This is a genomic window from Caballeronia glathei, from assembly GCF_000698595.1.
GTDB classification, from domain to species: domain Bacteria; phylum Pseudomonadota; class Gammaproteobacteria; order Burkholderiales; family Burkholderiaceae; genus Caballeronia; species Caballeronia glathei.
Genome location: NZ_JFHC01000022.1, coordinates 1 through 57671, shown reverse-complemented (window position 1 = coordinate 57671; position 57671 = coordinate 1). Strand labels below are relative to the sequence as shown.

Sequence of the window (57671 nt, the reverse complement as noted above, 5' to 3'; positions counted from 1 at the left end):
CCCCTCTCGTTGCGACCCGCGACCCCGAATGACGAGTCGTTCCTGATCCGCCTGCGCAAGCTCACGATGACCGGGCACCTCATTCGCGCAGGTGAACCCGCCGATGATGAAACGCACCTGCAACGCGTGCGCTTCCGGTACGGGGATGCATCCATTCTCATGTACGGCGCCGATGACATCGGTCTCGTCAAGGCCGCGCGTTCCGGTTCCGAATGGTTCATCTTCCAGCTGCAGATCCTGCCGGAATATCAGGGGCGCGGGCTCGGCGGCCACGTGCTTCGCCTCATGCTCGCGGACGCGGAACGCGCGGGCTCGTCGGTGTCGCTGACCGTGCTCAAGGACAATCCGGCGCGCCGGCTCTATCTCGGCCTGGGGTTTCGCCACGTCGGCGAAACCGATATCGAGTACAGGCTGACCTGGCATCCGTAGCCCCTTCCCACGTTCGCACGCCCCGTGTACTCCCGCTTCTGTCCGCTTCGGGCATGACCGGCATGGTCCCGCGACCCTGTGAGCGCGTGCAAACCGACGCCGCACGCACTGCTCGCCGGATGAAGGTCAGGCTCCGGCGCGCGTGCCCTGATGCTCAACTCTCCTGTTTTTCTCAAGGCGTGCGCGCCGCCTTGATGGCCACCCTCCTTGATGCGATCATCCGGTGAATGACCCTCTGAGCCACCCGCCGCCCGGCCCATGTCCGACCACTCACGCCGCAAGACCAGCATGGCTGACATCGCCCGCGCAGCCGCCGTGAGCGAAGCCACCGTCGACCGCGTGCTGAACGGCCGCGGCGGCGTCTCGCGCGAGAAGGAAATGCGCGTGCTCGAATGGGCGCGCAAGCTGAAGATCGACCGGGCGCTCGAAGCCGTGTCGGTGCGGTGGCTGCGCATCGCGATCCTCATGCAGCAACCCGTCGCGCCGTACTACGTGCACCTCAAGCAGGGTTTCGAAGTCGCGCAGAAGACGTTCGAGTCGCAGCGCGTGATCTGCGCGGTCACGTACTTCGAAAGCCTCGATGCGTCGCGCGTTGCGCAAACCATCCGGCACGCGACGCAGAAGGCGGACGCGCTCATCATCGTCGCCTACGAGCACCCGGACATCACGGCCGCGCTGCGCCACGCGAGCCACGCCATGCCGGTCATCACGCTCGCAAGCGACCTGCCGGGGACCGGGCGCCTTGCCTATGTCGGCATCGATAACCGGTGCGCGGGCCGCGTGGCGGGCGAACTGATGGGACGCTTCATCGGCGACGCGGGCGGCAAGGTGCTCGTCATGACCGGCATGCATGATTTCCTCGGCCATGAAGAACGCGAAAGTGGCTTCCGTTCGGTGCTGCGGCGCCGCTTTCCGGGCTGCGACATTGTCGAGACCGTCGAGAGCCGCGAGCAGTCGGCGCTCACCGAACGCCTGACGCGCGATGCGTTCAGGCGCTATCCCGACCTGCGCGGCATCTACAACATCTCGGTCGGCGACGAGGGCATCGCGGCCGCGCTGCGCGCGCTCGACCGGGTTCGCTCGACCGTGCTGATCGGCCACGAGCTCAACGAAAGCTCGCGGCGCCTTCTGATCGAAGGCGCGCTCGACGCCGTTCTCGATCAGAACCCCGCAGGCGAAGCGATGCGCTCGATCGAGATCGTGCTGCGCCACTACCATCGCGACCCGGGCATCGCGCTGCCGCAGCAGATTCCCGTCACGGTGCTCCTGCGCGAAAACCTTCCGCTTACGGACTGAGCGCCCGGCTGATGCACGTCGGACCGCCGGGTCATGCCGGCTCTGCGGCAACGAGCGGCTTCAGCTTGACGTCGCGATCGGCGAGCAGCGCCGGTTCGATCACCGCTCGCCGCGCGATGAGCGCCTGTGCGATGCGCACGTCGCGTGCAATTTCGCCCACTGCGCCCACACCGCTCGCGCCCACCATTGCGCCCTCGCGATCGAGCGCGAAGAAGATGCGCGAACGCTCGCCCGCCTCGCGCACGACCGTGTCCACGCCGAACGCCGGCATGCCGGCGATCTGGATCGCCATGTCGTACTGATTCGACCAGAACCACGGCACTTCGGAATAGGTCTCGCCGCGATCGAGCATGTTGCGCGCGACGATGCGCGCGTGATCCTCCGCATTTCTCCAGCATTCAAGCCGTATGCGCCGGCGAAAGAGCCGATGCGGAAACGAGCAGACGTCGCCCGCCGCGAAGATGTGCGGATCGTTGGTGCGCAGTGTGTCGTCGACTGCGATGCCGTCGGCCACGTCGATGCCCGCCGCCTCCGCGAGTTCCGTGCGCGGTTTCACGCCGATGCCGACGACGACGCAATCGCAGGGAATCGTCGTGCCGTCGGAGAGCTTCACGCCGCTCACGCGGTCCGTGCCGATGATCCTTTCCACCTGCACGGCAAAGCGCACGTCGACGCCCATCTCCCGGTGGCGTTCCACCAGGCACGCCGCGACGATCTCGGGCACCGCGCGCATCAGCGCCCGCGCGGCGGCTTCGATCACCACCACTTCGCAGCCGCGCGCGACCGCGGTGGCCGCGATTTCGAGTCCGATGAACCCCGCGCCGACGATCGCGATGCGCCGCCCCGGCGACAATTCGTCCGCGATCGCCTCGGCATGCGCCGACGTGCGCAGGCAGTGCACGCCGGCAAGCGCCGCGCCGGGCACGGCGAGTTGCCGCGGCTCGGCACCCGTCGCGATCAGAAGACGCTGATACGCAACCGACTGCCCGTTCTGCAGCACGACCTTGCGAGACCCGCGATCGATCTGCTGCACGTTCGCGTCGATGCGCAGGTCGATCCTGTGCTCGCGATAGAAGGCGTCGTCGTAGAGCGCGCATTGCGCCGTGGTTCTCTCGCCGAGGAGCACCTGCTTCGAGAGCGGCGGCCGGTCGTAAGGCGCGACGCGCTCGTTGCCGAGCAGCGTGATCTCGCCATCCCAGCCGTTGTTGCGCAGCGCGTGGGCGGTACGCGCGCCGCACTGCCCTGCTCCGATGATCACCATCGCGGGAGTCGCTTTCATGACGCCTCCTGCGCAGGTACGCCGAGCAGCACCTGTCCGTCTTCGACGCGCACGGGATACGTCTTCAGATGCACGCACACGGGCGGACTCATCGCCTTGCCGCTCGGGATGTCGAAGCGTCCCTGATGCAGCGGACATTCGATCTCGCGATCCACCACGAAGCCATCTGCCAGATGCGCCTGTTCGTGCGTGCACCAGCCATCGGATGCATAGAAGCCGTCCGATATGCGATACACCGCATAACTCGCCCCCGCATAATCGAAGCGGATCACGTCCTCTTCGTCGATGTCGCCGGTCGCACAGGCCGCGACCCAGTTGACGGTCTTCGTTTCGACGCTCATGCAAGTCTCCTTTTTCGTTGAGGACAGGGAGCCGTCAGACTCCGGACTGCGCCGCGAACGCCCCGCCCGGCAGCGTGCGCTCGATCACATGCGCCGGATCGGAGCGCTGCCGCCAGAGCGCCGGCACCATCTCGCGGTACGCCGCGTAAAGGCTCGGATAGGCGGGCGGAAGCTGGTCCCTGATCGCATCGTGAAGGCGCGGCAGCGCGTGGAAAGGCACCATCGGCAGCAGGTGATGCTCCAGGTGGTAGTTCATGTTGAGATACAGAAAGCGGAAGACAGGGTTGAGATGCACCGTGCGCGTATTCAGGCGGTGATCCTTCACGTTGACCGCGAGGCCCGCGTGCTGCGTGAGGCCGAGCAATTGATGCAGCCAGCCGCCATAGAAGCGCGGGGTCCAGACGAACATGAGCGGCAGGAAGCTGTGCGTTGCGATGGCGAGCGCGATCGTGGCGAGCACCACCGCCAGATAGATGCGGCACGAGCGGATCATCTTCGGCTTTTCGGCGGCCGGCAGGAACGCGTCGGTCGCGGCCTCGACGCGGCCGAACGCATGTCGCACGATCTTGGCGATCTCGAGCGTGGCGCCGACGAGCCCGAAGAAGTCGGCGATGATCGGCCACACCCTGGTCGGCCGCGCGACCTGGATTTCCGGATCGCGTTCCTGAAAGTAGGTGTGGGTGTGATGCCGCGCGTGACTCCAGCGCCACCAGTAGCCCTCGCGAATCGTCATGAACGACGACAGGTGATAGAACGCGTCGTTGATCCGGCGGGTCTTGAACGGCGTGCCGTGCGCAAGTTCGTGCCAGCGGGCATCGCTCGACGAATAGATCGTGCCGTAGACGAAGAACGCCGGCACGGCCCACCATGTCCCCCATGCAAATGCTGCCACCGCGCCCGATGCCGCGAGCAACGCGAGCCAGAGCCCGAAGTTGCGCCAGCCTTCGGCGTCGCTGCGCTTCATCAGTTCCTTGAGCACGGCGCGCGGAATGCGCGGCTGATACCACTGCTCGGAAACGCGCTCGTCGAAGGTCGAATCGGTCAGCGCCGGCGTGGCGGCGCTTCCATCGACGCCGGAAGTCGAGGACATGAATCGTCTCCTGTTGAATCGGTTGACTCGCTTGCAGGTTTCCCGTCAACGCTTTCGGACCGGCGTGACGGGTACGCTGTTCGCTGAGCTTCTCGGTGAGTCAGAAGATAGCCGATTCGAACCGGCGCCTCAGCCCGAAAAATGATGGATTTCCCTCAAGCGCCACCTGGGTCCGCGTCAGGCAAGGCCCCCGGATGAGCAGGGTTTTCCTCATACGGCCGGGAGCGGCGATCCGGCAGGCGCGCGGATGGATTCGGGCCGGGCAGATTGTGTAAGATCGATCGGCAGCCACTTCCCGCCAAGGGGCACGCCCATCGGGCCGGCCGCGTTCTTGCCTTTCGCTGGACCTGTTCAACCATCACGGCGCGCAGGCACCGCTGCGTGCATATCGCGGAGGGTCGACAAGCATGCAGGATTCCACTGATGTTCTGATCATTGGCGCGGGCCCCGTCGGGCTGCTGCTGGCAACCGAGTTGCGCCGCGACGGCACCGACGTCATCGTGATCGAGCAGCATCCGCAGCGCGCCTATTTCTGCAAGGCGCTCGGCGTCACGGCGCGCACGCTGGAAATATTCGAGGACATTGGCATTGCCGGTCACGCGATCGATTCCGGCGTGTGGCTCACCGGCGTAGAGACGTGGACCGACGGTGCCCCCGTTCCCGCGCAAAGCATGCTGATACCGCCGCAAGGCTTGCCGTATGGTTCGCTGTCGCTGGCTCAGTACGAAACCGAGCGGCTGCTCGAAGCCGCGCTGGCGGAGCGCGGCGGCCACGTGGACTATGGCTGGACCCTCGACGGATTCACGGAAGCCGACGATGCCGTGCTCGCGAACCTGACCGGTCCGAACGGCGAGTCGCGCACGGTGCGCTGCGGGTGGCTCGCGGGCTGCGACGGCGCGCACAGCAAGGTGCGCTCGGGACTGGGGCTCAGCTTCGAAGGCGGCCAGTTTCCGCAGACGTTCGCGCTCGCCGACCTCGAAGTCGGCTGGCCGCTGCCGCGCGGCCCCATGTACCGCTTCAACTGGAGCGGGGGCGGCCGTCCGCAGACGTCGCTCGCCGCGGTGCCCATCCGCGGCTCGGCGAGCCGTTACCGGCTCTCGATCATCGTCGCGTCGGAGGAGGACGCGGCGCAGCTTGCCAGCACACCCGCGCCCGACTTCGACACGATCACGCGCCTCATGCTGCCGGCGCTTCCGGAAGGCACGCGGCTTTCCACGATGCGCTGGTCGTCGGTTTATCGTGTCAGCCACCGGATTGCATCGGCGTATGGGCGCTCGCGCGTGTTCATTGCGGGCGACGCGGCGCATATTCATCCGCCGGTCGGCGGCCAGGGGATGAATACGGGTCTTCAGGACGCGCACAATCTGGCGTGGAAGCTGTCGCTCGCCGCCAGCGGTCTCGCGGGTCCGCAGTTGCTGGGCAGCTACGCGGAGGAGCGACGTCCAGTCGGGCTGGATGTGGTCCAGTCGACGAGCGCCGCCCTGAACGCCGTACTGCTGCGCGAAGCGATCAAGCCTGCCATGCGCGAGACTCAGCTGCTCGTCACGTACCGGGGCAGCCGGATCGTGGCGGACGAGTGCCCGCAGATGGACGCAGCGTCTCCCGCACCGGGCGACCGCGCGCCGGAAGTGGGTGGCCTTTCGCAGGCATACATCGGGCACGACAGGCGTTTGCGCGAATTCATCGGTCGCGGGCGGCACGTGCTGGTGGGTTATGTCGATCGCGCGAATGATCAGGTCGATGCTTTTATCGACGGATATCGCGCGCTGCGATCCGTGCTCGGCGATCGGGCGGCGGGCGTGCTCGTGTCGGCACCGGATTGCGAGGTGCCGCGCAGCGAGGAAGTCACCCTGCTGACCGACGCCGGCGACGAGTTCGCGGACGCGTTCGGCGCGCCGGGCGGCACGTTCTGGATCATCCGCCCCGACGGGCATATCGGCTGGCGCAGCGCAACGTGCTCGGCGCTATCGGTCACGAACTGGCTGCAGCTGTCGCTCGGGATTTGACGGTTGCGCCTGCGTCGGGAAGGACGGTTCGTCTTGTTCAGACTGAAGGCGGAAACATCGGGCAACGGTGTGGGTGCGCGCGGCACTCGAAGCATGCGCGCACCCACTCACGGTACATCGGGCCGGTTCGGCGTCCGCGCTGGCGACGCGCGATTCCAGCGCGCAGTCCCGCCGCGGTCCGCCGCCGCGTCAGTGCGAATGCCGCGGGTTGCCGCGCTCTGCGATCACCTTGAGATAGAGCGTCGCGGGCTCCAGGCAACCGCCGGTCGAGAGCTGCCCGACCGTCTGACGATAAAGCTCCTGCCATGGCGTTTGCGCCGCCGGAATCTCGAATGTGGCGGTTTCGCGCCGCCGCGCCAGTTCATCGTCGTCGACCAGCACGTTCACGCTGCGCGCATTCAGATCGACGCGAATGCGGTCGCCCGTGCGCAGCAGCGACAACCCTCCGCCGACGGCCGCTTCCGGCGACATGTTGAGAATCGACGGGCTCGCCGACGTGCCACTCTGGCGTCCGTCGCCGAGCGTGGGCAAGGACGTGATGCCCTGGCGCACGAGTGCGGCGGGCGGCGCCATGTTCACCACCTCCGCGCTGCCCGGATAGCCCACCGTACCCGCGCCGCGAATCACGAGAATGCAGCGCTGGTCGATTTCCAGCGACGGATCGTTGATGCGCGCGTGATAGTCCTCCGGTCCATCGAAGACGATCGCGCGGGCTTCAAACGTGTTTTCCGCACCAGGCTCGCTCAGGTAGGTCTGCCGGAACGCGTCGCCGACGACCGACATCTTCATGATGGCGCTGTCGAAGAAATTGCCTGACAGCACGATGAAGCCCGCGCCGTGCTTGAGCGGCTCATCGGCGGTCTTGATGACGTCGCGGTCCGCCGGCGGCGCATCCGCTGCGATGTCGCCGATCGTGCGGCCCGACACCGTCAGGCACTCGCGGTGCACGAGGCCGCCGTGCGCAAGCTCGCGCAGCACGGCGGGCACGCCGCCCGCCCGGTGGAAGCTCTCGCCGAGATACTCGCCCGCCGGCATGCAGTTCACGATGAGCGGCACCTGCTCTCCCACCCGCTGCCAGTCGTCCAAACTCAGCTCCACGCCCATGTGGCGCGCAATCGCGATCAGGTGCGGCGGACAGTTGCTCGAAGCGCCGAGCGCGGACGCGACGACGATAGCGTTTTCGAATGCCGCTTTCGTCATGATGTGCGATGGCCGCACGTCCTCACGCACCAGGTCGACGATGCGCTTGCCGGTAGCGTACGCCATCTGCCCGCGTTCACGATACGCCGCCGGAATGCTCGCGCAGCCCGGCAACGACATGCCGAGCGCTTCGGCAAGACTGTTCATCGAAAGGGCTGTCCCCATCGTGTTGCAATGCCCGATCGACGGTGACGATGCCGTCGTGAGTTCCATGAAGCCTTCATAGTCGATCTCCCCGGTTGCGAGCAGATTGCGGGCATGCCAGATGACCGTGCCAGAGCCCACGCGTTTGCCCTGATGCCAGCCGTCGAGCATCGGTCCGCCCGACAGGACGATGGCCGGCATGTCCACCGTTGCCGCCGCCATCAGGCAGGCGGGCGTGGTCTTGTCGCAGCCGGTGGTCAGCACCACGCCGTCGAGCGGAAAGCCGTGAAGGATTTCGACGAGGCCAAGGTAGGCCAGATTGCGGTCGAGCGCGGCGGTCGGCCGGCGGCTCTGCTCGGCCAGCGGATGAACGGGGAATTCCATGGGGATGCCCCCGGCGTCGCGGATGCCGGCTTTGGTGCGCGCGGCGAGCTCGATGTGATGCCGGTTGCACGGCGCGAGGTCGCTGCCCGTCTGCGCGATACCGATGATGGGGCGGCCCGACTGCAGCTCTTCGCGCGTGAGACCGTAATTCATGAAGCGCTCGACATAGAGCGCGGTCATGTCCGCGTTCGCAGGGTCGTCGAACCATTCCTGACTGCGCAGGCGCCGTGCGGTGGATTGGGACATGGTGCTGATCTCCTTTGCTTGTGTGACGACGACCCATCGTCTGCGCCGTGCAATGTGGCCGACGCCGCGGGTGCCTGATTCGTGTACTGCGTGATCGGCGCGGCGGTGACCGATGGGCCGCTCTCATCCTTGTTCAGGTGGCGTACGTTACCGGTAACATGACTTGCATGTCAACGTGCCTCTGCATGTGCAGCGAGCATCGCGTGCGAAACGCGCTTGCGCGTTTATGCGCTTTCGCGCGCTATGACCGTGTAGTCGATTTTGACGCTTTTGCGCGAGCCCTGCACGCCGTCGCCCGCCAGCGCCGCGAGCAGCGTCTCGCCGGTGCGAAAGCCGATGCCGTGCGCATCTACCGATACCGTCGTGATGGACGGATGCGTGCAGGCGGCCACCTCGAAGTTGCCGAAGCCCGCGACGGCGATGTCGCCGGGCACGTTCAGCCCCAGCCGGTGACACTGCATGATGGCGCCGAAAGCCGACATGTCGCTTACGCACATCACGGCGTCCGTGTCGGGCCACCGTGCCAGAAGCGCGTCGAATGCGGGGCCGCCGTGGCTCATCGTGATGGGCGAATCGCCGAGACGCACGATACGCGGCTCGCCAAGCCCCTGCGCCCTGATTTCCTGCTGATAGCCCTTCAGCCGCTCGAGGCCGCGCCGGTCGAGGTCGCTCGCGCCGCCGAGAAAGCCGATCTTTCGATAGCCGCGCTCCGTCAGATAGCGCACCATCTCGCGCGCCGCCTTGACGTTGGAAAAGCCGACCGCCGTATCGATGGGGTCCGACGGCAAGTCCCACATTTCCACGACCGGTATGCCGGAGCGCCGGAGCAGCGTGCGCGTCGCGGCGGTGTGCTGGGCACCGGTGAGCGCGATGCACCGTGGCTGGTGCCGCAGCATCGAGCGCACCAGCCGCTCTTCCCGCTGAAGGTCGTAGTCCGTGTCACCGAGCAGCAGCTGCAGTCCCTGCGGTTCGAGCGCAGCCGCGAGCCCTCGTACGGTGTCGGAGAAGTTCGAGCTCGCGAGCGACGGCACCAGCACCGCCACGAACTCCGAGCGTCCGGAAGATAGCGCGCCCGCGGCCGCATCGGCGACGTACCCCAGTTCGTCGATAGCGTGCTGCACGCGCTCGCGCGTCGCGAGCGCCACGCTATGGCCCGCGAGCACGCGCGAGACCGTCATCTTCGAGACGCCCGCCATGCGCGCCACATCGGACATGCGTGGCGGTCCCGATAACGGGGCTGCCCTGGGAGCGGCGCTGCGAGTATTGCTTGAGTTCCCCATATGGTGCGGGTCGGTCCGGTCGTGAATGCGCTTGCGCGCGAAAGTCAGCGCATATGATACGGCCGCCCTGCTGCGGATGCTCGGGAGAAACCCCTAGCTTGTCGAGACGACGCTCTCCGTGCTATTTTCCGTTACCGGTACCAGTCAGACGACAGAAAACCGCACTCCAATATGTTACCGGTAACATTTTAAGCTAAATTGCTCGGGCAATTTCGCGAAACGGTTGAGACAGCGCGCGCGAATAAAGACGCTCGAGGAAGGCTTCAAAGTTCAGGAGCTGCGAGCGCGATCAGCGCGCATTCAGGATCCACACAAAAAGGAGACATGGACATGCCAACAATCACCCGGACCGCGGCGGCGCCGGCGGCCGTCGACGAGGTCGAAGAGCAGTTGTACCGCAAGGTGATGCGCCGCATCCTGCCCCTGCTGCTGCTGTGTTACGTCGTTGCTTATCTGGACCGCGTGAACGTAGGTTTCGCGAAGCTCCAGATGATCGACGACCTCGGCATGAGCGACAGCATCTACGCGATCGGCGCAAGCATCTTCTTCTGGGGTTATTTCCTCTTCGAGATGCCGAGCAACCTGCTGCTGCATAAATACGGCGCGCGCTTCTGGATCGCGCGCATCATGGTGACATGGGGGATCGTCTCGTCGTCGCTTGCGTTCATCGTGCCGCTCGCGAGCTTCTTTCACGTCGAGACATCGACGATGTTCTATATCCTGCGCTTCCTGCTCGGCGTGTGCGAAGCAGGCTTCTTTCCCGGCGTCATCCTGTACATGAACTACTGGTTTCCCGCGCGGCGGCAGAGCGTTGCCATGTCGGGCTTTCTGATCGCCATTCCGATGAGTCTCACGCTCGGCGGCATCGTTTCCGGCTGGCTGATGGAGAACACGCACGGCATGCTCGGGTTCAGCGGCTGGCAATGGATGCTGCTGCTCGAAGGCATTCCGTCGGTGCTGGTCGCTTTCGTGGTGCTCTTCTGCCTGGGTGACGGCATCCAGTCGGCGAAATGGCTGAGCGCAAGCGAGAAGGCGCTGCTGCAAAACAATCTGGAACGTGAGAGCACAACTAAGACGCACAGCATCAAGGCTGCGTTGAAGAGCCCGCGTGTGTGGCTGCTGACGTTCATCCTGCTGACCTTCAACACAGGCTTCTACGGCCTCGCGTTCTGGCTTCCGTCCATCATTCGCGCCTCGGGCGTGAAGAGCACGCTCGACATCGGCCTCCTGACCGCGATTCCCTATCTCAGCGCCGTGGTCGCGATGGTGTGGAACGCGGCGCACTCGCGCAAGACCGGCGAGCGCCGGCTGCATGCGGCCATTCCCGCATGCATCGGCGGCGTCGGCCTGATTCTGAGCGCCCTCTTCGCACACAATATCCCGGTGTCGATTTTCTTCCTGACGATCGCGACCTGCGCGATTCTCGGACTGATGCCGATCTACTGGACCTTCCCCGGCCAGATTCTCTCGGGCACGGCTGCCGCCGCGGGCATCGCGCTCATCAATTCCGTCGGCAATCTGTCCGGGTTCACGGGTTCCATGATCACCGGTGTGGCAAAGCAACTGACCGGCAACATCAACAACGGCACCTACGCGCTCGGCGGATGTCTCCTCGTCAGCTGCGTCCTCATTCTGCTGATTCCGAAGAGCATGCTGAGCCGCGAAAACGCGTGACGACCACGCGGCACGCTCGGTGACGCGCGCTTCACCGGGAGTGCCGCGTGCTCAGATCGAGAAGGTCGCCCGGGGTCTGAAACATCCTCGCGATGTTCAGGCCCAGCAAGGCGCCCGGCTGCGTATAGCCCCACGCGACCGCGCTGAACGCGATCCCCACGCGTTTCGCGGCATGGGCATCGCGTATCTCGTCTCCGATATACATCGCTTCGTCCCTGCTGGTCCGCGTGCTGGCAAGAATCCGGCGCAACCGGCGAGACTTGCCGAAGATCGACGCGCCGCATTCGACTGCAACGAAGCATCCAAGCAGGGATGACCCCAGCACCGCCTCGACGATGTCCGCGGAGTTCGACGTAGCAATTGCCAGCGCGACGTGCGGGTCTTCGGCAAGCGTGCGCAAGGCATTCGGTACACCCGGGAACGGCTTGATCTCGCCGATCCGCTCACGCATGATCCCCCGAAAATCAACGGTCACCGCCGGCAGACGCCTGAGCGGCAACTGAAGCTCGGCCAGCACCTGCGCAGCGCTGAGCCCGCGCAGCTTAGGCACATCGACGGCATCGACCTGCCGGAACCGATGCTTGACGGCCAGCGTGTTGATGGAATCGATGAACACGGGGTAGGTGTCGGCCAGCGTTCCATCAAAATCGAAGATTGCGAGTTTGGTCGACATGCTGAAAAGTGGGTGAGATGCCGGTCTTCGGATTGAGGACGATATGTCCCGAGACGGCCGGAGGAACTGACACTTGCGCTGCCCGGACGACAATCAGTCTGTATGAGCTTCGCGAATCCAGCGGGTAATACTAGCAAGGGCCGGTGAACATCGTGTTCCTTGATCCTGGAGCAGCGCCGAATGGCCCCGCGATGCGTTGATTCTGCAAACGCATCAGTGCCACGTACATGACGTCCCCTGTGGCCGGACACCCCCGCCGAACCGATCGTTCGAAAGCGAAATCGGCGGCTCGTGAATGGCTGCATCCGGATGAATGAGCGGCGCCTGACAGCGGCGAGTCCGATCATCCGCATCCGTTCCGAAAACGCATGAATCGATGCCCTGATTCGCGCTACTGCCCGTGTCCTGTCGCCACGCATCCGCGCGCACGAGCGTGCGCGGTGAAAGGATCGTTGGATGTGCCGCTCTACGATGGCATCATAGAATCTTCGCGACTCGCACATTCCTTGCCGCCGCCATGTTCGATCTTTCCATGCTGGGCCGCTTCTCGTTCACGCACGCCGAGCCGGTGAAGGGCGCATTGCCGCCTGGCCGCCATCATCTGGGCATCTCGGCGGAGCGCGATGCAGTCCTGTTCGTGCCGGGCGGCCTCGACGAACACACGCCCGTTCCGCTCTTCGTGATGTTCCATGGCGCGGGCGGCTTTCCCGAGAAGGTGCTGCCGTTCATCGAGGAACACGCGGAGCGCGGCAAGTTCCTGATACTCGCGCCGCACTCGATGTATCCCACCTGGGACATCGTGGTCGGCGGCAGCGGCCCCGACCTCGAACGGCTGCAGGAGGCGCTGACGGAAGTCACGTCGCGCTACCGGATCGACCGTGATCATCTGGCTTTTGCCGGGTTCTCGGATGGAGCGAGTTATGCGTTGTCCATCGGCGTCACCAACGGCGACATTGCGAGTCACGTGATCGCATTCTCCGGCGGCTTCATGTCGATTTTCACGCAGGAAGGCGCGCCGAAGGTGTTCATCGCGCACGGCCTGCAGGACGAGCAACTGCCCATCGAGACCAGCGGCCGCGCGAACGCCACGAAGCTCAAGGCGGCAGGCTATGAAGTGCAGTACGTCGAATTCAACGGCTTGCATGCGATCCAGCCGGTCATCGTCGGCATGGCGATCGAGTTCTTCCTCAAATAACGCGCCGGCCCGGCGGGCACCGCCGGCGACAATCAACGGGAGTGTGGTGATGGACCTCGAAATACCGGAATCACTGATTCATGCCCTGCTCGGGATGTTAGAAACCGGATCGCCGCTTGCAAGACGTCTCAACGAACACGGGGTCTGCCACGGCAACATGATCGTGCCGAGCAACCTGTTCGATGCCAAGTCGCTCAATACGCTCTATTCCCTCAGCAAGTCGCAGAACGAACGTGCGCTGATGTTCCAGATGCTCGCGCTCGACAACATCTACAACGCGCCGCAGGCTCGCACCATTCCTGCGCTGGACCAGCTGGTGCCGGGGCTTGTTGCATACCTGTCGCGCGACGCGATCGACGGCTGGCTGTACCGCCGCAACAAGGACGGTGCGCTGCTGCCGTGGCTCGTGCACCGCATCCGCTACGTCGAGCCTGAACAGGGCATGCCCTACGTCACGCTCGACATGCTGGCGAATACCATGCAGTCGGCCAATTCCGAACTGACCGACCATCACAAGCGCCGCTCCGGCATGACGATGACACTCGTGATCAACCGTCATGACATCGTGAACCGCACGATCCCCGAGCTGCTCGCCGAATTCGGGTTCTACAGGGAATGCGCGGAATTCAAGCGCGAATACGAACGGCATGCGCAGCGCTTTCTGACGTTTCAGCCGCGCTTTGGCGCGCAGTTCGTCGTCACCAAAGGCGCCTTCACGATCGACGCGAAGGGTGTCGCGGAGTTGACGCGCATTGCCGAGGGCGTGAGCGCGAAGTGCGTCAACGACGAAGAAACGCTGGAACGCCGCTTCGAAATGATGACGGACGCCGACTTCTGGCGCACCGCCGGCGTGCCCGAGGGTTTCGAACGGGTCCCGCTGCATTGCTACGTGCACCTGTACCACCTCGAGTGGCACAGCAACATCTGGGTGCACGTGCAGCACATGAGCGAGTACCGCTACCAGCCCGAGCTGCGCGACAAACTCGTCCTGCCCGACCATCATCGCGACCTGATCGACATCCTCACGTCGAACATGAACGTGCTCGTGCAGGACTTCGTCCCCGGCAAGTCGGGCGGCACGACCATTCTGTGCCAGGGTGCGCCCGGGCTCGGCAAGACGCTGACCGCGGAGGTCTATTCGGAAGTGGTCGGCAAGCCGCTCTACCGCGTGCATTCGGGGCAGCTCGGAACCACGGCGGCATCCGTCGGCGCGACGTTGTCCGGCATACTCCGGCGCGCGGTGCGCTGGGATGCGATCCTGCTGCTCGACGAGGCCGACGTCTACATCCGCCGCCGCGACAACGATCTCGAACACAACGCCATCGTCGCGGAGTTCCTGCGCACGCTGGAGTACTTCAACGGTCTGCTGTTCATGACCACCAACCGGATCGACGACGTCGACGACGCGATTCTGTCGCGCTGCATCGCGACCATCCACTACGAGACGCCGCCCACGCCGCATGCGGTGCGGTTGTGGACGCTGCTCGCGGACCAGTTCGGCGCGGATCTCAGCGGCGATTTGATCGACGCGCTGACCGTGGCGTATCCGAAGGCGAGCGGGCGTGACATCAAGGAGTTGCTCAAGCTAACGACCCGGTATTGCAACGTCAAGCAGATTCCGCTTTCGATGGAAGCGTTCAGGCTGTGCGCGCTGTTTCGCGGGTATGCCGATGCGTCTTCCCGATGAGGAATTGAGCGGGACACGATAGCGAAGGCGCCCGACGCGCTGACACGGCGCGCGGCAGCATTGCACTGCCGCGAGCTTCCTTCAGCCTTGCAGGTTCGGCGTGACCGTCCGGCGCGCGAAGCGCCCCGCGATCACGCGGCGCGCTCACTGAGTTCCGAAGTCGATGTGCTTGACGAACACGATCTTGCCGCCGTCGTTCCTGACGATGTTGTACCCGTGCAGTCCGTCGCCGTTCGCATCGAATGTGTAGGCGCCTTCCACGCCCTTGTAGTCCTTGATCGCATGCAGCGCCTTGGCGATGTCGTCGGGCTTCGTGCTGTTCGCGTTCTTGATCGCGAGCGCGAGCAGTTTCACCGAGTCGTACGCCCATGCCGAATAGAAATCGGGATCGACCTTGTAGGCCGCGCGATACTTGTCGGCGTAGGCCTGTGCCTGTGCGCTCGAACCCGGCGAGAAATCGGCGATCGAGTACGAGCCGTGCAGCGCGTCACCGGCCAGCTTCATCGCGGTATCGGTCGAGACCGACGGCGAGCCGACCCACGCCGCCTTGACCCCGAGCTGGCGCAACTGCTTGGCGAAGATGGCAACGTCAGTCGAATTCGCGATGTAGGTAGAGACGATGTCCGCGCCCGAGTTCTTGATCGCGAGCACGATCGGCGTGAAGTCCTGCGAGTTGCTCGTGAAGCCCTGCACCAGCACCGGCGTGACGCCGGCTGCCTTGAGCGACTCTGTCAGGCTGTTCTTGCCGCCGTTGCCGAAGGCGTCGGTCGAATGGATGATCGCCCACTTCTTCAGCTTCAGCGTGTTCAGGCCGTAGTCGGCAATGACGCGCGCCGAGTATCCGTCGTTCGGGCGTGCGCGGAAAATCCACGGATTGTTCGCGTGCGTGAGCCCCACGTCCGTGCCGCCGACGAGAATCGGCAGGCGCGCACGCATGACCGTCGGCGAGATGGCCTGAATCTGCGTGCTGCGCACGGTCGCGATGAGCGCGGTCAGGTCCGCGCCGCTCGTGAGCTTCGATATCGCGAGCACCGAACCCGGATTGGTGCTCTGATTGTCTTCATTGCGCAACTCGAACTGACGGCCGAGCACACCGCCGGACTGGTTGATTTCGTCGAGCGCGAGCTTCGCCCCGTTGGCCTGATAGATGCCGGCTTCGGAACTCGGCCCGGTGCTCTCCGTCATCATTCCGATCTTGATCGTATCGGCCGCCTGCGTGCTGAGCGATGCAACGCTGAGCGCAACCGCGGCAGCGGCCGTTGCGGACTTGAACATCCATGACAATCTTGTTTTCATTGCGTGTCTCCAGGCATTTTTGGATGAGGATGCGGGCGTGCGGCAGCGCCGCGCATCACTCACTCGAAGCGTCGCGCTTGTGCGCGACGAGTTGCATCAGGCGTTGATCGCGCCACGCCTGACGCGCGGGACGCTGCTGCGCCGGCAGTTCCGCGAGGCGCTCCTGTTCCAGCTTGCCGATCAGCGCGTCGTTCCATTCGCGCGGCGTGGCCTGCTTGGCAATGTCGAGGTAGAGCGGGCCGTAGCGGCCGCAATAGTCGCGAATGCCGCCCGGCGCATTCAGATCGATGGTCTCCATCGGACCCATGAACGCCCAGCGCAGGCCGAGACCATCCTTGACAGCCTTGTCGATGTCGCCGCTGCTGACGTAGCCGTCCTCGACGAGCCGGAACGCTTCGGCAAGGAGCGCACCCTGGAGGCGATTGACGATGAAGCCCTGAATCTCGCGCTGCACGACGATCGGCACCTGTCCCGCGCGCGCGTAGATGGCGCGTGCGCGCTCGATCACGGCGGGATCGGTCCAGGGCGCGGGCACGAGTTCGACGAGCGGCACCACCGACGGCGGATTGATGGGATGCCCGACGAAGCAGCGATGCCGCCCCGCGAGATCCGCCGTAAAGCTCGATGCCGGAATGCCCGAGGTCGAGCTCGCCAGCAAGGTGTCCGGTCCGGCGAGCCTGTCGAGCAGCGCGTAGATCTCCTTCTTCGCATCGACGGTCTCGCGCACGTTCTCCTGCACGAGGTCGGCGCCGAGCATCGCCTCTTCCAGCGAGGACGTGACGCTCACGCGGCCGAGCACCGTGTCCGGCTGCTCGGTGATGAGGCCGAGGCCGTGCAGCTTGACGAGTCCGGCCTCGATGGCGTCGCGCGCTCCGGCGAGCGCGTCCGCGTTGATGTCGTAGAGCGCGACGGCATGACCCGCGCGCGCGAACACCGAAGCCCAGGCGCAGCCGATGAGCCCCGCGCCGATGATTGCAATCTTTTCCATCTTTGAACTCTCCTGTGTATTCGAAATCCGGATGCGTGACGACGATCGAGCGCCTCGCTCAACCCGCCACTGCATGCGCGCCGCCGCCCAGATAAGCGGCGCGAACCTCTTCGTTGTTGAGCAGCTTGTCGGGCGTGCCTTCCACGATCACGCGGCCGGTGGAAAGCACGTAGCCGCGATCGGCCACCGACAGGGCCATGTTCGCGTTCTGCTCCACGAGCAGAACCGTGGTGCCATGCGAGCGGATCGTCCGGATCGTCGCGAAGAGCTGCTGAACGATGATGGGGGCGAGCCCGAGCGAAGGCTCGTCGAGCAGGAGGACCTTCGGCTTCGACATGAGCCCGCGGGCCACAGCGAGCATCTGCTGCTGGCCGCCGGAGAGACTCCAGCCGAGGGCACCGGACAGCCGCTTGAGGTCGGGAAAGATCGCGAACATCTCCTCGACTTCAGTGTCGAGCTGCCGCCGTCCGAGATGGCCGCGCGACGATGCGCCGATCATGATGTTCTCCCGCACCGTCAGGCCGGGAAACACGCGGCGCCCCTCGGGCACGTGTGCGAGGCCGAGACGCACGATCTTTTCCGGCGATATCCGGTTGATCGGCTTGCCCTCGAACAGGATTTCGCCGCGCGTGGGCGCGACGAGGCCCGAGATGTTGCGCAGCGTCGTGCTCTTGCCAGCACCATTTGCGCCGAGAAGCGTGACGATCTCGCCCTGCTCGACGTGCAGCGACAGGTTGCTCAGCGCCTGCACGTGCCCGTAGTGGCTTTCGACGTTACGCAGTTCAAGCAGCGGCATGAGTGGTCTCCCCGAGATAGGCGGCGACGACATCCGGATGACGCAGCACGTAGCCCGGCTCGCCCTCCGCGATCTTCTTGCCGAAGTTCAGCACCGTGATGGTGTCGGAGACCTGCTCGATCAGGCTGATGTCGTGTTCGATGAGAAAAATGGTGAGACCGTGCCCCTTCAGCCGCTTGAGCAGTTCACCGAGGCTTTGCTTTTCGGTCTGGTTCAGGCCGGCCGCGGGCTCGTCGAGCAGCAGGAAGCTGGGATGCCCCGCCAGCGCCCGGGCAATCTCGACGAGGCGCTGGTGGCCGTACGGAAGGTTCTTGACGATCGTGTGCGCCTGATCCGCCATGTTCACGAACTTCAGCGCGGACAGCGCCCGCTCCTGCAACGCAGCGCGGCTCGCGCCGACCGGATTGTTCGCGCGCTGCGCGCCGACCATCACGTTCTCGAGCACCGACATCGACGCGAACAGACGGATGTTCTGGAACGTGCGGCCGATCCCGAGCCCTGCGCGCTGGTGCGGCGTCATGGCGGTGATGTCGGCGCCGTCGAAGAAGATGCTGCCGCCCGTGGCCTTGTAGATGCCGTTCAGGACGTTGAGCGTCGTGGTCTTGCCCGAGCCGTTCGGGCCGATCAGCGTATGCACCGTGCCGCGCGCCACTTCGAGCGAGATGCCGTCCACTGCCTTCACGCCGCCGAAATGCTTCTGCACGTCGACGATGCGAAGGATCGGTGCCGGGTCGCCCAGCGGCACGTCGAACTTGAGCGCGGCGATGCCGTCGACTTCGACTGCGGCGTGCTTCCTGAACTTGTCGGCCCGGCCGCGGATGATGCCCCAGATGCCGGTCGGCAGGAACACCATGATGAGGATCACCGCGAGGCCGTACACCGCGAGATAGATGTCCTTCAGAAAGCGCAGCCACTCGGGCAGAACGATCAGGAGGCCCGTGCCGAACACGCCGCCGAACGCGGAGTCGGCGCCGCCGAGGAGCACCATCGTCAGGAACTCGATGGAGCGGGCGAAGTTGAAGTTGTCAGGGCTGATGTAGGCGAAGCCCGCGGCGTAGAACGCGCCGCCGATCCCCGCGAGCGCCGCGCTCAACGTGAAGGCGATCACCTTCACCCGCAGCGTGTCCACGCCGGTCACTTCGGCCGCGAGTTCGTTCTCCCGCACGGCCCGCATCGCGCGTCCCGTGCGCGTTTGCGGAAGCCACCAGACAAAGGCGATGGCCCCATACAGAAAGACGGTGCACAGGAGCAGGTAGAAGCGGTCGTCGGCGAAGAGGAAGCCGAAGATCGATGGCCGCGCGATGCCCGCGATGCCGTCCGGTCCGCGCGTCACGTCGGCCCAGTTGACCAGCACGAGATCGAAGATCTGCTGGAAGCTGATCGTGATCATCGCGAGGTAGTGGCCGCCGAGCCTGAGCGTCGTGAGGCCGAGCACGAACCCGGCTACCGTCGCCATGCCGATGCCGAGCAGCAGCGTGATCCAGAAGTTCAGGCCGAGCACCACCGTGCCGAGCCCGACGGCATACGCGCCGAGGCCGAAGAAGGTCGCCTGGGCGAGATTGATCTGGCCGGTATAGCCGAGCACCACGGTCATGCCAAGGACAGCGATGGCGTAAGTGGCCGCCTGCATGAAGATGTTCAGCACATAGGGGCTGAGCGTGAATACGAACGGCACGAGCGCGACCGCGATCGCGACGGCGAGCAGCAGGGCCAGGCTCAGCGGCGAGCGCGTGCGGCGCAAGGCCGATGCCGGTTTGAGGGAGGCGGGAACGTGGCTCATGCCTTCTCCGAAATCTTTTCGCCGAAGATGCCTTGCGGTCTCAGCAGGAGGAACAGGAACAAGAGGAGGAACGCGAAGGCGTCCTTGTAGGCAACCGAGATGTATTGCGCGCCGAAGCTCTCCACCACGCCCAGCAGCAATCCGCCGATGATCGCGCCGGTGATGTCGCCGAATCCGCCGATGATCGCCGCCGCGAATGCCTTGAGCGCGATGATCGAGCCCATGCCGATGGACACGAAGAGAATCGGCGAAACGAGCGCGCCCGCCAGGCCGCCGAGCACCGCGCTGTAGAAGAACGTGAACGCGATCATCGCCGTGACCGGAATGCCGACGAGCCGCGCCATGTCCTTGTCCTGCGAGGTGGCCTGCAGCTTCTTGCCGAGCAGCGTCCGCTCGAACAGCATGTACTGGAAAGTCACCGCGATCGCGGTGAAGGCGAGGATGGCGAGGTACTGCGTGTCCATGAACACGCCGCCGACCTCGATGCCCGGCGTATCGAAGAGCCGGTTCATCGCGCGGGGCTGCGGGCCGAAGAGGTACAGCACCGTGTTCTGCATGAAGATCGACGCGCCCAGCGTGCTGATGATCACCGGCAGGAACGACCGGTGACGCAGCGGGTAATACACCCCGAGCGCGAAGATCACGCCGAACACGCCAAGCACGAGAAGCGCGAGCAGGAAGCTCGCCCAGTACGGCAGGCCGCTGCTCAGGAACGCGACGATCGCGAAGCCGCCCAGCATCGCAAAGTCGCCCTGCGCGAAGTTGACGACATTGGTCGCCCGAACGATCAGCACGAAGCCGAGTGCGACCAGCGCATAGATCGAACCCAGTGCGAGTCCGGCGAACAGCACCTGGACATTGTTGACCACGAAGCTCATCGCTGCTTCTCCTCTGCTGTCCAGCGCGCGTGGAGCGCAACCCGCGCCGGTGACGCCGCGGCTCGAAACGCGGGCGCCAGTGTCTCCCTTGAAGCGGCGGCAGGCTCTGCGGGAACATCAGAAGCCTTCCGCCGCTGTCTCAACATGTATAAAATCTGTTTGCGAGATATTATTTAGCTGTTTCAAAGCTGTCAACAGAAATTGGATTGAGTACAATCGAGACTTTGATGCCTGCCTCCGAAAGGACACCACCGATGAACCCGTCGACGCCTCCGGTCTCCTCCGACGCGCTCGAATCCAGCGGGACTTTCAGCTCCGGCACGCTGGGTGAACGGGTCGCCGAAAAGTTGCTCTCGAAGATCCGCAGCGACGGCCTGGCCGCGGGCACGCGGCTGCCTTCCGAACACGCAATGGCCGTGCATTTCGGCGTGAGCCGCACCGTCATGCGCGAAGCCATCGCGCTGCTGAAGTCGGACGGGATGCTCACCACGCGCAAGGGGAGCGGCGCCTTCGTGTGCAAGACCGCGCTCCCGCATGCGGCCATGGTCGATCCGCTGACCGAGCAGTCGGTGCAATCGCTGCTGAACCTCACTGAGGTGCGTCGCGGACTGGAAGCGGAAACCGCTGCGCTCGCCGCGGTCAGGCGCACGCCCGGGCAGCTTGCGGAAATCGAGCATGCGCTGCGCCGCGTCGAGGAGGCCATGGCGGCCGGCGGCGACGGCGTCGAAGAAGACGTGCAGTTTCACCTGCGCATCGCGGAGGCGACGGGCAATCCCTACTGGGCAAGATTCGTGGAGATGTTTGCGCAGCAGATTCGTCTTGCCATCAAGGTCACGCGCGCGAACGAGGCGCGCCGCATGGACTTCGTCGCTCAGGTGCGCGAGGAGCATGAAAAGATCGTGGCGGCCATCGCGGCGGGCGACCCGGACCGCGCCCGCGCCGCCGCGGGGGATCACATGATGTGCGTCGCCGAACGCGTGCGCCTCGCCGACCGGGATTTCTGGGCCGGCAGCGGCGGAGCGCTCGCACGCGACCTCGTGCGCAATTTCGGCGGCGATTAGACTGGCGGCTGTATCGACCGCCCTTCTTCACCGTATGACGAGCCCGCTGATTCCAGCCACGCTTGCTTTTCGCGCGAACGGCACGCCGTATTCGCCTCATTTCGACGATGTCTATCACAGCGCCGTGGGCGGGGCCCGCCCAGGCGCAGCACGTGTTCCTGCAGGGCAACGGCCTCCCCGGGCGATGGCAGGGGCAACCACGCTTCACCGTGCTGGAAACGGGCTTCGGCATGGGCATCAACTTCCTCGCCACCTGGGCCGCATGGCGCTCTGACCCCGCGCGCTGCGAGCGGCTGCATTTCGTGTCGATCGAAAAGCATCCGCTGTCGGCGCAGGATCTGCGCTGCGCCTACGCGGCGACGGTAACCGACGAATCTCTGGCGACACTCGCCGCCATGCTCGCCGACGCCTGGCCGCCGCTCGTGCCCGGTGCGCACCAGTTGCCGTTCGACGCGGGACGCGTGACGCTGACGCTCGCTTTTGGCGATGCGGCGGACGTGCTGCCCACCCTTTCGCTGCGCGCCAACGCGTTTTTCTCGACGGCTTTGCGCCCGCGAAGAACCCCGACTTGTGGACGGCCGCGATCTTCAGTTCGCTCGCGCGTCTCGCCAACGACGGCGCGACGTTCTCCACCTACACCTGCGCCGGAAACGTGAAGCGCGCGCTGAAGGAAGCCGGGTTCGCATACCGCAAGGTGGCCGGGTTCGGCTGGAAGCGCGCGATGCTCGCGGGCCGGCTTGCATCACGGTAGATCCCGCGCCAACGTGTGAGCCATCCGCCCGGCGGCAAAACGGCCGCAAGCGCTTCATTCGAAGCGGCGGGCGCCGGCGAGCCTGCGCGGTATTCGTTCGATGAGCGCGCAACTCACGCTTCGAGCAGCGCCGCGAAGCGATCCGCCAGTGTCGGGCGTGAGCGCATCGGCCAGATCGCGCTGAGCTCGAACGGCGGAAGATTGTCGCCGTCGCGAACGTCGCAGAAGCGCACGCCCGTAAACTGCACCGCCGTCGCCGATTGCGGCAGCAGCGACGCGCCGCATCCCGCCGCCACGCATGCGAGCACGGTCAGCGACCGGTTGGCGTCCTGCACCACGTTCGCTTCGCATCCGGCCTTGCGAAACGCGCTCAATATGCCCGCGCGGATCACCGGCAACTGGTCGCTCGGAAACCAGACGAGGCCGGCCTCGGAGAGATCGCGCAAGCCCACGCGGCCGTCGCCGCCGATCGCGAAGGAACTCGGCAGCACCGCGAGCAGGCGTTCCCGCACGATCAGCTTCTCCCGCATCCTTCCGCCCACGGCGACAGGCGTATGCAGCAGGCCGATATCGATTCCGCCCTTCTCCAGCGCGCTCGCCTGCTCCGCGTTGCTCATCTCCCGGAGCGCCAGCTCCACGTTCGGCACTTCGCTGCGCAACGCGGCGATCGCGCGTGGCAGCAGCCCGAACAGCGCGGCGGACACGAATCCGATGGTCAGCCGCCCGCCGCGCTGCGCGCCGATCTCGCGGGCGCGATGCGATGCCGAATCGATACGCGCGACGCTCAGCCGGATATCCTCGACGATGGCCTCCCCCGCCGCCGTCAGTTGCGCGCCGCGCCGCGTGCGCTCGAAAAGCTTGACGCCCAGGTCGCGCTCCATGCGCGTGAGCGCCTGGCTGAGCGCCGGCTGCGCGATGTCGAGCACCTCGGCCGCGCGAGTGACGCTGCCCGCGTCCACCACGGCGAGAAAGTATTTGAGATTGCGTGTCTCCATCGCGTGAGCATATCAAAACGATATGAAAGATCAACGTATCCATAGTATGCGATGGATCGTTTCATTTCTAGAATGCAAGCACAGGATCAGACGCCATGACGCTCGATCACTGCTGAACCGCCCCCGAATCACCGACAACGAGAGCCGGCCGCACCGGCACTGGAGACAGATACATGAACTGGTACCGCGAGATATCGACGCCGGAGAAGCGCACGCTATGGGGCTGTTTCGCCGGATGGGCGCTCGATGGCATCGACACGCAGCTGTTCAGCCTCGTCATCCCGACGCTGATCGCCACCTGGGGCATCGGCAAGGGGCAAGCGGGCCTGATCGGCGGCGCGACGCTCGTCGCGGGCGCGCTGGGCGGCCTGCTCGCAGGCGTGCTCTCCGACCGGGTGGGCCGTGTCAGGGCGCTGCAGGTGACCGTGCTGTGGTTCTCGCTCTTCACGTTCCTGAGCGCGTTCGCGCAGAACTTCGAGCAGTTGCTCGTGCTCAAGGCGCTGCAGGGAATCGGCTTCGGCGGCGAATGGACGGCCGGCGCCGTCCTGCTCAGCGAGACGATCCGCGCGAAGCATCGCGGCAAGGCGATGGGCATCGTGCAGAGCGCGTGGGGCTTCGGCTGGGCGGGCGCGGTGCTCCTCTACACGGTCGTGTTCTCGTATGTCTCGCCCGAGGCGGCGTGGCGCGTGCTGTTCGGGATCGGCCTCGTCCCGGCGCTGCTCGTGCTCTACATGCGGCGCAATATCGTCGAGCCGCCGCGCGAAGCGCCGGCGAGCCCGGCCGACAGGCCCGGCGCGTTCGCCATTCTTGCGGGCATCTTTCATCCGTCGGTGCTTCGCACGACCATCGTCGGCGGACTGATCGGGCTCGGCGCGCACGGCGGCTATCACGCGATCACGACCTGGCTGCCCACCTATCTGAAAACCGAGCGGCATCTGTCGGTGCTCGGCACCGGCGGCTATCTGGCCGTGGTGATCACCGCGTTCATCATCGGCTGCTTCGTGAGCGCGTGGCTGCAGGACAGGATCGGGCGCCGCAAGAACGTGATCCTCTTCGCGATCTGCTGTGCGGCAACGGTCAACCTCTATGTCTTCCTCCCGATCGGCGACACGGCGATGCTGATCCTGAGCTTTCCGCTCGGCCTCTTCGCGGCGGGCATTCCGGCGACCCTCGGCGCGCTCTTCAACGAACTGTATCCGCAAGGCGTGCGCGGAACGGGCGTGGGCTTCTGCTACAACTTCGGGCGCGTGGTATCGGCTGCGTTTCCCGTGCTCGTCGGCCACATGGGCAACTCGATGCCGCTCGGCTCCGCGCTCGGCATCGATGCGGGCATCGCGTACGGGATCGTCGTCATTGCCGCGCTGCTCCTGCCCGAAACGAAGGGCCGCCGCATCGCGACCGTCGCTCCGCAGACGGCGCCCGCGCCCGACAAGCGGTCCGCCACGCACGTCTGAGGGCTGGACGAAGGCCGCTCACCGAAATCCGCGAACGATGAACCCAGTGCACATGACCCCTACTGACGAAACCGGCACGCTCGCGCCGCAAAATGCCGGATGGCTCGCGTCGAACGACACAGCCGTCGAAGCCATCGACACTCATGCCCACGTGTTCGTGCGCGGCCTGCCGCTCGCGCCGCAGCGGCGCCACGCGCCGGATTACGACGCGACACTCCACGTCTACGCGGATCATCTGCGAACCCGCGGCATCACGCATGCCGTGCTCGTGCAGCCCAGCTTTCTCGGCACGGACAACTCGTTCTTTCTAGACGTGCTGCGACGCTATCCGCATCGGTTTCGCGGCGTCGCGGTGGTCGATCCGTCAATCCCCGAGGAAGAGATGCGCCAGCTCGCGGCGTCCGGGGTCGTGGGCGTGCGCCTGAACCTGATCGGGCTGCCGCTGCCCGATCTTCGCGCGCGGCACTGGCTCGAACTGCTCGCGCGCGTGAACGCGCTCGGATGGCACGTCGAAGTCCATTGCAACGCAGCGGACCTGCCGATGGTCGTGAGCTCGCTGCTGGAGGCGGGCTGCACCGTCGTGGTCGATCATTTCGGCCGGCCCGAGCCCGCACTCGGCGCGAGCGATCCCGGTTTCCGCTATCTGCTCTCGACGGCGCAAAGCGGGCGGGTCTGGGTGAAGCTCTCGGCGGCCTACCGGTCGGGAGGCGGCACGTCGGGCCTCGACGTGGGGAAAGAACTGGCCCACGCGTTACTGGACTCGTTCGGCGCCGTTCGTCTGGTGTGGGGAAGCGACTGGCCGCACACGCAGCATCAGGAGCTGATCGACTATGGCGCATCGCGCGATGCGCTCGACCATTGGGTGCCGGACGCTTCGGTGCGCAGGGTGATACTGCGCGACGCCCCGCGCGCGCTGTTTCGCTTCCCCTGCTGAGAACGCTTCGGAAACCGGGCGTAGCCGTAATGAACGAATTGCGGCCCGATCCGCTCAGCGAGCCTGGACGCCCATCAGCGCCCGGACATGCGCGGCGGTACCCGTAGCCAGCCCGTCCAGACTGTAGCCGCCCTCCAGAATCGACACGATGCGCCCTTCGCACGCCGCATCGGCGATACGCATCAGCTCACGGGTAATCCAGCCGAAATCGTCGTCTTCGAGGCTCAGGCCCGCGAGCGGGTCCAGACGGTGCGCGTCGAAGCCGGCTGAAATGATGATGAGTTCCGGGTTGAACTGGCGCACCGCCGGCAACATGTCCGCCTCGATCCGGGCGCGAAAGAGCGCCGAATCGCAGCCGCGAGGCAGCGGGACATTGACGATGTTGTGGCTCACGCCGGTCTCCGACGCGGAACCCGTGCCGGGATAGAGCGGCGACTGGTGGCTGGAGGCGTAGAAAAGCTCCGGTCGGTTGAAAAACGCCGCCTGCGTGCCGTTGCCATGATGCACGTCGAAATCGACGACCGCGACGCGCTCCAGCTTGTGCACTTCGTAAGCGTAGGCTGCCGCGATCGCGGCCTGGTTGAAGATGCAAAAGCCCATTGCCCGGGCCGGCTCGGCGTGGTGGCCGCACGGGCGAGTGGCACAGAACACGTTGCGCGCCTGCGCGTCCATCACCGCATCGACGCCGGCGCAGGCCGCGCCGACGCAACGCATCACCGCTTCCCACGATCCCGGCGACATCACCGTGTCGCCGCCGTCGAGCGGTATGTAGCCGTGCTGCGGGGCAATGTCCGCGATTTCGTCGACGAAGTCGCGGTCGTGGATCAATTCCACTTGTTCGAGCGTGCCCATCGGCGCTTCCCGCCACTCCAGCGACGAAAACTCAGGCGCGCGCAGCGCGCCGAGCACGGCCTTCAGGCGCTCGGGCGACTCCGGATGAGCAGGTCCCGGACGATGTTCCAGACACGCGGCGTGGGAATAAACAAGGGTAGTCGTCATATGCGGCTGATGCGCGGTGCGACCCGCACCGTCTCCTTATGCGTACACGTTGGTGGCTCGCTGGCACCGCTGCGGGTGCGCGATGCAATCGCCGCGCGCCACGCTACGAGCCCGCGGCCGCCTCGGAACTGCTCCTCGAGAATAACGCCCCACGTGCATTCACGACAGTTAAACATTGTTTAACACATCATAGACTTATGTTTATGAACGACTGCGGGTCTGCGGGATGCCAGCCGGCTCCGGTGCGCTTTGCCACGGGTGATAGCGTGGAGGCTGAAACGACCACTCCGGTACGGTCTCAGAGACGGCGAGGAACCTGATCGACGCAGGCTTCGGCGAGGCGAACCGCGACACGCCGGTCTTCGCCGCGCACGGCACGTTCGACGACGCCCTGCCGATCCGCCTCGCCGCGCTGATGGGCCGCCGCGTGCTTTGTCCCGTGGATCGGGAGCAAGCTTGCCGCGCCATGCACCGTGCGGGAGGCGAGATCGGACGCGGCGTGCGGATCTCACCGTGTCCGATCAATTCGTGCGCGGCTTGCGGCCGCTCGCGTGTACGCGCACGGACCGGCTGCAAGCCGCTGTTCGGGGCGAATCCACGACGCGGGCGACTGCGCCATGCAATCGGCCGCGCGGCATGACTAGGACTTTGCGGGGCGTCCCGTCTTGACTTGCTCGAGCGCGGATACCGCCGCAACGAGCTGCTTTTCGGACGCTCCGGCGAGCAACTGAAGCGCGGCGCGCAACAGTTCGCTCTTCTTGGCGGTGACGCCCGCAGCCAGACAGCGCTTCTTGAGTGCGGCGATTTTCTCGTAATCCGACTTGGGCATGGTGAAGCTGTCGCGAACGACCTTTTCCTTCTTCACACGCCGCTGCTTTTCAGTCGATCCGTTGGTGGCAGGCTCCGGCACCTTGACTGCGACTTCCTTTGCTTCGCTCTTTGCGGATGACGTCTTCTTCGATGCGGCCCCCGTCTTCACGGCCGCCTTGATTTCCTTCGCGGGCTTTGTCTTCACTGCGGGCTTGCGAGCTTTCGCGGCCGGTGCGTCGGCTGCAGGGAGGGGCTTTTCGCCGCTCTTCGGAAAGTGGAAGGCTTTCTTGGTCGGCGGTTTCGTACTAGGTGTATTCATCGATGTTCCCGGTAATAACGGTATAAACAGTATATACGGTTTCCGGGGGTTCATTGACGAACAGTGTTTGGTGCCCCACCGCCGGCATTTCGTTGCCAGGCGGTTGAAGGACAGACAGTTAGTTGCGTCAGATCGAGGGAAGGTTCGGGCCATCGCGATCATCGGGAGAGCCGCCGCATTCAGCGCAGCGGCATGTTCTCGATCAGTGCAGCTTGACGCGCGGCGATGTCCGCTTCATCAGGAAACGGCCGAGCGCGGCAAGGGCCGTCGGCAGCGTCCCGATCACGGCCTGATGGTGCAGAAGATGGAGACTGGCATACATCATCCGCGCCAACTGGCCCTGGACGTAGAGACTCTTGCCGACCAGCACGCCCATCAGACTCCCGACACCTTCCGCCTGCCCGACAGAAACCAGCGATCCGTGGTCGCGATAGACGAACGGACCGGACGAGCGCTGCGCCCCTTTCATGCGCGACGTCAGGCTCCTGAACAGATACGCGGCCTGCTGATGCGCGGCCTGGGCGCGGGCAGGCACGGACTTCGAACGTGCCGTCCACGGCGCCTGGGCGCAATCTCCGAGTGCGTGGATATCGGGGTCGACGGTACGCAGGAATTCGTCCACGACCAGCTGATTCAGCCCGTTCGTGACGAGCCCCAGTTCGCCGAGGAACGCGGGCGCCTCGATGCCGGCTGCCCAGACGCAGATGTCCGCCGGATAGAAGGTTCCACGCGTGTCCTTCAGCCCGTTCGCCTCGACGTTTGCCACGCGAACGCCGGTCATCACGTCGATGCCTCGCGCCGACAAAAGCGCGTGAGCCGCCTGTGAGAGCTTTTCGGGCAGCGGTGCCAGGATGCGCGGTGCGCCTTCGATGACCGTGATGCGAATGTCTTCGCGAGGTTCGATGCCGGTCAGCCCATAGAGCGTGATGCTCGCACACGCTTCGCGCAGCTCCGCCGCCAGCTCGACCCCCGTCGCGCCGCCGCCCACGATCACGATATTGAGCGGCCGCCCGTTGCCCGCGCGCTTCGCGGCATGCATCGCGTTCAACGCACGCAGCAGCCTGAGGCGAAAACGCTCGGCTTCGGTCATCGAGTCGAGGGCGAACGCGTGCTCCGCGACTCCCGGGGTGCCATAGAAATTCGACTTGCTCCCGACCGCGAATACCAGCGAATCGTAGGACACGTCACGAGGCGGCACGACTTCTTCGCCCTGATCCGACATGAGCGGCCCGAGATGCGCAAACTTGCCTGCGCGGTCCAGACCAAGGACTTCTCCGGGCACGAAAGTGAAGCCGCAATGCTTGGCCAGCATCGCGTAGGAAAGGCCTTCCTTGTTGACATCCAGCGTGCCTGCGGCGACTTCATGCAGGCTCGGCTTCCAGATGTGAAAGAGGTGCTTGTCGACGAGCGTCACGCGCCGCGGCCCGAAGCGCCTGCCAAGGCGGGACGCGAGCTCGAGTCCTCCCGCTCCGCCGCCGACGATCACTACCCTGTGGTCTCGATGTCCATGCATCTGGTGCTCCTGTCGTGGGACGGGTTGGTGCACAAGAAAGTCACGGACAGTATAGGCACGAGATCAGGGAAAACCCTAGTCGATCAAAATTCGACGTGGCTTTGAGATCACAGCCTATGTTGCGAAGCGGTGCTCACGCCGGCCGGCGCGCGCGCCGCGAGCAACGGCGCGTCGCCTATTCCCGGTTATCGCCCGGCATTGCGCGGCGCTTGCGCTGAATCACGACGGGCGCGTCGCCGGTCGCGTCGGGCTTCGCCCTCGGCGGTTTGCGTGGGCCGCCGCGACTCGCGCCCGACTCGGGCTGCAGCGTCGAGATGGCATGCTTGTACACCGCCTGGACGCCGACGGGCGTGCGCAGCATGACCAGGTACGGGTCGAACGATTCGATATGACCGACCAGCCGGATGCCGTTGACGAGGTAAATCTCCACGCGCTTGCGCTCCTTGCGCATGGCGTTAAGTACTTCATTCTGCGATGACTGGGGAGCGTTGGTCGTCGACATTGTGTTCAGTTTGCGGGGCTCATTGATGGATCGAGTATCGTCGCACGGGCCGCGCTAAAACAACGCATGCGTGCGTTCCCTCTGGCTGCGCGAGACAATCATTCACATGATGATTGGCTTCGATCCGTTTGCGCACAGACGACATTTTTCCCGAAATGCCCGGCGCGCCGACTGCATTTTGCATCGACCCGCCCTGCGCTGGCCCATCGAGGGAAAATCGGATTATCCACCACCTCGTTGATGTTGTGATGTCAATCGCGCGCCGATCAGGGTGAATGCGAAGCGTATCCACGGCGCATCTGCACGCCGCCCGTGATGCGGGCCGTGCGTGCGAGGACGCTCGCGAAGTGTGACCGCCGCGCGAACCCCCGCTTTTGCGATTCACACCAGCAGGGTGTGCGAAGCAAGCGAATACGCGCTCCGAACGCCCGTGCGAAAATGGCTGCCGGGAGGCCGCACGGCGGGCATCGGCGGCCATGGACCGGCAAGATTCCCCCGCGTGATTGCGCGGTAGACTATTCACCATGAACAAGTGCCGTTACTGCGAAAAGATTCGTGACGAGTGGGATTGCCACGGAGAAGATTGCCGGAGAGCCATCGCCAAGGCCCTCCGAAGGCAACGCGCGGGTCTGCCGATGGTGCCGAAAGTCATTCGCAACGAAGTTCCTGCCGGGGCGACCACCGGCGAGATCATTACCGTGTTGTCGCGCCAGCGCCTGCGTGCGCGCCGTGGCAATGAGGAGCGGCGCGACCGCAAGGAAATCGACGACGACGAAAGCTGATTCCGGCATCGCAACCGACGTCCGCGTGACGCTCCAAACGCGATGCCGGGACACCATCGATCGCTGCCGCGCGAGCGAGGATGCGGTCAATGCCGTCGATCGGAACGCTGATGCCGCGCTCCGCCTGCCAGTGATGCGCGCGAGCGGCCGTTCTCCGCTATCGGCGCAACGGCAAGCGACGCCCGGGCGCGATAAACGGACGCCATCGCCGGGTCGTTCGATTGCGCTTCGAGCGTCGCCATGTCGTCGAGCACCCATGCCGCATTCGGGTGCTCCGCAAGCAATCGCAGCAGAAAACCGCGACTCCGCGCCAGTTCTCCCGCGCGCAGCATGCTCGCGCTCAACGTGCGATCGAACAGGTCGCGCTGCGCGTTGCTGCCGCCGATACGATGGAGCGCCGGCAGCAGCGAGGCCAGCGTGCCGATCGCGGTACGGTCGTCGCCCGCACGATAGGCCACGAGCGCACGGCACGCCGGCGCGGTCACCTGTCGACGGATTTCGCCGAGTTCGCTCGTCGTCTCGCCAGCGTCTTCGTTGAAGCCAGCCAGAAATCTTTCGACTTCGGATTGTCGTCCGGCGGCGGCAAGCGCCATCGCAATGTGTACGTCCAGAAATCCGTTCGCGTGCCGACCGGCATGCGCCGACCACTTGTCGGCCAGTTCGGCCCATCGGTCGCCGACACTCGCGCCCGCCAGTTCGAGACGCCATAGCAACGAAGTGCCGTCCGTGAGGCGAAAGGCGCTGCTCACATTCACTTTGGCGAGTTGCTCGTCGTAGACCGCAAGCGCTTGCTCGAATCTGCCGTCCGCGACGTACCGAAGCGCAAGATGCCACCAGATGTGCGCGGCAAGGAGCGGCTGATTCACCCACCGCGAGCGCATCGCATCGAGCAGCGACAGGCAATCGAAGTGGCGGCCCTGCATCTCGTACACGTGCGTCAGCGCGTGGAGCGCCCAGCAATCGTCCGGTTCGAGTTCGAGCGCAAGCCGCGCCGGCCCTTCCGCGGCCGCGTACTGATGGCATTCCTCCAGTCCGAAAGCATGCTGCCCGAGCACGAAGCCGTATGCTTTCATGTCGGGACGCCAGTGAGGAAGCGCGGCGGATACGGACCGCAGCATGCCGTTCGCATCGCCGATCAGGAAATAGGCTTCATGAGCGAGCTTCATGGCGACGATATCGAGGGGATGCTCCATCAGAACCCTGTCCCAGCATCCGGCCGCCAGACTGATGCCGCCCTCGGCGCAGGCACGTACCGCGCGTATGTGGCCCTGCTCCTGCGCGCTCACTGCATCGTGGAGCGCTTCGAGCCTGCGCAGAATGCTGCTGACTTGCGGTGAACTTGCGGTTGCGCCGTCGAAGACGAGCATCGTTGCGGCAAACACGTCGCCCATCACGAACGATCGGTCGTGCGCCAGTTCGAGCGCCTCCGACACCGGATCGCCCTTGAACGTGAAGTAATCGAGGATGGCTCGATTCCACCCTTCGATCGTGTCGGCACGTTCTGCGCTCAGGCTTTGCCCGAAGATATCTTTGAAGCGACCCATTTCCCTGCCCGGCTTTCGGCTGCTTGCTCGTGGAAGACGCGAGTCCCGCCGACGAGCGATTGACGGATGCGCCGCTGGCATACGCAAGAGCCAGGCACGCAGGCGCGGCCGCACGTTATGCGGGACAACGCATTGTTGATAACACCTGGCGCGCGAACTTATTCCGCGACGTCTGGTTGGATGGACGTTCCCGTGACGGACAGAATAGCCACCGTGAGAATGACACGCGTATTCGCCGCATGACCGCGCAGCAGGCGTGAAGCGTGATGGCGCGCGTCAGGACGGGCCTTCGGCAGAAGCGCGATCCAGTCCGCCGAACCGCCCCATCGAGAAAGGCGAAAGATCCAGACGGCTCGCACCCAGCGTGATGCGTTCGGCCAACGCCTCTCCGATCGCGCTGGCGAATTTGAACCCGTGTCCGGAGAAACCGGTTGCGACGTGGATGCGCGAGCAGGCAGGCAGCCTGTCGATGATGAAATGTTCGTCCGGCGTCATGTCGTACTCGCAGGTCTTTCCCGTGCGCAGCTTTCCCGCGCCCGGCAGATGACGCCGCAAGAACCCTTCGAGATCGGATACATCGGAAGGGTCGTCGCCGAAAGGAGCGAGCGGTGCGTTCGCTCCAACGGGCTGACCGCCATCATGGCGGCCGACTTTCAGGCCGCTGCCGTCCAGATCAGGAAATCCATAGTACTGCCCCGCCTCCGAAGCGATGGCGAAACCGGGGAAGACGTCCGGTGCGAACAGGAGCGGGTCGCCGTCGAACCACGCAAAGGATTTCCTGACGCGGGTAACGGGAACCCGGAGGCCCAGGGGTTCGAGCAAATCACGGCACGATCTGCCGGCGCACACGATCAAATCGCGGCACGTGAAGCGCTCGCCCCGATCGGTGACGACGCCGACGCCGCCCTGATCGAGCAACTCGATGCGCGCCACCATCGTGTTCGCGCGAAGCTGCGCGCCGAGCGCGGTGGCGAGCCGCCGGAAGCCGAGCACAGCCTGCTCGCAGTACAGCACCCCGGCGTCGGGTTCGAAGGCTGCCATCTGACCGGGCGAAAGCCGCCATGCAGGCCATCGCCGGCTGGCTTGCGGACCGTCGAAAAACTCCAGCGCCAATCCGTACTCTGACGCGCTTCTCGCGACCTCGCGCATGAACGGGTCATCGTGCGTGCCGATGTTCACGACGCCGGTCCGCGTAAAAATGGGCGCCTGCGCTTCCTGCTCGAGCGCAAGCCAGAGATGCTGCGCCCGCAGCGCCAGCGGGACATAGGCCGCCCCCTCTCCGTATGCGTGCCGGATAAGACGCGTACTGCCATGATGCGAGCCGCCGGAATGAGGCGGATCGCCTGCGTCGAGCAGCAGCACCTTGTTTCCCGCGCGGCTGAGAAAGTAGCCGGCAGCCACGCCGATCGAGCCCGCGCCGACAATCAGCGTGTCGAAGAACTCGTCGGAAGCAGTCAGTTGATGCATGGGGGATCGTCCCACGATGGAGACCCGGATATTAGCCGCTTTCGCAAGCATTGACCGCATGGCTCACATGCATGCGCGCGCGCATCGAGGGCGAACAAAAAACCATGGCGGAGATTGATCGCCGCATGCGGACTGCGCGCGCCCTCCTCACACGCCATTGAGCGCCATCAACTCACGCCGGTTTCATACTTCGCGCGGCGACGAAACACCTGCGGGGGCTGTCCGAAGACCCGCAGGAAGGCCTCCCGCATGCGCCGGCCATCGTGAAAGCCGGTCTGTCCGGCAATCTGGTCGAGCGTGTGCCGGCTGTCTTCCAGCATGATCCGCGCCGCTTCCAGACGCAGGTTTTCGATCGCCTTCGCGGGCGACTGGCCGGTTTCCGCCCGAAACGCGCGGCTGAACTGGCGCGGACTGAGGCGCGCGGCGTCCGCCAGCTGCTCCACGGACAGCGGCGAGGCGAGATTGCGCCTCGCGTACGTCAGTGCGGTCTGGATACGGTCGGACTTGGGCGCGAGTTCGAGCAGCGTCGAATGCTGCGACTGGCCGCCCGCGCGACGGTGGTACACCACGAGCGTCTGCGCCACCCGCCGGGCCTTGTCCGCGTCCAGATCGTTCTCGACCATCGCCAGCGCCAGGTCGATGCCGGCCGTCATGCCGGCCGACGTCCATATCGAACCGTCGACGACGAAAATCCGGTCGGCATCGACCTGAATCGACGGATACCGGGCCTGGAGCGCCGGCGCGTAGTTCCAGTGCGTCGTTGCCCGGCGGCCGTCGAGCAGCCCCGCCTGCGCCAGCACGAATGCGCCGGAGCAGATCGACGCCGTGCGACGCGCCGTGCGCGCATGGTCGCGCACAAAGGCAAGCAGGCCCGGGGGCGCCGCCTCGATGACGGAGTCCCCGCTGCCGACGATCACGGTATCGAAGACCTGGTCGTCAAAGGGTTCCGTCACGACCGAGAGGCCCATGGACGAACGCACGATCCCCCCGTGCTCGGACAGAACGACCGTTTCGTAGACCGCCTCTCCAGCCGTTGCGTTGGCGTATTCGAACACGGGGAGCGCGGAGAGCGACATCGACTGAAAACCGTCGAAAACAATAAAGGCGACTGACAGGGCTGGCATGTTCGGGGCTTTCCGGCTGATGTCCTGAAAACGTACTTTATACGTCCTTTGAGACATGAACAAGCGGCGATATAAATACGGCATCGAGCGGCAATACCTGCGATCCGCGAATCCGGCGAGTCCGGGCGGGTGAGCAGTTTCACGGCATGCGCCGATCGAATCCCACTTTGCGAGAGACATCTCTCCAGACAATTGAAAGGATGCAGCATGACTACCATCAAAGCCGCGGCAGTACAGATCAGCCCGGTGCTATATAGCCGCGAGGGAACGGTCGCGAAGGTCGTCGCGAAAATTCTCGAACTCGGCCGCCAGGGCGTGCAATTCGCCACATTCCCGGAGACCGTGGTCCCGTACTACCCCTACTTTTCGCTCGTGCAGGCGCCCTATGCGATGAGCGCCGAACACCATCGGCTCCTCGAGCAGTCGGTGACCGTGCCGTCGGTCACGACGGACGCCATCGGCGAGGCGTGCCGGCAGGCGGGCATGGTGGTCTCCATCGGCGTCAACGAGCGCGATGGCGGCACGATCTACAACACGCAACTGCTGTTCGATGCCGACGGCACCCTGATCCAGCGCCGCCGCAAGATCACCCCGACGTACCACGAGCGCCTCGTCTGGGGACAGGGCGACGGCTCCGGACTGTGCGCCGTCGACAGCGCGGCCGGCCGCATCGGCCAGCTGGCATGCTGGGAGCACTCCCTGCCGCTCGCCCGCTACGCGCTGATGGCCGACGGCGAGCAGATCCATTCGGCGATGTATCCCGGCTCGCTCGGAGGGGACCTGTTTTCCGAGCAGATGGAGGTGAACATTCGCCAGCACGCGCTGGAATCGGCCTGCTTCGTCGTCAACGCGACCGCCTGGCTCGATGCCGAACAGCAGGCCCGGATCATGAAGGACACGGGATCTCCGATTGGTCCGATCTCGAGCGGCTGCTTTACCGCGATCGTCTCGCCGTCGGGACAATTGATGGGCGAGCCGCTGCGCTCCGGCGAAGGCGAGGTGATCGCGGACCTCGACTTCCGCCTGATCAACGAACGCAAGCGAATGATGGACTCGACCGGCCACTATAGCCGCCCGGAACTGCTGAGTCTGCTGATCGACCGCACGCCTGCCCGCCATTTGCATGAGCGCGCACCGCATCTCAGGTCCGTCGATGTCGAAGCGCTTGCCGAAGCAGGGAGCCAAGTCCTTTGAACGTGGAGCATCGGCGCGAGAGGCCCGAAGAAATCGGCAAGCGCGCCGCTGCGCCCTCGCCCGCGCGTTTCGACGGCGACGCCAGCGGCCTTGCCGCGCGCCGGCTTTCGTCAAGGAGACGCCGTGCGATCGAGATTCAGATCGAGAAGGATCAGGTGACTGAGAACGTTCATGCCGCGAAGCGCCGTGATATCGCCGCTCGCTCGCAACATGAAGCCGGCGAAACCCGTGCACGTGAGGCGCCCGTGCGGGATCTCCGCAGAAACTTACGCCCGGCGCTTTGCGCTGTCGGCTGGACGGTCCGACCCAGGACTCAACGGGCGTTCATATGACTCCGACCACGCATGCAAATGGTGCTCGCGCGACGAAGGGCCGCGCGCGCGATGCCTCGAGCAGCGGGCCTCGCGTTCAGTCCGTCGATCAGGCGAGCCTGCTCGCATCGTTGTTGCCAAGACTCTGGGCATTCGCCCTGCGCATCTCGGGAGACACCTCCGACGCGGAAGCCCTGGTTCGACGTGCCTGTACGCGCAGTGTCGAACAATCACAACGCCGCCGGGAAAACGTGTCGCCCATCTGCTGGATGTTCTCGATCGTATGGGCGATCTGGAGCGACGATCTTCGAGCGCGTGGCGACCCTAAACTCTCATACGCACCGTGGTCCCGCGCGATGCTGGAAATGAGCGACGGGCCGGGAGCCGAAGAAGCGGATCAGTCGCCACTGCACGCGCGAATCATTCGCGCTGTCGAGCGCTTGCCGCAGGCCCAGCGCGCGGTGTTGATCCTGGTGCAGGTCGAAGGGTTCGACTACGCCGAGACCGGCGAGGTGCTCGATATTCCGATCGAATCGGTGATCGCGTGCCTGTCGCGCGCGCGACTGACGATCGCGTCGACGCTCGACCATGTCGCCGCCGGTTGAGGCGCCGCGTGAAACAGGCCCGCTGCCCGGATGAAGCGAACGCGCGACGGCCCGCTTTCGCTGCGTGAGACACGCCGTTTGCGGCCTGCGCCATTGACAGCACGGTGGCGATCGCAAGCGTCGATGCGCCTGCTCGCCCCAATCCGCTTCACCTTGGCGGCTGAGCCGGTCGCTCGTCAGGGCGGGCGCGAAGACTGCAGCTCGTCATCGTTTAACTCGAGGTCTTCGCGATGCTGCGGCCCTTTGTTTCTCCGCGCGTCGATATCCAGGAGACGTCGACTCTCGCCTGCTGCGCATGCGGCCTGGCAAGCGCGCTTAGTTCGTTTTTTTGCTCGCGCAGCACCATGCCGCTGACGCGATCGTCAAGCGCGGCGCCGAAATCGTTCGCGGGATCATGTATCTCGCAAGCTGTTTCAGTTTGCGGATCATCGCGGATAGCGTGGAAACGGAAACGCAGCATCGGGCCTTGTGCGGTATTGGCATTCCGTCCAGTCAGGGCGGTTTTCAGCATCGTGCGCTGCGGGCGGAACAGTTCGAGTCGGCGATGGCGCGTCTCGGACAGGACGCCTCCATTCGCTGACAATCGCCACGGGCGGGCCCGCGAAGCATGTGCCAGAACGTATGGCCCGATCGCTCCGCCACGCCGCCGAGACGCGCGCCAAGCACGTGCCCGGCACCGCGCGTCGATCATGAAGAACGCCCCGCCCTGCCCTCGCTACTCGGGTGTCGCCCTGCAAGGAAGCGCATCGCGCGCGGCGCTTTGCGCTTGCGTGCCGATGCTCGCGAGCGCCGCGAGACCCAGCAGCGCCAGTGAACTTCCCAACAGGAAGTCGGCGCGGATGCCGACGTGATCGACCACCGCCCCGCCCACCGACGAACCCACCGCGATCGCGACCTGAATGATGCTGACAAAAAGCGCCGACCCGGCTTCGGGCTGGTCGGGCGTCGCTCGCTGGATCCACACGCTGAAGCAGAGCGGAAGCGCGCCGAAGGAGATTCCCCAGGCCAGCACGACGGCGATCACGCCGAACTGCGAATGACGCAGGACGGGCATCAGCACGAGAGCGAACATCAAGAGCGACACCATCGCGGCAACCGATGGCCGCAGGTTCCGCACGACCGTGGCCGAAGCGACGAAGTTGGAAACGAAGCCGATGATGCCGAAGCCGAGCAGCAGCCAGGTGATCGTCGACATGTCGAAGTTCGCATCGTGCAGCAGGAATGGCGTGATGTACGTGTACGAGGAGAAGTGAGCGCCGAACACGAGCGCCACCATCAACAGGCTTCTGCGCGGATGAGAGCGCCGCACGAGCGACGACAGGTCCGAAAACCGCAACGCAACGCCTGACGGCAGCGACGGAACGAGGAACAGTTGCGCCACGAGTGCGACGCCGACGAGGCCGCCGGTCGCCAGAAACGACCAGCGCCAGGACGCGAGGCCTGCGATGAAGGTGCCGAGCGGCACGCCGATCACCGTGGCACAGGTCACGCCGGTCAGGATCATGGCCATCGCCTTTGCAGCGTCCCTGGGTTGCACGAGGCGGGCCGCGGCGGAAGTTGCCAGCGTCCAGAATCCTCCGAGGGCGGCGCCCAGCAGCGCCCGCCCCATGAGCATCACGGTGAAATTCGGCGCGAACGCAGACAGAAGGTTCGAAGCCAGAAGCAGCGCGGTCAGGAACAGGAAGACGAAGCGGCGGTCCATGCGCCCCGCTCCGAGCATGAGTCCGGGCGCGGAGATCGCTGCAATGACGCCGGGCGTAGTGACCATCAGTCCGGCCGTTCCGGGCAATACATTCAGTTCGCGGGCGACATGCGGCAGCAAGCCCACCGGCAGGAATTCGGTCGTGACAAACGCGAATGCACCGATCGTTACCGCTCCGACGGCCAGCCACTGCCGCAACGAGGACGACACGCTGTCGTTCGCCGGCAAGTAGCTACCCGTCGGCGGATTGTTTTCCGTCAACATAGTGTCTCGAATTTACAGAAAGGATTGAAGGTTGAACGAGGGCGCGGCCCCGATGCCCGCGTACGTCCTCGCACTGGTTTGCTTGCGAAAGCTGTCGAGCCGTAGCGTCGACCATTCGTTTGTTGGCGAAGTCGGGCTCGGGAAAACCAGTTGTTGCATGAACATACCATTGCATTAACAGGCTTGCAGAATCGAGCCGCTGGCCATCGGTGAGCGAGGGAACGGGCTGGTTAGTTCACGGGGCCGGGAATCGGGGAACTGGCGTGTTCAATCGAGTGTGGTCTGCGTGGGCCGTACGTCGGCTGGTTATGCGGGACGTGCACTTGACCCGATATGGACATGGACTCGCTCCGGCTACGCGTTACGTGGACGGTTGGGGTCGCGTGGGCGGTGGATGTCAGCAATCGTTATTGCGCTCTGTTCGATACCGCTTTGGGGTTACGAACGACTGGACCCCAAGGGGGTTCACCTCAGCGGCTCGGATTGAGTTCGTGTGAAAGGTTGAGGGAAAGGCGTATCGCGCACATTGGGGAGCATCACGATGCGCGGCGTTGATCGTGTTCGATGGGCGCGCGGTTCGGGCGAAGTTTTGCAATCGGATCTTCAAAGGGACGAGTGCGTTGTCCGTAAGCCTGAGCGGTGACGAATCGTCGCGATCAGTGGGCGAATCGATTATTGGGGAGTTCACGCCCGACGGTTTTCCGGAAGGGAGTCGCGCGCAGGACATCGATCGGAAAAGGGTCATGCTTTTGGGACTTGCAGGGGCATGTGGAGTAGGACGTGGTGTAGGTCGGGAAGTTTTTTATGGACTCACGTTGTTTACTTTGAATAACACTTTGAATCGTTTACATACGTTTACGTCCGCGAAGTGATTGATTTTACGGACGAAATTGAGCGACTGGTGAAGCTGGTTGTGGTTTAGGTGCACTGCATTGGGACCTGTGGTGCACGGGCTTGTTACTTTGGTGAATGGCTGTGGGACAGGGGGTGAGTGGACATGGGAATCAGGTGAAGTGAATTGGGATGAAGTGGCAAGGAAGAGACTGCCGGCTCAAAGGTGAACGAATTTGGGAGATGGGCCGGTACGGGTTTTTCGCGTGGCCCAAGCCGTTTTTCCAGATGATTCAAGTAGCTAAAGGAGCCTCGTCGCCCAAAGGTGAACTGCATTGGGATCGAATGCCCGATGGCTGGGAGTTCAAGCGGCGGATGATGGGTTGAGGTCGGGTGGGCCACCAGGGTCGAGCCTTAGGTGAACGGTTTTGGGACGCTCAGAAGCAGAAAGCGCAGGTTCGGCATTGCATCGGCGCGAGGACGCGGACAGCCGACGGCATAAGGTGAACGGCGTTGGGGCAGGATAAGGTGCATCGCATTGGGATGGGCGCGTGTCGAAATCGTGTGGCGGACGAGGTGGACCGACGGGGAACTTCGGCCTGAAAATCCTTAATAAACAAGCTCCAGGAAGGAGTAGAAGCGCCGTCGGCTCTCGCCGATTCTGTCGAGCCAGGACCTCGGTTTGTACCGGAATGCAAGGCGTGAACCGGATCTGGCCGGTTGATAGGTGAACACGCTACTGTTAGCATTTCACCTATATTCAGTCGCCGAGACCTTATGAAACAGCGCAAAGAAGGCCAGCTCGCCTTGTTTCAGCAATCGCCCGCACCCCAACTGCTCAAAAAGGCAGTCCAGGCGATTCACGCTTCGCCCAAGAAGGGAATCATCTCGCTTCAGCAGCGACGCATTTTCAATGCGCTGATCAAAAACGCCATCTCGCAGAACCAGGCTCAGCCCGGGCGCGCCCAGTTCGAAATGCCGATACCCGAGATCAAGAGCATGCTCGAACTGACGACCAACAACGTCAGCTATATCAAGGATACGATCCGGTCGCTGATCGGGATCGTCGTCGATTGGGATCACCTGAATACGGATGGCACCAAAGGCGCGTGGACGGCTTCGGGGCTGATCGCGGGTGCGCGTATCGACGGCTCGCTGCTGCACTATTCGTTCTCGGCTGAAATTCGCTCGGAGCTTCTGGATCCGGAGAAGTACGCCATGCTCGATCTGCGCATTGCGGCGCAGTTCCGGCGGGCGCACTCGCTCGCTCTGTGGGAGAACACGGTCCGGTATGAACGTGTCGGACAAACGGCGCGCATGCCGCTCGCGCGGTTCAAAGACCTGATCCTCGGGCAGGAGGAAGGGGCGACCAAGTACAAGGAATACAAGATCTTCAAGCGAGCGGTTCTCGCGCCTTGTATCGCGGAAGTGAACGAGCTGTCGGAGCATACGATCGAACTGGTGGAGTTCAAGAACGGGCGCTCCGTCGTCGCGTTGCAGTTCAAGGTGACGAGAAAGGAGACGAACAGCGCTGAGACCGACGCTGATCCCGATCTCGTGCTGGCGATCACGAAGCTCGGTGTGCCGTTGTCGGAGGCGCGCAAGCTCGCGCGCTCGCATGCCAACGAGAAGCTGAAGGGTGCCATCGCGTATACGAAAGCCCGTCAGACGAGGAAGAATTCGCCCCCGCTGGACAACGTGCCCGCCTATTTTCGGCGCGCCCTGGCAGCGGGCTGGGGCGACGGCGCGGCTTCCGAAGCGACGGCGCCGTCGAGCGCGCCTCCTCCCCTGCGCCAGCCGGAGGCCATGACGACCGGCGAGCTGCGCGCCAAATATCTGGCCGCGCAAGCGCACGATGCAAAAGGCTATTTCTCGGAGCTTTCGGACGAAGACCAGTCCGCTCTGGTCGAGGAATACAACGCCTTGGTACCCGCGGCGAACCTGAAGGTGAAGGCGGGCAAGGCGCTGACCAAGCTGGTCGAGACGTCTTTCTTTGCGTGGCTCTCGACTAAGGTGTGGGGCGAACCGTCTGCGGATGACCTGCTGTCCTTTGTGTTGCGCGGCGCCCTTCCGGCCGGTGATGCTGCCGCCAAGTGATCTAACGCTCAATTGAGCGGTTCACCTGCCGTTTGGTTGGCATCTCTCTAAGTCACTGATTTTATTGAAATCACAACTTGTGATCATGATTGGTGAACGAATTTGGGTCGCGGCTGCGATTCACTACGCCTTATTAGCCCCGCACACGCGTTTGTGGCGCCCTCATGGCTACTGGACGGCCAATTCGGCTTACGAGACTCCCGTATAGCTCGGTGTCCGGGCCGAATGCCCTTCGAACTGTCTCTCATCAAATGTCGGCCTTTTAGCGTCTTGGGAACCGTTCCCGGCGCCCAACACCTCTTACCCAATCTCGACGCGAGGATGAGTCTGTCGGCGCACTCGTTCGGACAATGGTCGACATTCGGCGGGTGAAGGAACGTTCTATCTGGGAGTGTTGCGGCGCCAGATAACCAAATACCTCAGCATGGGCCCTAAGCCGCCGCGGAAGCGCCACGCGCAAACTGCCCTCGTGCTCAACCGCTCCTGGGCCATGGGATCCGTATGCAATCGGCGGTCTTGTCGAATTTTGGGCGCGACACTATGCAGGAAGGCGGCTCGCATTATCGTCCCTACCCGTTTCCTCTCACATCCCTTTGCTTTCTCGACCGTACGGTTTCCTTCTACGCTGCAATCACGCAATCATTAACCGCTGGGAGGATCACGGAAGAGGGCGCGGATGTTCCGTGGGAGTTGTTGTTCACGAGAAATGGCGCGCCGCGCTGTCACGACATAGTCGGACGCTGGTGCAGCTTTTGTGCGCAGGTGAACGTCGTCGCAGAGGGATACGGAGCGGCCCTACTATTGGACGGACGGAGAGTCATCAGGGGAATCTTCTCGCGGCGTGAGATGGCCCGCAGGTCGGGGCGTCTCGGTTGCGACCGGCTACGCAGTACCGGAATCTGGCGAAGATCATGAAATCGCAAGCATTGGCCTGTTGCCGATGCCCAGAATGACTGCGAAGGCGTTCACGTGCCGTCTAAGAGACGGCATCCATTAGCATGACGGAACGTGGAACAATGTAAGCTAAAATCGTTGTGTGATATTCGTATATTTATCAAATATTTAGTGCAACAATTTCATTTTGTTTCACGAATAATCGGCAGATTTCGGTCGGTTCTGCGCGTTGTCGGGCTCAAATTGCGATGTCCCTCCGACGCTGACCCATATCGCCGATATTCGTATTGCTTGATACGTAAAACGTAATTTTTGCCACGTATAGTGCGCCGTCGGTTGGCCACCCACAGAACATCGATCCTTGCCGATTTTCTAAGTCATTGTTTCTTAACGAATCACAACTTGTGATCCCGCCTACTCTGCTTTCACCGATTCCGCGATAAACTCATGCAGACGCTTCGCCCACTGCTCGGCGTCCGTCACATCCGGTCCAAGCTTGAGGCCGATCACGTTGCCCCGCACCGAGATCTCGCAAAACTTCTTCTTCCCTCGACGCACCACCAGCGGTTCGTTGACCACCCGTTGCGGCTTCTCCCTCACCATCGAAACCGCCTGCGCCTGCGTCATCGCCGGATCGGCAACGAGCGCACGGATCGCTTCCGTGATCCGCTCGGGGTGGCGACGTCCCGCTTCGATCAATTGCTCGGCGGCCGCGCTGCCCAGTCGCTCCGGCCGATCCGCAAGGATTGCCTTCGCTTCCTCTGGCAGGTCGTCGAATTTCATGATTCGCGTGACGTGCTGCGCGGAAATGCCGGCCGCCTTTGCAAGTTCAGCCTGGCTCACGCCCGACTGCGCCTGAAGCGCCCGGAACCCCCAGTATTTTTCGAAATCGGAAAGCGTGGGCGAAAGCAAATTGGAGAAGAACGCCGCGTACTCGATCAGCCCATCCTCGATCTGAAGCACGCACGCGGGAATCGTCGTACGGCCGAGATCGCGATAGGCTGCAACGCGGTTGTGTCCCGACAGCACTTCGAATTGCGCGGGCCCACGCCGCACGACGGTGATCGGCGTGGTCAGAGGGTATTTCGCAAGGTTCGCGCGAAGCTCCTCGTACTCGGTTTGCGTCAGCTTGCGCCGCCGCCCGGGAATCTCGACGAGTTCGTCCAGCGAAACGTCGAGCGCCGGACCGTCGGACAGTTGCCGCTCCAACTCTGCGATCTTCTGGTTGGCCGAGTTCAGATGGGCGGAAAGGATCATGTTTCCCCCGACTGCCGTCTTCGCCGCCGCTGGCGCCGCCGCGCGGGACGTCCGGTCCGCTTCGTCCACCTTCACTGCGCCGAGCCGCTTCATGCGTTCTGCCATGCTCATTCGCTTTCTCCCGAGCGTTTCTGCCACAGTTCGACAATCTGCGCGTGCACATGGTCGACCAAGGCGTCATACGCCTCGCGCGCGCGCGAGAAAGTCTGCGCGCTGCCGGCGTACTCGGACACCTCGTACACTGATTTGAACTCCGCGTTCGAATTGCTGAGCACCGAAGTCTTCGGAATCTCGAGCGGCAAAATGAAGTCGCCGTAGCTCTCCGAGAGCCAGCCGCGCACCGGCACCGTCACCGAACTGTTTTCCACCTTCGAAAGCAGAATGTCGATGAACTCGAACTGCTTTTCCTTTCCGTACGCGCCGAGCGCCGTGGAAACGTCGGCGAACAGGTTCCAGAACTGCGCGGAACTCGCGAAGTCGAGCGGCTCCGGGACGATCGGAACGATCAGGCCGTCGGCGGCGATCATGGCGTTGATCGTCGTATAGGAAAGCGAAGGGGGCGTGTCGATGAGAATCACGTCGTACTGGGAACGCAGCGGACCGAGGCCGCGGCGAAGCACTTCCCAGAACTGGAAGGTCGGATCGTCTTTCGTGCGTGACGGCAGGAAGAATTCGGCGTTATATAGTGCGGGTCCGGCCGCGACGAGATCCAGCCCCGGCCAGTACGTTTCACGCACGGCGTAGCGCAGATCTTCCTCCTCGCCTTCGAACAGCGGTTCGGCGGTCTGGTCGCGCGTGACGTGTGCGTCGGGGATGATGCCGAAGAGCTGCGTCAACGAGCCTTGAGCGTCGAGGTCGATGAACAGCACCTTCAGGTCATGGAGCAGATTCAGCCCTTGTCCGATGGAGATCGTCGTCGATGTCTTGGAGGCGCCGCCCTTGAAATTGGATGTCGTGATGACGGCTGCCTCGACGTTCGCCGGCTTGCGCGGGAGCGCCTTGCAATGACGCAGCCAGGCTTTCGTTTCCTCGAAATTGAACTCGCGCGAGCGCCCGTGTCCGCGTGAGGTGCCGCTCGGAAGTTCGACGCCCGCGCCGTCCTTCAGGTAGAACTTGTAGGTGTGTTGTGAGAGGCCGCACAGTTTCATCAGCGAGGGGCCGGTTTGCGAAGGCGGCGTCTTCTTCTCCAGCGGTTCCTGTGCGCTTTCGTTCACCTTGCCGAGCACGCCCGTCGCCCGGTTGGCGAGTTCCCAAAGCGCTTCACTATTCGCAGGTCGTAGCAACGAGCCTTTTGCAAGCATTATTCTTCCCCTTTCAGCTTCCCAGCTACAGTCAAGTCTTAGCTTACTCTCCATCTAGTCGGAGAAATTCAAGCAAGATGGAGAGTAGACTGAAAGATGGGGAGTCGCAACAAGTATTTTTGCGCTCGCAGGGCGGCTTCATCGCAACAATGCGGGCGTTTGTGGACGGTTGCAGCGCGGGATGCGTCGAAATCCGGCATTGGCGTCAAAAGGAATCGTCCCAAAACCGTTCACCTGACGACGCGTGAAGATGCGCGCGAGGCCAATTTCGCTTCGCCGATCGCAAACCATCGATGCAAAGGCGATCCCAAATCAGTTCACCTTTGATGTCGACGGGCCCAATCTGGCGGGCCAGAGGGCGAAGAGGGGAGTTTTTCGCGTCCGCGAAACAGAGAATCTGGAGGCGAGGCGAGGTGCTGTCCTGCAACGGATGAATTGCAGACCACTCGATGAGTTGCCGGCGCGTCGTCCCAAATCCGTTCACCTTTGCGAATCGACGGATCACGCTGGGACACTGCGGTAAACCCGCTCCGCGTTGCGCGGTATTAAAGCAACACTTGCAAGCTCGCCTGTCGCGAATGAGAAAAGACACAAGAAAAAAAACCGCGCACGCGTTGGCGCGTGCGCGGCTCAACTCCGACGGCCAGAAGCGTCGCGGAATGCCCCACGATCCCGCCGCCGATCGCAGGCACGATCCCCCCGACGAACGGCAGCAAGCACGACCGTCCCTGAAGAAACTGCCCGGCGGTTCAGATTCCCAGCACGTTCGCGCCGATGCATGGATCGATACCTCGTTCGAGGCGCTTCTCATACCGCAGCAAGGTGATCTCCATCGACCCCGTGCCGACTTCGAGGTCGAGCAGATGGCCGCCGAAAGCGTTGAAGTTGCGGTCTCCCGCAATTCCGTGGGCGTGAATGGACGGCTTTCCCTCCTTCCAGGCAACCGATCCGACGATGCTGCCCATCTCCACGTTCCGGAAGGTCTTCGCATCGAAGGCTTTCTTGGTGGCGTCCCAAAAGCCGAACGTGGCGTGCCCGAAACCGATCGCGTTCAGCGTCGCAGCCGGGATCTGTTCCGCGATCGCGAACTTCGTCAGTTGTTCAAAGACGTTGTCACCCATGCGCAGCACCATCAGATAGCCCGTAGGGGTTCTGATGTAGCGGCGCTGCACGTCACCGCTGCTCGACGCGATCACGCCGGCCTCGCATTGCGCGAGCGATGCGTCCCCGCCTCCCTGCGCGAACGCGCGATTCATGCCCAGTCCTCCGACCGCCGCGCCAGCCGAAAGCGCCGCGACGCTTCTGAAAAAGTGTCGGCGCATGTAGCTGTCTTCCATTCGCTCCTCCGTGTTCTCGTTGTACCGGTAACCGGCTGCCCCGGAGTGTAGGCAACGCGGCATCGAGCGACTACTGACAGCTTCGACTAGCCCTATAACCGCGCCTCATGATGCATCGCCGGCCGCGGCATCGCGCATCGAGCGCGCCGGATCGAGCAGCGCGTCGTGCAGCATCCGCGCCCCCGGCGAAAGCGGCGCGCCGCGCCGCGTGACGAGTTCATAAGGCTCGCTTCTGGATGCGAGCGCGAGCGGCAGCATGCAGGTGATGCCGTGACGCGTGCAGAACTTCGCGACGTCGATGGAAACCAGCGCCACGAACGAAGGGTTCTTCTGCAGCAGGGAGAGCGTCGCGAACGCGGAAGTGGTTTCGAGCAGATAGACGGGAAAGCGGATACCGGCCTCGTGGAATTCGCGTTCGAGCAAGAGCCGCATCGGCATGTTCGCGCGGTACACGACCCAGCGATAGTCCGCGAGTTCGCTCAGCATCACGCGCTCGGCGTGCGCGAGCGGATGCGCGACATTGGCGACCACGGCGAGCGTTTCCTCCTGCACGTTCACGCTGTCGTAGAGATACGGCGACTGGCTCACGCTCGTGCGGCAGATGGCGAGGTCGAGCCGGCCCGCGTCGATCTGGCTGAGCAGCGTCGCGCTGGTGTCCTCGACGATCTCGACCGACATCTCCGGATGCCTCGCGATCACCGCCGAGATGGCTTCGGTCAGAAGCGGCACCGCGCCCATGATCACGCCGACCGAAACCCGCCCGCCATAGCCGCGCATGATGCCGACGATCTCCTCGCGCAGGTGCGCGAGATCGGTATGGATCAGACGCGCGTAGCGGATCACGCAATGTCCGACCGCGTTCGGTTCGAGTCCGCGGTTGGTGCGCACGAAGAGCGGCGTGCCGAACGTGGTCTCGATTTCCTGCAGCGCCTTGCTTGCACCGCGCTGAGTGAGGGCCACCTGGCGCGCGGCCGAAAGCAGCGATCCGTGGTCGCCGAGCGCGATCAGAAGACGCAGTTGCTTGATGTGCAGCCGGGAGATGATCGAATTGAGCGAAGGGGTCATCAGAACTGAGCAAAAGTTATAGCTATATCAGTTGTTGTCAATATCGGGATAAAAGCGCCGCGCCTATACTGCCTCACCAGATCGCCGGTTGGCAAAGGCTCGGTGGCATGCATAGCGGCATGGTTTACCCGCCCTGAAGTACGCCTCGCCAATATCCGGATAACTCCTTATATAACTTTTGCTCAATATCATGTCGCTCATCAACTACATCACGCAGATCCAGTTCGACTTCGGCGCGGTCCGTCTACTGAAGAGCGAATGCGAGCGCATCGGCATCCGGCGGCCGCTTGTCGTGACCGACCGGGGCATCAGGGCGGCGGGCATCGTCCACACGGTGCTCGACGCGCTGGGGCACGGCGCATCCGTGCCGATCTACGACGGCACGCCGCCCAATCCGAACGAAAGCGCAGTGCGCGAAGCGGTGGCGCTCTACAGGCAGTCGGAGTGCGACGGGATCATCGCGGTGGGCGGCGGTTCGTCGATCGATCTCGCGAAGGGTGTGGCCGTGTGCGCGACCCATGACGGGCCGTTGCACAGCTTCGCGGTGATCGAGGGCGGCGCCGCGCGCATCACATCGGCCACGGCGCCGGTCATCGCCATTCCGACCACGGCGGGTACCGGCAGCGAAGTAGGGCGGGGCGCGATCCTGATTCTCGACGACGGCCGCAAGGTCGGCGTGATCTCGCCATACGTGGTGCCGAAGTCGGCGATCTGCGATCCCGAGCTCACGCTCAAGCTGCCGCCTACACTCACGGCCGCCACCGGCATGGACGCAATCGCGCACTGCATCGAGACGTTCCTTGCGCCGGCGTTCAATCCCCCCGCCGACGGCATCGCGCTCGACGGCCTGTGGCGTGCATGGCGGCATATCGAGCGCGCGACGCGCGAAAGCGGCGACCGCACCGCGCGGCTGAACATGATGAGCGCGTCGATGCAGGGCGCCCTCGCGTTCCAGAAGGGCCTCGGCTGCGTGCACAGCCTCAGTCATTCGCTCGGCGGGATCAATCCGCGCCTGCATCACGGCACGCTGAACGCCATTTTTCTGCCCGCCGTGATCGACTTCAACCGCGACGCGCCCAGCGTGCAGAGCGAAGGCAAGCTCGCGCGGCTCGCGCAGGCGATGGGACTCGGGTCCGGGGACGAGATCGGCGCCTCGATCCGCGAGATGACGGCGCGCCTTGGCCTGCCCGCCGGTCTTTCCGAGCTCGGCGTGACGCCTGATCTGTACGGGCGGATCGTCGGCGGGGCGCTGAAGGATCACAGCCACAAGACGAACCCGCGCGAAGCCACCGCAGCCGACTACGAAGCGATGCTCGAGCGTTCGATGTAACGGCGCGCATCCGGACCACATCCTCGGGTACGCGGCGGCAGCGCACCCCGCACCCCAACATTCCACGCAAGGACAGGCATGCAAACGCAAATCACCGTAGAGCGGGAAGACACCGTCGCCACGGTCACACTGAACAATCCCGAGAAGATGAACGTGCTCACGCTCGCCATGTGGCGCGACCTGGGCACGGCCATGAGCGCGCTGTCCGCCGACGACACCCTGCGCTGCATCGTATTGCGCGGGGCGGGGCACAAGGCATTCGCGGCGGGCGCGGACATTCGCGAGTTCGCCACCGCGCGCTCGAACAAGGACGAGGCCCGCGAGTACGCGCAGGTCACGAGCCACACGATGGAAGCCATTGCGCAGTGCCGCCATCCGGTCGTCGCGATGATTCACGGCGCATGCGTGGGCGGCGGGCTGGAAATCGCCTCGCTTTGCGACATCCGCATCTGCGGCGAATCGAGCCGCTTCGGCGCGCCCATCGGGCAGCTCGGGCTCACCATGTCCTACGACGAACTCGGCGCGGTGATCGCGCTCGCGGGCCGCGCTGTTGCGCTCGAGATGCTGCTGGAAGGCCGCATCTACAGCGCGCAGGAAGCGTACGCGAAGGGGCTCGTGTCGCGCGTGGTGGCCGACGACGCAGTCGAAACCGAGACGCTCGCCACCGCACGGCGCGTGAGTCGCGGCGCGCCGTTCGTCGCGCGCTGGCACAAGGCGGCGGCTCGCCGGCTGGCCGATCCGGCGCCGCCTGGAGCCGCCGAAATCGAAACGAGCTTCGACTGCTTCGACACCGAGGACTTCCGCATCGGCGTGGCCGCATTCGAAGCGAAGACAAAGCCTGTTTTCAAGGGGAGGTGAGATGGGTCCGCTACAGGGGATGAAGGTAATCGAACTGGCCCACATCATGTCGGGGCCGGTATGCGGGATGATGCTGGCCGACATGGGTGCCGACGTCATCAAGGTGGAGAAGGTGCCCGACGGCGACGACTCGCGCCGCTTCTCGCCGATCCTGCCGAGCGGCGAATCGGCGTCGTTCATGATCGTCAACCGCAACAAGCGCGGCATCGGCCTGAACCTGAAGAGCGCGCGCGGCCGCGAAGTGCTTGCGCGCCTCCTGAGCGACGCCGACGTGGTCACGGAAAACTATCGCGCGGGCACGATGGAAAAGTTCGGGCTCGGCTACGAGACGCTCAGGGAACTCAATCCGGGCCTCATCTACTGCGCGATCTCGGGTTACGGGCGCACCGGACCGTACGGCGAGAAGGGCGGCTTCGACCTGATCGCGCAAGGCATGAGCGGCATGATGAGCATGACGGGTGAAGAGGGGCGCGAGCCGATCAAGGCGGGTTCGCCCGTGGCCGACATCAACTCCGGCATCCTCGCCGCGCTCGGCATCGCGGCGGCGTATGTGGAAAAGCTGCGCACCGGGCGCGGCCAGATGGTCGATACGTCGCTCTTCGAAGCGGGCCTCCAGCAGATGTACTGGCCGGCAGCGAGCTATCTCGCGGACGGCACGATCCTGCCGAAAATGGGCTCGGCCAATTCGACCAGCGCGCCGTATCAGGTGTTTCGCACGCTCGATGGCTGGATCAACATCGGAGCGGCGAACCAGAGCAACTACGAGCGCCTGCTCGAAGTGCTGGATGCACCGCAGCTCGCCGCCGATCCGCGTTTCGCGACCAATGCGTCGCGCCTTGCGCATCGCCAGGAACTGGTCGAAATCCTGACGGCGCGGCTCGTGCAGCGCACCACCGACGCCTGGATGGTCGAGTTCGATCGTATCGGACTGCCGGCCGGGCCCGTGCTGGATATCGCGGCGGCGCTCGCGCATCCGCAGACCATCGCGCGCGACATGGTGGTGGAAACCGATCACCCGAGCGCGGGCAAGGTCCGCGGGCTCGGCCTCCCGATCCACTTTTCCGGCGCGAAGCGCGGCGCGAGCCGGCCGGCGCCGCTGCTCGGACAGCACACGCGCGAGGTGCTCGCGGAATTCGGCTACTCCGACGGCGAAGTGACGACGCTGATCGACGAACGGGCGGTACTCGCGCAGGCCTGACCGAAGCAACTGCCGGAATCACGCGTGCCACGAGACACGATCCATCGTGCGGCACGACAGAACAATCACGGAGACAGACATGACCCAATCCCTATCGCGCCGGACGTTCATCGCGTCGGCCGGAGCGGCGGCCGCCGCCACCGTCACGGGCGCGCTTCTGCCCGCGCGCGTCTTCGCGCAAGGCGCCCCGATCACGCTCAAGTATGCGAGCAGCCTGCCCGACCGGCACCCGCTCAACGCGCGCATGAAGGACGCAGCCGCTGCCATCAGGAAGGAAACCAACGGGCGTGTCGACCTGCAGATCTATGCCAACGCGCAGATGGGCGGCGATACCGACATGCTCTCGCAAGTGCGCGCGGGCGGCGTCGATTTCATTCCGCTGCCGGGCGCGATCCTGTCGACACTGGTTCCGGTTGCGTCGATCGAGAGTGTGCCGTTCGCGTTCAAGAACTACGACGACGTATGGGCGGCGATGGACGGCGGCCTCGGCCAGCATGTGCGCGCCGAGGCGGCGAAAGCCGGGCTCATCGCGATGGACAAGATCTGGAACAACGGCTTCAGGCAGGTCACGAGTTCGACGCGTCCCATCAGGACCCCCGCCGACCTGAAGGGCTTCAAGATCCGCGTGCTCGTGAGCCCGCTGTGGACTTCGATGTTCAAGACGCTCGGCGCGGCGCCCACGGGCATCAGCATCAACGAAACCTATTCCGCGCTTCAGACGAAAGTGGTCGAAGGGCAGGAAAATCCGCTCGTCGTCGTCGAGGCTGCGCGCTTCTTCGAGGTGCAGAAATACTGTTCGATGACGGATCACATCTGGTCGGGATTCTGGCTGCTCGCGAGCGGCAAGACCTGGCCGAAGCTGCCGAAGGACGTGCAGGAGGTCGTCGCGCGCCACGTCAACGCGGCGGCCCTCGTGCAGCGCAAGGAAGTGATGGATCTCAACGCGAGCCTCGAACCGGCGCTCACGGCGAAGGGCGTCGCGTTCAACAAGGTGGACCAGCAGGCGTTTCGCTCCGAGTTGCAGAAAAAGGGCTTCTACGCGGAGTGGAAGAAGAAATACGGCGACGCCTCGTGGGCGCTGCTCGAAAAATACGCCGGCCAGCTTTCTTGAGAGGGGGCGACCATGAGCGTCGAGATCCAAATGGAAAAAATTCCGCAGGCCGCTGCGTTCAAGGCCGGCAATCCCGTCGCGCGGATCGGCTGGCGGCTGGAGACGGGCATCCGCTGGCTCACCGAAGTGGCCGCAGCGGGCCTGGTCGTCGCAGAAGTCCTGCTGCTCTTCGCCAACGTGTTCTATCGTTACGCGCTGCACGACCCGCTCGTCTGGGGCGACGAACTGGCGTCGCTGCTCTTCATCTGGCTCGCGATGCTCGGTTCGGTGATCGCGCTGCGCCGCGGCGAGCACATGCGGCTCACCACCTTCATCGCGCGTCTGGCGCCGCCGCGGCGCGCGTTCGCCGACACGTTCGGCGCGGTCGTGGTCATCGCGTTCATTCTGGTGCTGCTTCAGCCCGCCTGGGAATACACCACCGAGGAGTGGGCCATCACGAGCGCCGCGCTGGAGATATCGAACGCGTTTCGCGTGGCGGCGATCTCGGTCGGCCTTTCGCTGATGCTCGCGATTTCCGTCGCGCGGCTGATGGAGCGCGCGAGCGCGCGGCATTTCTGCGTGTCGGTGCTCGTTGTCGCCGGCGTGGCCGCGCTGCTCTACGTCGCGAAGGCGGCGATGACGGCTTTCGGCAACTGGAACCTCGTGCTCTTCTTCGTGGTGGGCGTGGTGTTTATGATCGTGATAGGCGTGCCGATCATGGTCGCCTTCGGACTCTCGACGGTGGCCTACCTCACGACCGTCACCTCCACACCGATGCTGGTCGTGGTCGGACGGATGGACGAAGGCATGTCCGGCCTGATCCTGCTCGCCATTCCGCTCTTCGTCTTTCTCGGCGCGCTGATCGAGGCAATGGGCATGGCGAACGCCATGATCCGCTTCCTGGCCTCGCTGATCGGGCATCTGCGGGGCGGGCTGTCGTACGTGCTGATCGGTGCGATCTATCTGGTGTCGGGCATCTCCGGATCGAAAGCCGCCGACATGGCCGCGGTCGCACCCGCGCTCTTCCCCGAAATGAAGAAGCGCGGCGAGGACGAGAACGAACTCGTCGCGATGCTGAGCGCATCGGGCGCCATGTCGGAAACCATCCCGCCAAGCCTCGTGCTCATCACGATCGGCTCGGTCACGGGCGTCTCGATCTCGGCGCTCTTCACCGGCGGCTTCATGCCGGCCGTCGTCGGCGCGATGGCGATGGCGGCCGTCGTCTGGTTCAAGAACCGCAGGAAGGATACGCACGGCGTGGCGCGCGCGGCGCCGCGCGACGTGGGCCGGGCCTTCCTGATCGCGCTGCCCGCGCTCGCCTTGCCCTTCGTCATCCGCGCCGCGGTGGTGGAAGGCATCGCGACGGCGACCGAGGTGGCGTCGGTGGGCGTGGCGTATACGTTCGTCGCGGGACTGGTCTTCTATCGCTGCTTCGACTGGAAACGGCTCTATCCGATGCTCGTCAGCACGGCGTCGCTGTCGGGCGCGATCCTGATCATCATCGGCTGCGCCACGGCCATGGCATGGGCGCTCACGCAGTCCGGCTTCTCGCGGCAACTGGCGGAACTGATGTCGGCGGCGCCGGGCGGCCCTGCGGGCTTCCTCGTGATCTCCGCCGTTGCGTTCGTGCTGCTCGGCAGCTTCCTCGAAGGCATTCCGGCCATCGTGCTGTTCGGGCCGCTGCTCTTTCCCGTTGCGCGGACGATGGGCATCAACGAAGTGCACTACGCGATGGTCGCGGTGTTCGCGATGGGCCTCGGACTCTTCGCACCGCCCTTCGGCGTGGGCTTCTACGCCGCCTGCGCGATCGCGAAAGTCGACCCCGACGGCGCGATGAAGCGGGTCTGGCCGTATCTCGGCGCGCTGTTCGTCGCGCTGCTGATTCTCGTCGCGGTGCCGTGGGTGTCGGTGGGCTTCCTGCCTGCCGCATGAAGCGGCTTACGCGCGCGCAACTCATTTTCAGGGAAACGACAGGATGACTGGCAATACATTGAAAGTCGGCATGACGTTCACGCGCACGGTCGAGGTGGACCGCGCGCGCACGATCTCCTTTCTCGGCGAGGAACTGCGTGTCTACGCGACGCCGCAACTCGTGAACGACGTCGAGGAGGCGTGCCTCGATCTGCTGCTCGATCATGTCGGCGATGGCGAAAACTCGGTGGGTGCGGCCATCGACATCCGGCACACCGGCGCGACCTTGCAGGGCATGGCGGTGCAGATCGAGGTACGGGTGGCGCGTGTCGAGGGACGCACGGTCACCTTCGAGGTCGCGGCGTGCGATGCGTTCGAGCAGATCTGCGACGGCACGCACGCGCGCGTCGTGGTGAATGTCGAGAAGCTCCGGCAACGGGTCGCGGCGAAGGCGCGAAACGCAGCCGGGAAGGCGCTCGCCTGAGGCACGGAGCGCAGACGACATGCTGACACTTCACGAGCGCAACGGCCTCGACAATCACGCCCCCGGCGATGCGCTTCCGCTGATCGACGCGCATCATCATCTCTGGAACCTGAGCGAAGGGCGCTATCCGTGGCTTCAGGAGGCGTACCACGAAGACTTCTTCCTCGGCGACTATCACGCGATCCGGCGCGATTTCGGTCCCGGCGACTTTCTGCGCGTGACGTCGAATCAGCGGGTGATCGGCACCGTTCACGTGGAGGCCGAGCGATCGCGCAACGAGCAGATCGCGGAGACGCAATGGCTGCACCGCGTTCACGAGCGGTTCGGCTTTCCCAACGCCGTCGTGGCGCATGCATGGTTCGACCGCGATGATACCGCGCACGTCCTTGCCCGGCATGCGAGCTTTCCGCTCGTGCGCGGCATCCGTTCGAAGCCGGTCACGTCCGCCGGGCCCGGCGAGTCGGTCAGCGGACAGCGCGGAACGATGCAGGACCCGGCGTGGCTCGACGGCTTCGCGCTGCTCGAGCGCTTCGATCTCTCATGGGATCTGCGGGTGCCGCCATGGCATCTTCCGGAGGCGGCTGAGGTCGCGGCCGCCTTTCCGCGCATCCGCATCGCGCTCAATCATGCGGGCTTTGCCTGGGATCGCAGCGATGCCGGTCTGCGGCGCTGGCGCGGCTGGATGGAGAAGCTCGCCGCGCAGCCGAACGTCCACGTCAAGCTGTCCGAATTCGGCCTGAAGGACGAACCGTGGCGCTATGAAAGCAACCGGGTGATCGTCGAGGATGTGGTCGCCATGTTCGGCGTCGGGCGCTGCATGTTCGCGAGCAATTATCCCGTGGCGAGTCTTCGCGCAAGCTACGACACCCTCGCCGACGGCCTCGCCCGCATGCTCGCGCCGCTCGGGCGCGAAGCGCAGGAGCGCGTGTTCTACAGGAACGCGCTCGATTTCTATCGCATTCGAATGTAAGGACGGCCATCATGACTACCCGCGAACACGCAGCTGCGGAGATGACCGGTATCGACTGGCGCGCGCGCTTCATGCAGACCGGTTGCGACGACGACCTCCCGATCGCCGACGCTCACCAGCACTTCTTCGACATCGGCAGGAACTACTATCCGTGGCTGTGCGATCGTCCGCTGAAGCCGTTTCGATATGGCGATTACGAACGCATCTGCCGCAACTTTCTGCCCGCCGACTATTTCGAGCAGTGCGGGCCCCACAAGGTTCTGAAAACGGTACTGATAGAAGGGGAGTGGGACCCGCGCGATCCGCTGGGCGAACTGCGCTGGGTCGATGAAGTTGCGAGTCAGACGGGATTCCCTCACGCGATGTCGGCGCAGGCCTGGCTCGATCGTGACGATATCGCAAGCGTGCTGGCCGTCTACGGCGCCCATCCGCTCGTGAAGGGCATCCGCCACAAGCCTGCCGCCGTGCCGCGCGACGCGTATCGCGATGACTTTCGTGCACCGGGTTCGATGCGCGACACGAAATGGCGCGACGGCTACGCGCTCCTCGCGCGCCACGACCTCATGTTCGAGCTTCAGGTCTTCTGGTGGCACCTTGCGGAAGCAGCCGAACTGGCCCGCGACTTTCCGTCGACGCGCATCGTGGTGAACCACACCGCGCTGCCCTCGGATCGCAGCGTGGAAGGGCTCGCAGCGTGGCGCGCCGCGCTCGAACGGCTCGCCCGGGAGCCGAACGTGCATCTGAAGATATCCGGAATCTGCGTGCCGGGCGAGCGCTGGAACGTGGCACGCAATGGGCCCGTCGTGCTGGATGCGATCCGCATCTTCGGCGTGGAGCGTTGCTCGTTTGCGAGCAACTACCCGGTGGATGGCATCGTGGACCGGCTCGCCGATATCTTCGACGGCTTCAAGGCGATCACCCGCAGCTTCGACCCGCGTGACCGGTTGCGGCTCTTTTACGACAACACGGCGCGCATCTACGGTCTGTAGGACGCCTGCGTCCATTCACCTGCGCGAGGCGTCGCACCTCGCTGCGTTGTGCAGATGACCGGATCATTGCCGTCACCAGGGCGCGTTGACCGCTCGATTGGCGACACATGACGACCGACAGCAATACATCATTGCGTCAAACAAGGTGTCGCGCTGCATCGTTCGACTCTTAGACTGTTCGTCGGTCGCATGGCCCGCATTGGGCGCCTTCGCCCAACGACGGGCCAGCGGCCTCCCTCACAGTCGGAGAACCAATATGAAGAAGAAACTCTTGACCGCCTCGATGTTCGGCGCGGTCGCCGTGACCGCGCACGCGCAGAGCAGCGTGACGCTGTACGGTACGCTCGATGCCGGCCTCGTCTACACGAACAATCAACTTGGCCATAACAACTTTCAGCAGGCTAGCGGCACAGTATCCGATACGTATTTCGGCCTCAAGGGTAACGAAGACCTTGGCGGCGGCCTGCATGCGATATTCACGTTGGAAAGCGGTTTTAATCTGAATAACGGCCAGTTCACCGAAAGCAATTCGATTTTCAATCGCCAGGCTTTTGTCGGACTGAAAAGCGACCAATATGGTCAATTGACCGTGGGCCGCCAGTATGACTCGATGGTCGACTATCTCAGCCCGATCGCCGCTGCCGGTTATGGCTATGGCAACAATCTCGCCGCGCACCCGTTCGACAACGACAATCTCGACAACACCTTCTCGGTGAAGAACGCCGTGAAGTACACGAGCGCGAACTACGCCGGGTTCCAGCTAGGTGGCCTCTACGGCTTCAGCAATGCCGCCGGCCAGTTCTCGAATAACCGCGCGTGGAGCGTGGGCGCTTCGTATGCGAACGGCCCGCTGAATGTGGCGGCCGCCTACCTTCAGTTGAACAACTCGGGCAGCAACAACCTCAATGGTGCGGTGGCGTTTGGCGACGGCGACGCGAACATCGCCTCGACGCTGCAGCGCACGTACGGCGTAGGCGCGAACTACACGTATGGCCCGGCGACGGTCGGCCTGCTCTACACGCATACGCAGCTCGACGGCCTGCAGGGCATCAACGTAGGCGGCACG

Annotated in this window: 47 protein-coding genes and 2 pseudogenes (1 of these 49 running past the window's edge); 24 read left to right on the top strand and 25 right to left on the bottom strand. The window is 64.3% G+C overall.

The window, feature by feature from the left end; genetic code table 11:
* Together BG61_RS15655 and BG61_RS15650 are read left to right on the top strand one after the other, a co-directional pair.
* A protein-coding gene (locus BG61_RS15655) for a GNAT family N-acetyltransferase (RefSeq protein WP_035934460.1) crosses the window boundary here: on the top strand, nucleotides 1-429 show its 3' portion. 9 nt of this gene lie to the left of the window's left edge; only the last 429 of its 438 coding nucleotides appear in the window; its start codon lies beyond the left edge, outside the window; the stop codon is at nucleotides 427-429.
* Between the two features lie 288 nt (nucleotides 430-717).
* Nucleotides 718-1725, top strand: coding sequence for a LacI family DNA-binding transcriptional regulator (locus BG61_RS15650; protein ID WP_232256274.1), 1008 nt, complete (start codon nucleotides 718-720; stop codon nucleotides 1723-1725).
* A gap of 31 nt (nucleotides 1726-1756) precedes the next feature.
* Here the strand turns inward: BG61_RS15650 and BG61_RS15645 are convergent, their stop codons facing one another.
* From BG61_RS15645 to BG61_RS15635, 3 genes are read right to left on the bottom strand one after another with little or no spacing between them, the layout of a single operon-like run.
* Entirely contained in the window at nucleotides 1757-3004 is a 1248-nt protein-coding gene (locus tag BG61_RS15645) for an NAD(P)/FAD-dependent oxidoreductase (RefSeq protein ID WP_035934457.1), read from the bottom strand.
* The gene (locus BG61_RS15640; protein ID WP_035934456.1) at nucleotides 3001-3345 is read right to left on the bottom strand and encodes a MocE family 2Fe-2S type ferredoxin; all 345 of its coding nucleotides are present in this window, start codon (nucleotides 3343-3345) and stop codon (nucleotides 3001-3003) included. Before BG61_RS15640 ends, BG61_RS15645 begins: the two co-directional genes overlap by 4 nt.
* A gap of 34 nt (nucleotides 3346-3379) precedes the next feature.
* Nucleotides 3380-4435 (bottom strand): fatty acid desaturase, encoded by a 1056-nt coding sequence (locus BG61_RS15635; protein ID WP_035934455.1) that lies wholly within the window; start codon nucleotides 4433-4435, stop codon nucleotides 3380-3382.
* A gap of 407 nt (nucleotides 4436-4842) precedes the next feature.
* Between BG61_RS15635 and BG61_RS15630 the strand changes: the two genes are divergently transcribed.
* Complete coding sequence (locus BG61_RS15630) at nucleotides 4843-6441, top strand: FAD-dependent monooxygenase (protein WP_035934454.1); 1599 nt, start codon at nucleotides 4843-4845, stop codon at nucleotides 6439-6441.
* Nucleotides 6442-6630: 189 nt separating this feature from the next.
* Here BG61_RS15630 and BG61_RS15625 read toward each other — a convergent pair whose 3' ends face one another.
* Together BG61_RS15625 and BG61_RS15620 are read right to left on the bottom strand one after the other, a co-directional pair.
* The gene (locus BG61_RS15625) at nucleotides 6631-8415 is read right to left on the bottom strand and encodes an IlvD/Edd family dehydratase (protein ID WP_035934453.1); all 1785 of its coding nucleotides are present in this window, start codon (nucleotides 8413-8415) and stop codon (nucleotides 6631-6633) included.
* 224 nt (nucleotides 8416-8639) lie between these two features.
* Entirely contained in the window at nucleotides 8640-9629 is a 990-nt protein-coding gene (locus tag BG61_RS15620; protein WP_035934452.1) for a LacI family DNA-binding transcriptional regulator, read from the bottom strand.
* A 396-nt stretch (nucleotides 9630-10025) separates the two neighbouring features.
* Here BG61_RS15620 and BG61_RS15615 point away from each other — a divergent pair, with 396 nt between their 5' ends.
* Nucleotides 10026-11369: an MFS transporter gene (locus BG61_RS15615; protein WP_035934626.1), complete on the top strand. Its 1344-nt coding sequence runs from the start codon at nucleotides 10026-10028 to the stop codon at nucleotides 11367-11369.
* Between the two features lie 31 nt (nucleotides 11370-11400).
* Here BG61_RS15615 and BG61_RS15610 read toward each other — a convergent pair whose 3' ends face one another.
* Nucleotides 11401-12042 (bottom strand): HAD hydrolase-like protein, encoded by a 642-nt coding sequence (locus tag BG61_RS15610; protein ID WP_035934451.1) that lies wholly within the window; start codon nucleotides 12040-12042, stop codon nucleotides 11401-11403.
* 517 nt (nucleotides 12043-12559) lie between these two features.
* Between BG61_RS15610 and BG61_RS15605 the strand changes: the two genes are divergently transcribed.
* Both BG61_RS15605 and BG61_RS15600 read left to right on the top strand, forming a co-directional pair.
* Entirely contained in the window at nucleotides 12560-13237 is a 678-nt protein-coding gene (locus tag BG61_RS15605; RefSeq protein WP_035934449.1) for an alpha/beta hydrolase, read from the top strand.
* 49 nt (nucleotides 13238-13286) lie between these two features.
* On the top strand, nucleotides 13287-14924 hold the full coding sequence (locus BG61_RS15600; RefSeq protein WP_035934448.1) for an AAA family ATPase: 1638 nt from the start codon (nucleotides 13287-13289) through the stop codon (nucleotides 14922-14924).
* A gap of 144 nt (nucleotides 14925-15068) precedes the next feature.
* Here BG61_RS15600 and BG61_RS15595 read toward each other — a convergent pair whose 3' ends face one another.
* Genes BG61_RS15595 through BG61_RS15575 form a run of 5 tightly spaced genes read right to left on the bottom strand, consistent with a single transcriptional unit; the run spans nucleotide 15069 to nucleotide 20662 of the window.
* Nucleotides 15069-16220: an ABC transporter substrate-binding protein gene (locus tag BG61_RS15595; protein ID WP_035934447.1), complete on the bottom strand. Its 1152-nt coding sequence runs from the start codon at nucleotides 16218-16220 to the stop codon at nucleotides 15069-15071.
* A gap of 55 nt (nucleotides 16221-16275) precedes the next feature.
* Complete coding sequence (locus BG61_RS15590; protein ID WP_035934446.1) at nucleotides 16276-17208, bottom strand: 3-hydroxyacyl-CoA dehydrogenase; 933 nt, start codon at nucleotides 17206-17208, stop codon at nucleotides 16276-16278.
* Between the two features lie 58 nt (nucleotides 17209-17266).
* Nucleotides 17267-17998, bottom strand: a complete 732-nt coding sequence (locus BG61_RS15585) for an ABC transporter ATP-binding protein (protein WP_199242007.1) — start codon at nucleotides 17996-17998, stop codon at nucleotides 17267-17269.
* Complete coding sequence (locus BG61_RS15580) at nucleotides 17991-19784, bottom strand: branched-chain amino acid ABC transporter ATP-binding protein/permease (protein ID WP_035934444.1); 1794 nt, start codon at nucleotides 19782-19784, stop codon at nucleotides 17991-17993. The genes BG61_RS15585 and BG61_RS15580 overlap by 8 nt, the downstream gene beginning before the upstream one ends.
* Complete coding sequence (locus BG61_RS15575) at nucleotides 19781-20662, bottom strand: branched-chain amino acid ABC transporter permease (protein WP_035934442.1); 882 nt, start codon at nucleotides 20660-20662, stop codon at nucleotides 19781-19783. Before BG61_RS15575 ends, BG61_RS15580 begins: the two co-directional genes overlap by 4 nt.
* A 254-nt stretch (nucleotides 20663-20916) precedes the next feature.
* Between BG61_RS15575 and BG61_RS15570 the strand changes: the two genes are divergently transcribed.
* Both BG61_RS15570 and mnmC2 read left to right on the top strand, forming a co-directional pair.
* Nucleotides 20917-21723, top strand: a complete 807-nt coding sequence (locus tag BG61_RS15570; protein WP_063741039.1) for a FadR/GntR family transcriptional regulator — start codon at nucleotides 20917-20919, stop codon at nucleotides 21721-21723.
* 107 nt (nucleotides 21724-21830) lie between these two features.
* A pseudogene (mnmC2, locus tag BG61_RS15565) lies at nucleotides 21831-22474 on the top strand (tRNA (5-methylaminomethyl-2-thiouridine)(34)-methyltransferase MnmC2).
* A 113-nt stretch (nucleotides 22475-22587) separates the two neighbouring features.
* Here the strand turns inward: mnmC2 and BG61_RS15560 are convergent.
* Nucleotides 22588-23469: a LysR family transcriptional regulator gene (locus BG61_RS15560; protein ID WP_035934441.1), complete on the bottom strand. Its 882-nt coding sequence runs from the start codon at nucleotides 23467-23469 to the stop codon at nucleotides 22588-22590.
* 173 nt (nucleotides 23470-23642) lie between these two features.
* Here BG61_RS15560 and BG61_RS15555 point away from each other — a divergent pair, with 173 nt between their 5' ends.
* Together BG61_RS15555 and BG61_RS15550 are read left to right on the top strand one after the other, a co-directional pair.
* A complete protein-coding gene (locus BG61_RS15555) occupies nucleotides 23643-24923 on the top strand; it encodes an MFS transporter (RefSeq protein ID WP_035934440.1) in 1281 nt (426 codons plus the stop codon).
* 52 nt (nucleotides 24924-24975) lie between these two features.
* On the top strand, nucleotides 24976-25857 hold the full coding sequence (locus BG61_RS15550) for an amidohydrolase family protein (RefSeq protein WP_232256272.1): 882 nt from the start codon (nucleotides 24976-24978) through the stop codon (nucleotides 25855-25857).
* Between the two features lie 54 nt (nucleotides 25858-25911).
* Here BG61_RS15550 and BG61_RS15545 read toward each other — a convergent pair whose 3' ends face one another.
* From BG61_RS15545 to hfq, 4 genes and pseudogenes are all read right to left on the bottom strand, one after another.
* A complete protein-coding gene (locus BG61_RS15545; protein ID WP_035934438.1) occupies nucleotides 25912-26856 on the bottom strand; it encodes a histone deacetylase family protein in 945 nt (314 codons plus the stop codon).
* Nucleotides 26857-27496: 640 nt separating this feature from the next.
* On the bottom strand, nucleotides 27497-28147 hold the full coding sequence (locus BG61_RS15540; protein ID WP_306434186.1) for a hypothetical protein: 651 nt from the start codon (nucleotides 28145-28147) through the stop codon (nucleotides 27497-27499).
* A gap of 40 nt (nucleotides 28148-28187) precedes the next feature.
* Nucleotides 28188-29498, bottom strand: coding sequence for an NAD(P)/FAD-dependent oxidoreductase (locus BG61_RS15535; protein WP_035934436.1), 1311 nt, complete (start codon nucleotides 29496-29498; stop codon nucleotides 28188-28190).
* Between the two features lie 226 nt (nucleotides 29499-29724).
* A pseudogene (hfq, locus tag BG61_RS15530) lies at nucleotides 29725-30000 on the bottom strand (RNA chaperone Hfq); the annotation flags it as partial.
* 524 nt (nucleotides 30001-30524) lie between these two features.
* Between hfq and BG61_RS15525 the strand changes: the two are divergent.
* Entirely contained in the window at nucleotides 30525-30782 is a 258-nt protein-coding gene (locus BG61_RS15525; protein ID WP_035934434.1) for a hypothetical protein, read from the top strand.
* A gap of 86 nt (nucleotides 30783-30868) precedes the next feature.
* Here the strand turns inward: BG61_RS15525 and BG61_RS15520 are convergent, their stop codons facing one another.
* The 3 genes from BG61_RS15520 to BG61_RS15510 all read right to left on the bottom strand — a co-directional run bounded on the left by BG61_RS15520 (nucleotide 30869) and on the right by BG61_RS15510 (nucleotide 34917).
* Entirely contained in the window at nucleotides 30869-32326 is a 1458-nt protein-coding gene (locus tag BG61_RS15520) for a tetratricopeptide repeat protein (RefSeq protein WP_063741037.1), read from the bottom strand.
* Between the two features lie 276 nt (nucleotides 32327-32602).
* Entirely contained in the window at nucleotides 32603-33844 is a 1242-nt protein-coding gene (gene solA / locus BG61_RS15515; RefSeq protein WP_206540592.1) for an N-methyl-L-tryptophan oxidase, read from the bottom strand.
* A 116-nt stretch (nucleotides 33845-33960) separates the two neighbouring features.
* Nucleotides 33961-34917: a GlxA family transcriptional regulator gene (locus BG61_RS15510; RefSeq protein WP_035934432.1), complete on the bottom strand. Its 957-nt coding sequence runs from the start codon at nucleotides 34915-34917 to the stop codon at nucleotides 33961-33963.
* A gap of 207 nt (nucleotides 34918-35124) precedes the next feature.
* On the opposite strand from BG61_RS15510, the gene BG61_RS15505 reads away from it, so the two are divergent.
* Genes BG61_RS15505 through BG61_RS15500 form a run of 3 tightly spaced genes read left to right on the top strand, consistent with a single transcriptional unit; the run spans nucleotide 35125 to nucleotide 37027 of the window.
* A complete protein-coding gene (locus BG61_RS15505) occupies nucleotides 35125-36111 on the top strand; it encodes a nitrilase-related carbon-nitrogen hydrolase (RefSeq protein ID WP_035934431.1) in 987 nt (328 codons plus the stop codon).
* Complete coding sequence (locus BG61_RS42815; RefSeq protein WP_132455113.1) at nucleotides 36108-36443, top strand: hypothetical protein; 336 nt, start codon at nucleotides 36108-36110, stop codon at nucleotides 36441-36443. Before BG61_RS15505 ends, BG61_RS42815 begins: the two co-directional genes overlap by 4 nt.
* On the top strand, nucleotides 36440-37027 hold the full coding sequence (locus BG61_RS15500; protein WP_081868082.1) for an RNA polymerase sigma factor: 588 nt from the start codon (nucleotides 36440-36442) through the stop codon (nucleotides 37025-37027). Before BG61_RS42815 ends, BG61_RS15500 begins: the two co-directional genes overlap by 4 nt.
* 211 nt (nucleotides 37028-37238) lie before the next feature.
* Here BG61_RS15500 and BG61_RS41910 read toward each other — a convergent pair whose 3' ends face one another.
* Both BG61_RS41910 and BG61_RS15490 read right to left on the bottom strand, forming a co-directional pair.
* On the bottom strand, nucleotides 37239-37538 hold the full coding sequence (locus BG61_RS41910; protein ID WP_129572181.1) for a hypothetical protein: 300 nt from the start codon (nucleotides 37536-37538) through the stop codon (nucleotides 37239-37241).
* Nucleotides 37539-37742: 204 nt separating this feature from the next.
* Nucleotides 37743-38993 carry an MFS transporter gene (locus BG61_RS15490; RefSeq protein ID WP_051672558.1) on the bottom strand — a complete coding sequence of 417 codons (1251 nt, stop codon included), beginning with the start codon at nucleotides 38991-38993 and terminating at the stop codon, nucleotides 37743-37745.
* A gap of 1608 nt (nucleotides 38994-40601) precedes the next feature.
* On the opposite strand from BG61_RS15490, the gene BG61_RS15485 reads away from it, so the two are divergent.
* Nucleotides 40602-41921, top strand: coding sequence for a replication initiation protein (locus BG61_RS15485; protein WP_035934429.1), 1320 nt, complete (start codon nucleotides 40602-40604; stop codon nucleotides 41919-41921).
* Between the two features lie 1308 nt (nucleotides 41922-43229).
* On the opposite strand, the gene BG61_RS15480 is transcribed toward BG61_RS15485, so the two are convergent.
* From BG61_RS15480 to BG61_RS15465, 4 genes are all read right to left on the bottom strand, one after another.
* A complete protein-coding gene (locus BG61_RS15480; protein ID WP_035934428.1) occupies nucleotides 43230-44183 on the bottom strand; it encodes a ParB/RepB/Spo0J family partition protein in 954 nt (317 codons plus the stop codon).
* Entirely contained in the window at nucleotides 44180-45373 is a 1194-nt protein-coding gene (locus BG61_RS15475; protein ID WP_035934426.1) for a ParA family protein, read from the bottom strand. Before BG61_RS15475 ends, BG61_RS15480 begins: the two co-directional genes overlap by 4 nt.
* Nucleotides 45374-46122: 749 nt before the next feature.
* On the bottom strand, nucleotides 46123-46710 hold the full coding sequence (locus BG61_RS15470; RefSeq protein WP_035934425.1) for a PPC domain-containing DNA-binding protein: 588 nt from the start codon (nucleotides 46708-46710) through the stop codon (nucleotides 46123-46125).
* Between the two features lie 105 nt (nucleotides 46711-46815).
* On the bottom strand, nucleotides 46816-47775 hold the full coding sequence (locus BG61_RS15465; protein ID WP_035934424.1) for a LysR family transcriptional regulator: 960 nt from the start codon (nucleotides 47773-47775) through the stop codon (nucleotides 46816-46818).
* Between the two features lie 190 nt (nucleotides 47776-47965).
* Here BG61_RS15465 and BG61_RS15460 point away from each other — a divergent pair, with 190 nt between their 5' ends.
* The 9 genes from BG61_RS15460 to BG61_RS15420 form a co-directional block, all read left to right on the top strand.
* A complete protein-coding gene (locus BG61_RS15460) occupies nucleotides 47966-49105 on the top strand; it encodes an iron-containing alcohol dehydrogenase (RefSeq protein ID WP_035934423.1) in 1140 nt (379 codons plus the stop codon).
* Between the two features lie 78 nt (nucleotides 49106-49183).
* Nucleotides 49184-49963: an enoyl-CoA hydratase/isomerase family protein gene (locus tag BG61_RS15455; RefSeq protein ID WP_035934422.1), complete on the top strand. Its 780-nt coding sequence runs from the start codon at nucleotides 49184-49186 to the stop codon at nucleotides 49961-49963.
* 1 nt (nucleotide 49964) lies between these two features.
* On the top strand, nucleotides 49965-51161 hold the full coding sequence (locus tag BG61_RS15450) for a CaiB/BaiF CoA transferase family protein (protein ID WP_035934421.1): 1197 nt from the start codon (nucleotides 49965-49967) through the stop codon (nucleotides 51159-51161).
* Nucleotides 51162-51240: 79 nt separating this feature from the next.
* Nucleotides 51241-52272 (top strand): TRAP transporter substrate-binding protein, encoded by a 1032-nt coding sequence (locus BG61_RS15445; protein WP_035934420.1) that lies wholly within the window; start codon nucleotides 51241-51243, stop codon nucleotides 52270-52272.
* Nucleotides 52273-52302: 30 nt separating this feature from the next.
* A complete protein-coding gene (locus BG61_RS15440) occupies nucleotides 52303-54183 on the top strand; it encodes a TRAP transporter large permease (protein ID WP_035934619.1) in 1881 nt (626 codons plus the stop codon).
* 43 nt (nucleotides 54184-54226) lie between these two features.
* Nucleotides 54227-54646 carry a thioesterase family protein gene (locus BG61_RS15435; protein WP_035934418.1) on the top strand — a complete coding sequence of 140 codons (420 nt, stop codon included), beginning with the start codon at nucleotides 54227-54229 and terminating at the stop codon, nucleotides 54644-54646.
* Nucleotides 54647-54665: 19 nt separating this feature from the next.
* A complete protein-coding gene (locus BG61_RS15430; RefSeq protein ID WP_035934417.1) occupies nucleotides 54666-55616 on the top strand; it encodes an amidohydrolase family protein in 951 nt (316 codons plus the stop codon).
* Between the two features lie 11 nt (nucleotides 55617-55627).
* Complete coding sequence (locus tag BG61_RS15425; RefSeq protein ID WP_081868080.1) at nucleotides 55628-56605, top strand: amidohydrolase family protein; 978 nt, start codon at nucleotides 55628-55630, stop codon at nucleotides 56603-56605.
* Nucleotides 56606-56861: 256 nt separating this feature from the next.
* Nucleotides 56862-57671: porin (locus BG61_RS15420; protein ID WP_035941716.1), on the top strand; the 810-nt coding region annotated here is incomplete at its 3' end.

Excerpts from the sequence above, each read along its gene's own strand:
- BG61_RS15650 (WP_232256274.1), top strand. The coding sequence starts at position 718 with ATGGCTGACATCGCCCGCGCAGCCGCCGTGAGCGAAGCCACCGTCGAC.
- BG61_RS15645 (WP_035934457.1), bottom strand. The coding sequence starts at position 3,004 with ATGAAAGCGACTCCCGCGATGGTGATCATCGGAGCAGGGCAGTGCGGC.
- BG61_RS15640 (WP_035934456.1), bottom strand. The coding sequence starts at position 3,345 with ATGAGCGTCGAAACGAAGACCGTCAACTGGGTCGCGGCCTGTGCGACC.
- BG61_RS15635 (WP_035934455.1), bottom strand. The coding sequence starts at position 4,435 with ATGTCCTCGACTTCCGGCGTCGATGGAAGCGCCGCCACGCCGGCGCTG.
- BG61_RS15630 (WP_035934454.1), top strand. The coding sequence starts at position 4,843 with ATGCAGGATTCCACTGATGTTCTGATCATTGGCGCGGGCCCCGTCGGG.
- BG61_RS15625 (WP_035934453.1), bottom strand. The coding sequence starts at position 8,415 with ATGTCCCAATCCACCGCACGGCGCCTGCGCAGTCAGGAATGGTTCGAC.
- BG61_RS15620 (WP_035934452.1), bottom strand. The coding sequence starts at position 9,629 with ATGTCCGATGTGGCGCGCATGGCGGGCGTCTCGAAGATGACGGTCTCG.
- BG61_RS15615 (WP_035934626.1), top strand. The coding sequence starts at position 10,026 with ATGCCAACAATCACCCGGACCGCGGCGGCGCCGGCGGCCGTCGACGAG.
- BG61_RS15610 (WP_035934451.1), bottom strand. The coding sequence starts at position 12,042 with ATGTCGACCAAACTCGCAATCTTCGATTTTGATGGAACGCTGGCCGAC.
- BG61_RS15605 (WP_035934449.1), top strand. The coding sequence starts at position 12,560 with ATGTTCGATCTTTCCATGCTGGGCCGCTTCTCGTTCACGCACGCCGAG.
- BG61_RS15600 (WP_035934448.1), top strand. The coding sequence starts at position 13,287 with ATGGACCTCGAAATACCGGAATCACTGATTCATGCCCTGCTCGGGATG.
- BG61_RS15595 (WP_035934447.1), bottom strand. The coding sequence starts at position 16,220 with ATGAAAACAAGATTGTCATGGATGTTCAAGTCCGCAACGGCCGCTGCC.
- BG61_RS15590 (WP_035934446.1), bottom strand. The coding sequence starts at position 17,208 with ATGGAAAAGATTGCAATCATCGGCGCGGGGCTCATCGGCTGCGCCTGG.
- BG61_RS15580 (WP_035934444.1), bottom strand. The coding sequence starts at position 19,784 with ATGAGCCACGTTCCCGCCTCCCTCAAACCGGCATCGGCCTTGCGCCGC.
- BG61_RS15575 (WP_035934442.1), bottom strand. The coding sequence starts at position 20,662 with ATGAGCTTCGTGGTCAACAATGTCCAGGTGCTGTTCGCCGGACTCGCA.
- BG61_RS15570 (WP_063741039.1), top strand. The coding sequence starts at position 20,917 with ATGAACCCGTCGACGCCTCCGGTCTCCTCCGACGCGCTCGAATCCAGC.
- BG61_RS15560 (WP_035934441.1), bottom strand. The coding sequence starts at position 23,469 with ATGGAGACACGCAATCTCAAATACTTTCTCGCCGTGGTGGACGCGGGC.
- BG61_RS15555 (WP_035934440.1), top strand. The coding sequence starts at position 23,643 with ATGAACTGGTACCGCGAGATATCGACGCCGGAGAAGCGCACGCTATGG.
- BG61_RS15550 (WP_232256272.1), top strand. The coding sequence starts at position 24,976 with ATGACCCCTACTGACGAAACCGGCACGCTCGCGCCGCAAAATGCCGGA.
- BG61_RS15545 (WP_035934438.1), bottom strand. The coding sequence starts at position 26,856 with ATGACGACTACCCTTGTTTATTCCCACGCCGCGTGTCTGGAACATCGT.
- BG61_RS15540 (WP_306434186.1), bottom strand. The coding sequence starts at position 28,147 with ATGATCGCGATGGCCCGAACCTTCCCTCGATCTGACGCAACTAACTGT.
- BG61_RS15535 (WP_035934436.1), bottom strand. The coding sequence starts at position 29,498 with ATGCATGGACATCGAGACCACAGGGTAGTGATCGTCGGCGGCGGAGCG.
- BG61_RS15525 (WP_035934434.1), top strand. The coding sequence starts at position 30,525 with ATGAACAAGTGCCGTTACTGCGAAAAGATTCGTGACGAGTGGGATTGC.
- BG61_RS15520 (WP_063741037.1), bottom strand. The coding sequence starts at position 32,326 with ATGGGTCGCTTCAAAGATATCTTCGGGCAAAGCCTGAGCGCAGAACGT.
- solA (WP_206540592.1), bottom strand. The coding sequence starts at position 33,844 with ATGCTTGCGAAAGCGGCTAATATCCGGGTCTCCATCGTGGGACGATCC.
- BG61_RS15510 (WP_035934432.1), bottom strand. The coding sequence starts at position 34,917 with ATGCCAGCCCTGTCAGTCGCCTTTATTGTTTTCGACGGTTTTCAGTCG.
- BG61_RS15505 (WP_035934431.1), top strand. The coding sequence starts at position 35,125 with ATGACTACCATCAAAGCCGCGGCAGTACAGATCAGCCCGGTGCTATAT.
- BG61_RS15500 (WP_081868082.1), top strand. The coding sequence starts at position 36,440 with ATGACTCCGACCACGCATGCAAATGGTGCTCGCGCGACGAAGGGCCGC.
- BG61_RS41910 (WP_129572181.1), bottom strand. The coding sequence starts at position 37,538 with ATGCTGAAAACCGCCCTGACTGGACGGAATGCCAATACCGCACAAGGC.
- BG61_RS15490 (WP_051672558.1), bottom strand. The coding sequence starts at position 38,993 with ATGTTGACGGAAAACAATCCGCCGACGGGTAGCTACTTGCCGGCGAAC.
- BG61_RS15485 (WP_035934429.1), top strand. The coding sequence starts at position 40,602 with ATGAAACAGCGCAAAGAAGGCCAGCTCGCCTTGTTTCAGCAATCGCCC.
- BG61_RS15480 (WP_035934428.1), bottom strand. The coding sequence starts at position 44,183 with ATGAGCATGGCAGAACGCATGAAGCGGCTCGGCGCAGTGAAGGTGGAC.
- BG61_RS15475 (WP_035934426.1), bottom strand. The coding sequence starts at position 45,373 with ATGCTTGCAAAAGGCTCGTTGCTACGACCTGCGAATAGTGAAGCGCTT.
- BG61_RS15470 (WP_035934425.1), bottom strand. The coding sequence starts at position 46,710 with ATGGAAGACAGCTACATGCGCCGACACTTTTTCAGAAGCGTCGCGGCG.
- BG61_RS15465 (WP_035934424.1), bottom strand. The coding sequence starts at position 47,775 with ATGACCCCTTCGCTCAATTCGATCATCTCCCGGCTGCACATCAAGCAA.
- BG61_RS15460 (WP_035934423.1), top strand. The coding sequence starts at position 47,966 with ATGTCGCTCATCAACTACATCACGCAGATCCAGTTCGACTTCGGCGCG.
- BG61_RS15455 (WP_035934422.1), top strand. The coding sequence starts at position 49,184 with ATGCAAACGCAAATCACCGTAGAGCGGGAAGACACCGTCGCCACGGTC.
- BG61_RS15450 (WP_035934421.1), top strand. The coding sequence starts at position 49,965 with ATGGGTCCGCTACAGGGGATGAAGGTAATCGAACTGGCCCACATCATG.
- BG61_RS15445 (WP_035934420.1), top strand. The coding sequence starts at position 51,241 with ATGACCCAATCCCTATCGCGCCGGACGTTCATCGCGTCGGCCGGAGCG.
- BG61_RS15440 (WP_035934619.1), top strand. The coding sequence starts at position 52,303 with ATGGAAAAAATTCCGCAGGCCGCTGCGTTCAAGGCCGGCAATCCCGTC.
- BG61_RS15435 (WP_035934418.1), top strand. The coding sequence starts at position 54,227 with ATGACTGGCAATACATTGAAAGTCGGCATGACGTTCACGCGCACGGTC.
- BG61_RS15430 (WP_035934417.1), top strand. The coding sequence starts at position 54,666 with ATGCTGACACTTCACGAGCGCAACGGCCTCGACAATCACGCCCCCGGC.
- BG61_RS15425 (WP_081868080.1), top strand. The coding sequence starts at position 55,628 with ATGACTACCCGCGAACACGCAGCTGCGGAGATGACCGGTATCGACTGG.